Below are 42383 nucleotides of genomic sequence, written 5' to 3' on the forward strand. Positions count from 1 at the left end.
CCCGGCCCCATAGGGGGTGGCACCGCCCGCTGGGCGGGGTGGGCGCCCCCCCCCCCCCCCCCACCACTCACAGGCCGTAGGCCTACTCCTGGCCGACGGTGACGTCGACGTTGTGCACGCCTGCGCCGGTCGGGTTCACCTTGCCGGTGCCGTTGCCCGAGCTCGACAGGGCGCGAAGCGTCCAGTCGCCGGGGGCGGCGAAGAAACGGAAGTCGCCGGTGCCGGACGCCACGACCTCGGCCGTGAACTCGCCGGATCCGTCGAGGAGGCGAACGAAGGCGCCACCGATGGGCTGGCCGTCAGCAGCGAGGACACGGCCGGTGATGACCGTTTCCTTCTCGACGTCCACGCCCGCGGGCAGGGTCTGAGTCTGAACGGGTGCTCCGCACATGTCTAGTTGACCTCCAGTTCGATGGGGGCGCCGACGAGTGAGCCGTACTCGACCCAGCTGCCGTCGTAGTTCTTGACGCCTGATTTGCCGAGGATTTCCTGCAGAACGAACCAGGTGTGGCTGGAACGCTCGCCGATACGGCAGTACGCGATGGTCTCCTTGGACTCGTCGAAGCCCTTGTCGGCGTACAGCTTCTCGAGGTCGTCGTCCGACTTGAACGTGCCGTCCTCGTTGGCGGTGGTGCTCCACGGGATGTTGATGGCGCCGGGAACGTGGCCACGCTGCTGCGCCTGCTCCTGCGGGAGGTGCGCCGGCGCGAGGATCTTGCCGGAGAATTCGTCGGGCGAACGAACGTCGACGAGGTTCTTGTTTCCGATGGCGTCGATGACCTCGTCACGGAACGCGCGGATCGAGACGTCCGGAGCCTCGGCTTTGTACTGCGTGCTCTCGCGGGTGACCGTGTCCTTGGACAGCGGGCGTCCGTCGAGTTCCCACTTCTTGCGGCCACCGTCGATCAGCTTGATGTCCTTGTGGCCGTACAGCTTGAAGTACCAGTACGCGTACGCGGCGAACCAGTTGTTGTTGCCGCCGTAGAGGACGACGGTGTCGTCGTTGGCGACACCCTTCGCCGAGAGCAGGTCCGAGAACTGCTGCTGGTTCAGGAAGTCACGACGGACTCCGTCCTGCAGGTCCTTGCGCCAGTCGAGGCGGATTGCACCTTCGATGTGGCCGCCGTCGTATGCGCTGGTGTCCTCGTCCACCTCGACGAAGACCGTCTTGGGGGCGTTGAGGTTCTGCTCAGCCCAGTCGGCGGAGACTAGGACGTCGGAGCGAGCCATGGTGTTCCTTTCGGTATTGCTTGCTGGTTGCGAGCGGGGACTTGTCGGTTGGAGCGGTTGTTCTGTGGAGCGGGGTTATGCGGGTGTTTGTTCGGTGAGTTTTCTGAATCTGGCGACGAGCGGGTAGATGCGGCAACCGAGGCAGATTCCGAACGCGGCGTTGAGCAGTGCTGCGAACAGCGCGAAGCCGGTGGCGATTGCGCCGACCAGTCCGGATCCGCCGAGGAATCCGACGGCTCCCACGGCCGCGAACACGAAGCCGACGAGCTGGGCGAACCCGAGCGGCGCCACCGGTTCGGTCTCCGTGGCGGGCCCGTTTCGCGGTGCGACGAGTGCGGCGTAGACGGCGCCGTACGGGCTGCGTCTCGGGCCGAGGGCAGCGCCGAGGGCGAACACCACTGCCTGCGCTGCCACCAGTATCCCGGCGGCGACCGGGGAGAAGGACGCGACGAGGAGGGTGACGGCGAGGACCGCGGTGGTTACCCAGGCCGCGAATCGCGGACCGCGAACATCTACCTGATCAGGCGTGTGGGTTGTGGACATTTACCGTGCTCCTGGGCTGTGGACTGGCTGTCTGGACCGGACGAGAGAGATCTCGTCGGGTGGGGTGATCACGTGAGCAGAATGCTCGGCGTCAGATGATGGTGACGGCCGCGTGATCAGCAGCAGATACAGCAACAGCCCCCGAGGCGGCACAGGTCCACTGCGCGGCGACGGGTGAGCATGAGCTCCTGGCTGGTTTGCACGACGACCACTTTACCTGGTTCTTCAGGATTTGGAATCCGGGGTCCGAGTCAGTGGGGTGAGCGCCCCTTCGAGGTCGGGGGCGGTGGGGACGCCGGATACCCGGAATCGTTCTGCGCGGTCCCGGTCGAGAACGAAGGTGGTCGGCAACGACATGACGCCGAGTTCTCGGGCAAGCGAGGGGTATTCGTCGATATCGAGTTCGATGTCCACGGGCGGGACAGGGGTGTCTGCGAGTCTGTCGATTACCTGACCGGCCACTCTGCGCACGGCAGCGCAGGGCCCGCACCACTGTGCCGAGAAGTGCAACAGAACGGGATGCCCACCGCTCACCCCGGCCGCACTCAGTAGAGCGAGCCGGGAGTCGGTGGGGGCCGCGGAACGCTCGATCGTGCGGACCTTGCCTTCGCGCGCTCGCACGAACAGTCCGACGGCGAGTGCCGCCGCGACGGCCCCGATGAGCAGCGCGACCTCGATCATGACTTGCGCAGCTCCCGAAGGTCGACGACCACGTTCTCGCCGACACCTTCGATCACGATCTGCGAGCCTTCCGCGTAGACCTCGGTGGGCAGGACCCCGAACGGAATCACGGAGGTTTCGATCGTCTTGCTGAACACGTCGAGGATCGCGGGAGCGAGGCCCGGCGGGATGGTGAAGTCGGCTTTGCCCTCGGGACCGAAGTAGAAGTCGCTGGCCACGATCTGCACACGGGGGCCGTCGAGAATCAGATCGGCTTGCACGCTCACCGCGGTCTCGACCGGGCCGATGGGGACGGTGCCGGTGAGGACGACGCCCTCGGTGGTCGGTGTACCGGAGCCCCCGGAGCCGCCCGTGCCGTCCGACTTGTCGGCAGGAGGCGCGGACACCTGAAGGTCGGGAATGCCGAGGAACTGGCCCAGCACGGTGGCGTCGATCATCATGCGGCCCTCGAGACGGTCGACCGGCACGGTCTGAACGGCACCGTCGATCACCTCGGACGCCGGTGCCTCGGCGCCCATGAGGTTGGCCTCGATCGTCACCTCGCCGACGAGGTCGCTCTCGACGCCCTGTGCGCGGAACTCGATGTTGTCGTATTTTCCGGCCCACGCCTGGGTGAGGAACGGGAACCCGTGGACGGTGACCGCCGGGTCTGCGTCGAGATGGCCGCCGTCGCGCAGCTCCCGGGAGAGGCGGTATTCGGTGTAGGCCGCCGAGCCGAAGTCGACGACGAGCCCCAGCCCCAGGATCAGGGCGATTCCGATGATGAGTTTGCGCACCCGACCATTGTGGCCCACACATGCGTCGACCCCTACCTGGAAGTGCCATGGGCGGCAGGTGTGCCCTTTCTGCGCACAGCTGCGCAGTTGTGTATGGGTGGCGCGCTAGGCTGTCTGCGACCAAACAGTGTTTGCGACCCATCAGTGTTGGTGACCCCCAGATAGGAGGCAGTGTGGAGCTGCTGCTTCTTACGTCCGATCCGAATCCGGAATCCGTACTTCCTGCGCTCTCCTTGCTGCCCCACACTGTTCGACCGGCCCCGACGGAAGTTTCGTCGCTTCTGGAAGCCGGCGCGGCCGATGTTGCGCTCGTCGACGCGCGCACCGATCTGGCCTCGGCGCGCAGTTTCTGCAGACTTCTGGGCAGCACTGGCTCACCCGTTCCTGTTGTGGCGGTGGTCACAGAAGGTGGGCTGGTCGCGGTCAACGCGGACTGGGGTCTCGACGACATCTTGCTTCCGGGGACCGGTCCCGCCGAGATGGATGCCCGGTTGCGTTTGTTGGCCGCCAGAAGCGGTGGCGCGGTGAGTGCGGAGGCCGCCGGGAAGATCACACTCGGTGAGCTCGTCATCGACGAGGGGACGTATACGGCCCGGTTGCGTGGCCGCCCACTGGATCTGACGTACAAGGAGTTCGAACTTCTCAAGTACCTCGCGCAGCATGCAGGCCGCGTCTTCACCAGAGCGCAACTACTGCAAGAGGTTTGGGGATACGACTTCTTCGGTGGCACCCGCACGGTCGACGTCCACGTGCGTCGCTTGCGAGCCAAACTGGGAAGTGAGCACGAATCTTTGATCGGCACCGTCCGTAACGTCGGATACAAGGCGGTGCGGCCGACGCGCAGTAAGTCCGGGGGACAGGCTCCGGGGCCTGCGCCGAACGACGACGAGGACGATTTTTCACCAGAGGACGGTTAGAAGCGGTATGACGTGGGCGCAGAGTGTGGATGATCAGCGGGTCGCGCAGGTGAAGGACCTGATTGCCCGCGCCGTCGTGGTGGACGGCACTGCGCCGATGTCGGACGACGCGCTACGTGGTCTCGCTGGAGGTGCGGGCATCTCGCATCGGGTCGAGGTCGATGCCGACGGCGTCGCCATCGGTTATGCGCAGCGGCGCACAGGTCACGGCGAGCATCCGGACATGGCCGAGATCGTGGTGGCGCCAGAGAGCCGGAACCGCGGAATCGGTGCCGACTTGGTCGCCGACGCACTCACTGGCGGTGGCCTGGGTGCGCAGGTCTGGGCACACGGTGATCTCGTGTCGGCCCAGGCAGTGGCGCGCAAACTCGGCCTCGTCGGTGCCCGTGAGCTCGTGCAGATGCGACGGCCCCTCGACATCCCGGTACTTCCCGACATCGTCGTTCCGGAGGGCGTGTTCCTTCGTACCTATGCCGGCCCGGAGGACGATGCGGAAATCCTCAGGGTGAACTCGGCGGCCTTTGCATGGCACCCCGAACAGGGCGCCATGTCCGCCACGGATCTGGCCGAACGTCGCGGCGAATCCTGGTTCGACCAGGCAGGGCTGTTCCTGGCCTTCGCTGACGACGACCCGGACACCCTTCTCGGCTTTCACTGGACCAAAGTCCATGCGGCGGGAGCCGATTCCGAAGCGATCGGCGAGGTGTATGTGGTGGGGATCTCACCCGAGGCGCAGGGGCGGGGTCTCGGGCGGGTGCTCACGCTCGCCGGCCTGCACTATCTGCGAAACCTGCAGCTCGGGGCGGTGTTGTTGTACGTCGAGGGTGACAACTGCGCTGCATTGCGCACCTATGAGCGTCTCGGGTTCGAGCGCTTTCACGTCGACACGGCGTACGCCTACCCCGAAACCTGACATTTCGCCCGGCCTGTTCACTCTCCGTTCACTTACCGTGGGGTAGCCGGACATTAGTCACCTCTACGTTTCTCCATGGGCAGCCCGCGCTGCCTGGTGCAGAGTTCAACGAACCGCGCCTCATGTCGATGCCCGGAACCGGGCGCGACGAGTAGCGATTTCCGGAGGAGACCAGGTGAATTTCAAGCGTAGCGGCGCCCTGTTCGGTGCCGTGGCCGTTGGGGCCATGACGTTGTCCGCGTGCGGCACCGACAACAACTCCGCAGCGAGCGATATCGACCCGGCGTCCTCCGCTGCGACATGCGAGGGCAAGGAGAATCTTTCTGCAGCCGGCTCCTCCGCCCAGAAGAACGCCATGGACCAGTTCGTGGCCACCTACATCGCCGTGTGCGAGGAGAAGGACAAGAGCGTCAACGTCGCGTACAACCCCAGCGGATCGGGTGCGGGGCGTACTCAGTTCATCGCCGGAAACATCGACTTCGCAGGCTCCGACTCGGCTATCGAGGGTGAGCAGGCAGAGCAGGCCAAGGAACGCTGCGCCGGCGGCGAGGCATGGAACCTGCCCCTCGTGTTCGGGCCGGTCGCCATCGCCTACAACGTCGACGGTGTGGACAACCTGGTGCTCAGCGGTGAGACCATCGCCAAGATCTTCAACGGTTCGATCACCAAGTGGAACGACCCGGCCATCGCCGCGCTCAACGAGGGCGTCGAACTCCCGGATACGAACATCACCCCGATCGTGCGCTCCGACTCCTCCGGTACCACCGACAACTTCCAGCAATACCTCGAGGCAGCCTCGAACGGTGCCTGGACTTCCGGTGCCGGCTCCGACTTCACCGGCGGTGTCGGTGAAGGTGCCAAGGGTTCGGCCGGTGTTGCGCAGGCAGTCGCCACCGCACCGGGATCGATCACCTACGTCGAGTCCTCGTTCGCGCAGCAGCAGGATCTGTCGGTCGCCCAGATCGACAACGGGTCCGGCCCGGTGGAACTGACCGACGAGTCGGCCGGCAAGGCCATCGCGGGCGCGGAGTTCAAGGGTGAGGGTGTCGGCGACATGGCTCTCGACCTCACCTCGATCTTCGGATCCACCGAACCCGGCACCTACCCGCTGGTGCTCGCGACGTACGAGATCGTGTGCTCGTCCGGCTACGACGCGGAAACCTCTGCAGCCGTGAAGTCCTTCCTGACCAGCGCTGCGAACGAGGGACAGACCAAGTTGGCGGAGCTGGGCTACGTGCCGCTGCCCGACTCCTTCCAGGAAAAGCTCACCGAGTCGATCAACGCGATCGCCTGATTCGATTCCTACCGTTCGGACCGCCCGTGATTTCATATTCAGACCAGGAGATTGCGAACTCATATGAGTGACGCGCAGACTCAGTCAACATCTCGCGACCTCGGCTCTGCTTCACGCGGGGCCGAGGTGGGCGGTCCGAGCGGTATTTCGGAGGCACCTTTGGGGTCCAAGAAAGTCGAACCAGATTTCGAAACGTCGAATTCCGGTAAGACAGCGAAGCCCGGTAAGGGTGTGACACGGCCCGGTGACCGGATCTTCCGGTCCATGTCCACGGGCTCCGCGGCCTTCATCTCCATTCTGATCGCCGCAATCGGGTTCTTCCTCGTCTGGCGCGCGGTACCTGCGCTCAGCCGGAACGAGGCCAACTTCCTCACCAGCCGTGAATGGGTCACCGTCGACATCACCGATATGCACTTCGGTGTCCTCGACCTGCTGCAGGTCACCGTCCTGGTGTCACTGTTCGCGCTGGTACTCGCGATGCCGGTGGCACTGGGTATCGCCATCTTCCTCTCGTCGTACTCGCCCGAATGGTTGAAGCGTCCGCTCGCCTACGTCGTCGACCTTCTCGCGGCGGTTCCGTCGGTCGTCTACGGCCTGTGGGGCCTGCTGGTCTTCGCTCCTGCAATTCGCCCCGTGGCGTTGTGGCTGAACGAAAACCTCGGCTGGTTCCCACTCTTCGCCGACGGCACCGGTTCCATTCTCGGCGGCGGCACGATCTTCACCGCAGGCATCGTGCTCGGCGTCATGATCCTTCCGGTCATCACTGCGGTCACCCGGGAAGTATTCGTTCAGACACCGGCCGCCCACATCGAAGCTGCCCTCGCGCTCGGCGCCACCCGCTGGGAGGTCGTACGCACCACGGTGCTCCCGTTCGGCAAGTCCGGCTACATCAGTGGATCAATGCTCGGCCTCGGTCGTGCACTCGGTGAAACGATGGCCCTCTACCTGATCCTGCGCACCACCAGTGAAGCCTTCAGCGGATCGCTGTTCGACGGCGGTGCCACTATCGCCTCGAAGATCGCCCTCGGCTACGCGGAGTTCAACAACAACATTCAGGCCGGTGCCTACATTGCGGCAGGTCTGGTGTTGTTCGTGCTCACGTTCGTGGTGAACGCCGCGGCGCGTGCCGTGATCGCCGGAAAGAAGGACTGACATGACCACAGTGTTGGACAAGCCGGTCAAGGCACCCACCTTCAAGGGTGTCGGCACCAAACGTCGCCTCAAGAATCTGACGGCCACGGTGCTCGTGACGCTGTCGGTGCTCGTCGCACTCGTACCACTGGCATGGGTGCTCGTCACGGCGATCGTCAAGGGTGTGCCGGCACTGACGAGTTCGACGTGGTTCACGCACTCCCTCAGCGGACTGTCGGCATCTACGATGGGTGGTGGCATCTACCACGCCCTCGTCGGCACGCTGATCCAAGGCATCGTGTGTGCCATCGTCTCGATTCCGCTCGGCATCTTCGTGGCCATCTACCTGGTGGAATACGCGGACCGCGAGTCGCGGCTCGCCAAGCTGACCACCTTCATGGTCGACATTCTCAGCGGTGTTCCGTCCATCGTGGCCGCGCTGTTCATCTACGCACTCTGGGTCGCCACCTTCGGCATGCCGAAGTCCGGATTCGCTGTCTCACTGGCGCTGGTCCTGCTCATGGTCCCCGTCGTGGTGCGCAGTACCGAGGAGATGCTCCGCATCGTCCCGCAGGATCTGCGTGAAGCCTCGTATGCGCTCGGCGTGCCCAAGTGGCTGACGATCGCCCGCATCGTGTTGCCCACAGCTGCACCCGGCATCATCACCGGCGTCATGCTGGCGCTCGCCAGGGTCATGGGCGAGACGGCGCCGTTGCTGATCCTCGTCGGATACGCGCCCTTCATCAACTTCAACCTGTTCGGTGGCGAGATGGGCACTCTGCCCGGCGTGATGGTCGCCGAGATGAACAATCCGACCGAGGCCGGCACCAACCGGATCTGGGGTGCCGCCCTGACCCTGATCCTGCTGATCGCGATCTTGAACATCGCGGCCAAGATCATCGGGCACTTCTCTCAGGTACGCAGTAAGTGACCAGTCCACTCGAAACCCCTCGTCAACAAGCAATGCGCACAGTGCCATCGCGTCAACAAGCAGTAGGGAGCCGGTAATGGCCAAGCGTCTGGATCTCAAGGACGTCAACATCTACTACGGCAAGTTCCACGCCGTCGCGGATGTGGGGCTGTCCGTTCCCCCGCGGAACGTCACCGCATTCATCGGCCCGTCGGGCTGTGGCAAGTCGACCGTGATTCGCACGCTGAACCGCATGCACGAAGTCACCCCCGGTGCGCGCGTGGAAGGCTCCGTCCTTCTCGACGGCGAGGACATCTACGACTCGGCCGTCGACCCTGTGGGAGTGCGCAAGACCATCGGCATGGTCTTTCAGCGGCCCAACCCGTTCCCCACGATGTCCATCAAGGACAACGTGATCGCCGGCCTCAAGCTGCAGGGTGAGCGGAACAAGAAGACCCTCGAAGAGGTCGCGGAACGCTCCTTGCGCGGAGCCAACCTGTGGAACGAGGTGAAGGACCGCCTCGACAAGCCGGGCGGCGGACTGTCCGGTGGTCAGCAGCAGCGTCTTTGCATTGCGCGTGCCATCGCGGTGTCGCCCGACGTTCTCCTGATGGACGAGCCGTGCTCGGCGCTCGACCCGATCTCCACTCTTGCGATCGAGGACCTCATCACCGAGCTGAAGAAGGACTACACGATCGTCATCGTCACCCACAACATGCAGCAGGCTGCACGAGTCAGTGACCAGACCGCCTTCTTCAATCTCGAGGCCACCGGCAAACCTGGCCGACTCGTCGAGATCGACGACACCGAGAAAATCTTCTCCAACCCCACCCAGAAGGCCACCGAGGACTACATCTCGGGCCGTTTCGGCTGAGGGTTCGACCGGCGCGGCGCCTACAGATTGCACAGTCTCCCACGAATCGCACAAGGGGCGTTTCACACGACGAAAGCCGTGTGAAACGCCCCTTTTCGGCGTTCGTGGACTATTCGGGGTAGGTGGTGAGGTCGTCGGCACGTTTCGACATCACCGATCCGTCCTCGGCAGGGAGCTGGCCGGTCACCAGGAATACGACTCGACGACCCACCTCCACGGCATGGTCGGCGAAACGCTCGTAGAAGCGGCCGAGGAGCGTGATGTCGACAGCTGCGGCAACACCGTGCTTCCATTCGCGATCCATCAGCACGCTGAACAGGTGCCGGTGCAGATCGTCCATCGCCTCGTCCTCCTCACGGAGACGAGCTGCACGCTCGGGGTCGCGAGTCTCGAGCACCTCTTTGGCAGCGCCACCGATGGAGACTGCGATGCGTCCCATCTCGGCGAAGTATCCGTTGACCTCTTCGGGTAGCACGTGGTTCGGATGTCGGCGACGGGCGATCTTCGCCACGTGAAGGGCGAGCGCGCCCATCCTGTCGATGTCGGCGACGATCTGAATTCCGCTGACTACGGAGCGGAGGTCACCTGCAACCGGTGCCTGCAGCGCGAGAAGTGCGAACGCTCGCTCCTCGCACAACGCACTGAGTTCGGTGATCTTGTCGTGCTCGCCGATCACTTGCTCGGCAAGGGAGAGGTCTGCCTGGAGGAGCGATTGAGTTGCTCGTTCCATGGCGGCACCCGCCAGCCCTGCCATCTCACCGAGGGAATCTCCCAACTCGGCCATCTGTTCGTTGTATGCCACGCGCATGAGGTCACAGCCTACGGCGATCGGGAGACCAAGTCACGATCAATCGGTGAACACAGGGTGAATGAGGCCTGCAGTGCCGTCCCGCGATACCGGAAGCGCTCAGCCGCACGTCGTGTCAGCAGCGTTCACCACGGTGAGGTCCTCTGGGATTTCTGCGACAACGGGATCACCGAACCGGTCCGGCGTGGCGTCGAGCTCGGTACCCACCGCGGCCGGATCGGTCACCGTGCCGGAAAAATTGCTCCCGAGGACGAGTTCGACGGTGCTCCCGATACCTTTCACGGACTCGAGAACAGCTCCGGGAATCGCCGACGCGACGGTCACCGCATCCGCTTCGTGTCCCGGTGCGAAACGCACTCTCGTCGACCGACTCGACTCGGTGTAGTTGCCGACACTGAAGATCTCGAAGCCGTATGCAGCCAAGTTGTCGGCGGTGTCCCCAGCGAGACCCGATACTCCCGACGCGTTGGACACCTGAACGGACACCGTCGACGGGTCGACCGCTGCGGCGGTGTGCGGTTGCTCGGCCTCCGCCGGTTTCTCCGCCTCCGGCGGAGTCGTCGGATTCGGACGTTCCTCACCGGGAAGCGGTTCGTCGTCGATGATCGCTTGGAAGATCGCTTCGATGTCGTCGAGCCGGGGGATCTCGTTGCCCCAGTCGGTGGTCCCCGCCGTCGGCACGGTCAAGAAGGTGACGGCGCCGGCGTCCACGTTCTGCAATGACCGTCCGAGAGTGAGCAGAGACTTGGTGTCGATGTTCTCCACGAACGTGTCGCGGGTGAACGCGTCGATGAAGCCGTTGAGTTTGCCGGGATTGAGCAACACGTCGTTCGAGAGCACCCCGCGTAGCAGCGAGGACAAGAATTTCTGTTGGCGGATGATCCGGCCGTAATCGCCGGTGCCCTCGGCCGGCACGTGGCGGGCGCGCACGAACTGGAGTGCCGTATGGCCGTCGAGTCGTTGTGTGCCGGTTTCCGGAAGGATCGTCCCGAGCATGGTGTCCACGAGGGGGCGGGTCGTGCAGATCTCGACTCCGCCGATCTCGTTGACCATCGCTTCGAAGCCGGCGAAGTCCATTCCGACGAAGTGTCCGATCTTCAAACCCGACAGCTTCTGGATCACCTTCACCAGACACTTGGGACCACCCAAGGCGTAGGTGGCGTTCAATTTGGCGTCGTCGGCGGCCGGGTAGGTCTCGTCGGTGTATTTTCCGGCTTGGTTGTCCCATCCCTGGCATACCGGACGCTCCACGTTCAGGTCGCGTGGAAACGACACCGCGACCACACGGCTGCGGTCGGCAGGAATGTTGACGAGCATCACCGTGTCGGCGCGCGCACCCTCGGCGTCGGCCACCGTGCCCGCGCCGATATTGCCGCTCGCGCCGGCACGGGTGTCGCTACCGACGATCAGATACGTTTCGTCGCCGAGCTGACCGCCCGCATCGACGATGTCGGTGGATTCCATGTCGAGGGCGGCGACCTGTTCGAACTTTCCCTCGGTGGATCGGAGGTAACCCCACACCACACCGGTGCAGACGAGCGCCATCACTGCAACGAGTGCAACAGCAGTTCTGCCGACCACGCGGAATCGTCGACGCCGACGGATGCGGCTCATGGCCAGCCTGGTGACGCCAGCGTGTCCGACAGCTTGGGGAATGACCGTGGTTTCGCGGTTGTCGGCTTCCCAATCCGGGCCGGTGGGATCGACAGGTGGGGGATTCGGCGCCTGTTCGCCGATCGCCGGAATTACCTCGGTGCGATCTTCGTCGTCGACCTTCTTGACGAGATCGGCGACCGACGTGGCCTTCGGGGTGTTCTCGGGGGAGCGGCGGCCGATGCGGCCACTGTCGCGTCGAGCGCTCGGGGCGCTGTCGCGTCGAGCGCTGGGGCCGCTGTCGCGTCTTGCTTGTGGGGGTGGGGCCGAGCTGCTGGGCTGCTGCCTTTCTGGGGGCTCCGCCCTGCGGCGTCGCCCGGTGGTGTGAGCATCGCGGTAAGAGCTGTCGGCCAACGGACGTTCCCAGGGTGCGCGACTCTCAGGCGTGTTCATGCCTGAATCGTGATCGTCACCCACCTGTCCACCCCAACCTCTCCGCCGACTACGAATGTTGCTCCGCCGCCGCGACGGATTCAGTCATCGTACTGATGGAACCTGAGTGTTCTGTAGGTACTCGGACGTCCGGCGGGTCGTGCCAGGTCAGCCGCCGGAATGCATCAGGTCGGCACCGGCAGGGACACACGTGTCCTCGGGGTCGTCGAGCCAGCCGTCGGGCAGGGCAACGTTTCCCGGCGACCCCTGGCGGCCGCGTGGGCCTTCGGCGTCCTTGGGGAAGGGCACGGTCGGGTCGAGTTGGGTGAGGAGACCGTCCAGATCGGTGAGAGTTTTCACGAGAGCCATGGCCACTCGTATGTCGGAGCCTGCGGGGAACCCGCGCAGGTACCAGGACACGTGCTTTCGCAGCTCGCGCAGGCCCTTGTCTTCGCCGTGGTGGGCGGCCAACAGTTCGGCGTGCCTGCGGATGATGGCAGCCACCTCGCCGAGGGTGGGCGGCACCGGCTGCTCGGTACCGTTCAGTGCAGCGCTGAGTTCGGCGAACAACCACGGACGCCCCAGACAGCCGCGACCGACCACGACCCCGTCGCAGCCCGTTTCGTTCATCATGCGGGCTGCGTCCTCGGCGGCGAAGATGTCACCGTTGCCGAGGACGGGAATGTCGGTGACGTGCTCCTTGAGCCGGGCGATCTCGTTCCAGTCCGCGGTCCCCGAGTACCGCTGTGATGCGGTTCGGGCGTGGAGCGCCACCGCGGCAGCGCCTTCTGCTGCCGCGATGCGACCGGCGTCGAGGTGAGTGTGATGTTCTGCGTCGATGCCGACACGGAACTTCACGGTGACCGGGATGTCGGTGCCCTCCGTGGCAGCGACCGCAGCGGCGACGATGCGACCGAACAGGTTGCGCTTGTAGGGGAGGGCGGCACCGCCACCCTTACGGGTGACCTTGGGTACGGGGCAGCCGAAGTTCATGTCGATGTGGTCGGCAATGTTCTCGTCGACGATCATCTTCGCGGCCGCATACGTGGTGTCCGGGTCGACCGTGTAGAGCTGCAGTGATCGCGGCGTTTCGCTAGGACCGAACGTGGTCATGTGCATCGTCGCCGGCCGACGTTCCACCAGTGCGCGGGCGGTCACCATCTCGCAGACGTACAGGCCGGAAGTGCTGCCGGCCCGTTCGATCTCGAGTTCGCGGCACAGAGTGCGAAACGCGACATTGGTGATACCGGCCATCGGCGCGAGTACCACCGGGCTGCGCAGTTCGAGCGAACCGATGCGAAGGGAAGACATGACTACCTCTGAAAACGCGTAATGAGCAAATCGGGGGGCGAGCCCGTGAACATCAAGCTGTGCCCGGCACCGACAACGGTACCGGGCACAGGATAGCTGCCCAGCTGGGCGATTGCTGTGGTCTAGGACGCCATCTGCTGCTCGCGCTTCTTGGCCTCGCGGGCGAGCATGCGGTCGCGCTGCTCCTCGAACTTGGTGGCCTGACGCTCGAGATCCTCGAGGAATGTGGCCAGCCGCTCGCGGGTGTTCTCGCCACGGGCGGTGAAGTCGTTTCGCTCGAAGATCTTCCACTTACGCAGGACCGGCTGCACGACCTCTTCGAGGTGCTGGCGCAAATCGTAGATTCCGTGCTTGGCCATCAGGACGCCGTTGCGACGGAAGTTCGGCATTCCGGCGCCGGGCATCTGGAAGTTCGTGACGATGTCGGTGACCGCCTCGAGCGCCTGGTCGGGTGCGATGTCGAGGGCTGCGCCGCAGATATTGCGGTAGAACATCATGTGCAGGTTCTCGTCGGCGGCGATGCGCTGGAGCATCTTGTCGGCGATCGGCTCTGCACAGGCCTTGCCGGTGTTCCGGTGGCTGACGCGGGTGGCGAGTTCCTGGAAGGTGACGTAGGAGACCGAATGGAGGAGTCCGGTCTGCTCGCCGGCGGGGGAAGCGTACCCGTTGGTCATGTGCTCCATGCGGTACCGCTCGAGCTGCACGGGGTCGACTGCGCGGGTGACGACCAGGTAATCGCGCATGACGATGCCGTGGCGGTTCTCTTCGGCGGTCCAGCGGCCGACCCATGTGCCCCACGCGCCGTCACGTGAGAAGTTCTCGGCGATCTCGCGGTGATAGGAGGGGAGGTTGTCCTCGGTGAGGAGGTTGGTGATCATCGCGGCCTTGGCGACCTCGTCCAGTCGAGACTGCTCGGGGTCCCAGTCCTCACCGCCCATGGCGGCGAAGTTTCGGCCGTCATCCCACGGAATGTAGTCGTGGGGATGCCATTCCTTGGCCATCTTCAAGTGGCGGTTGACGTTCTCCTCGGCAACAGGCGACAGCTCCTGCAGCAGCTCGAGTTGGGTCAGATCCCTCGCCATTCGTTTGCCTCCAAGTAGAGCGGAACGTGATTTTGCCAGCTTACGGCACCGTAGGTTCGTCGTAAACGCCTCGACGCCGGTCGTGGAAGACCGCGAAGCGACGGGGTGCATGCGCAACCATCGGGGTTTGTCGTCGCGCGGCGACAGACTGTTACAGGGCAGTGTACCTGCGACGTGCCATGACGTCGTGACTCAGGTATCACCACACCAGGACGGTGAGCCCGATCACAACAATTGCGCCAGAATACCGACATATTCGCCATCGCGGGCCAACAATGGTGGTGCATCGATCAGGCTGGTGCATCGATCAGGTTGGTGTGTTGATCGAACTCGAGAAGTGACCGACCGGAACGGAGACGTGTCATGACGACCCCGGACGCCCCCCACGGTACGACAGAGAAGAAGAGTCTTCCGTCGTGGGCGAAGAGGGCCATCGGCATCGCAGTTCTGTTGGTGGTTCTGGTCATCGCCTACTTCGTTCTCGCCGCGTACCTGCCGCGAGCGTGGGCGCAGAACGTGGGATCGCTGATCGACGGCAGCTTTGCGGCCGGGGTTCTGTGGGGACTCGTGATAGGGCTGATCTGCTCGTTCGTACCGCTGCTGCTCCTGCAGGGTGCGTGGTCGGCATTCCGGCGGCACCGCTTCAAGCCGGTCCAGATCGGACTGGGGATACTCGCCGTGATCGTCATGATCCCCAATTTGCTCACGTTGAGTGTCGTGCTCGGTAGCAACAACGCCGCACACGCGGGGGAACGAATCCTCGACGTGGAGGCCCCCGGTTTCCGTGGCGCGTCCCTCGCCGGTGTCGTCATCGGTGTCTTGTTGTTCCTGGCGGCCTGGGCGGCTGCATACAAATATCGCCAACGCAAGACCGAGGTCACGACGATGAGGAGTGAACTGGCCCAGCACTCGACCGAACACGACGAGGAGCCGGGTCGGTAGAACCTCACATTCGTGCCTGCTGGTACGTCTACAGGGCGATGACACGCAAACCGCCGTTCGAGCAGATCGTCCAGACGCACGCCGACACAGTGCTGCGTGTATGTCGGGCGCGACTCGACTCGTGGGCAGATGCGGAAGACGCATGGTCGGAAACCTTCCTGGCCGCCATGCGGGCCTACCCCGAACTGCCCGTCGATGCGAACGTTCAGGCATGGTTGGTCACGATCGCGCACCGTAAATCGATCGATCTGGTGCGTGCGGCGGCGCGGCGTGGCATAACTGTCGATCACGTTCCCGAGGCGGTGTGCGTCGAGGGGGACGACGCAGAGCAAGCCCGGCAAGACGCAGGGGAAGTCTGGCAAGCAGTGGCAGCATTGCCCGACAAACAGCGATTGGTGGTCGCCTACCACTACTTCGGTGGACTGCCGTACAAGGAGGTGGCCGACATCGTCGGTGGTACGGCTGCGGCGGCGCGCCGTGCTGCATCCGATGGGCTGTCGTCTCTGCGCGCCGCACTGACCGAAGAGGCCCTCGTCGACCCGGAAGGAACGCTGCGATGAAGACTCCGACCGATCGAGCCGTCGTGGACACGCTGATCACGAGAACAACGCCGACCGGCGGCATGGTCGCCGGCCTCCGGGAGCGACTCGTGGCCTCGGCCGACGAGGCCGGCATTCTCGACGTGGCATACACGACCACCTCGACCCCGGTCGGATTGCTGCTGTTGGCAGCAACTGAGCGGGGCCTCGTGCGAGTGGGATTCGAGCAGGAAGATCACGACCGGGTATTGGCGGTGCTGTCCGAGAAGATCGGTACTCGCATCCTGAGGACGCCGCAGCGACTCGACCACGTGGTGCGCGAGATCGACGAGTACTTCGCCGGTACTCGTACCCATTTCGATCTGCCCCTGGACCTTTCGTTGTCGAGTGGGTTCCGGCAGCGTGTGCAACAGCACCTGCCGCACATCGGGTACGGCCGCACGGAAAGCTACTCGGAGGTCGCGCGCAGTGTCGGAAGCCCGCGGGCGGTGCGAGCGGTCGGTTCGGCTTGTGCCACCAATCCGCTTCCTGTGGTGGTGCCGTGTCACCGGGTGTTGCGTGCCGACGGCAGCCTCGGCGGCTACATCGGCGGCACACGGGCGAAGGCGACCCTCCTCGAGTTGGAGGGGGTTGCGTGAGCACGCCGACTCAGGGGTCGCCGGACGAGCGGGTTCAGGACTTGATCGTGGGTGACGATGGTTTGGCGCGCCCGCCGTGGGCAGCAACGGATGCGCTCATGCGCGAGTATTACGACACCGAATGGGGTATGCCCGTCACGGACGAACAGGGACTCTACGAGCGCATCTGCCTCGAGGGGTTCCAAGCCGGTCTGTCGTGGGCGACCATCTTGCGGAAACGCCCCGCGTTCCGTCGAGCATTCGCGGATTTCGCCCCGGATGTCGTTGCCCGGTACACGGATCGGGATGTCGAGCGCCTCATGGGTGACGCGGGAATCGTGCGGAACGGCAGGAAGATTCGCGCCACCATTGCCAATGCTGCGGCGACGGTTGCTTTACGTGACGAGGGTGGGCTCGTCGATTTCGTGTGGTCGTTCCGTCCCGACCGGACGCCGGCGCCGTCGCGAATGGAAGACATTCCCGCCACGTCGGTGGAGTCGATCGCATTGTCGAAGGCGCTCCGCAAGAAGGGATTCGCATTCGTTGGACCAACGACGATGTTCGCACTGATGGAAGCAGTAGGGATCGTCGACACGCATCTGGTGGGAAGCCACCGCCGCGGTACTTCCGGAGTCTGGGCCTGAACAGGCGGATCCCTCACTCGGCATTACCGAGTGAGGGACAGTGCCCCTGCGTGGCATGCTTTCGCATTCTCACGCCGACGCACTCCGACCGGTGGTCGGCGGTGCTCTGTGCCCCCAGCAGGGCTCGAACCTGCGACCTGCGGATTAAAAGTCCGTAGCTCTACCAACTGAGCTATAGGGGCGCGGTGCCAGAGTCTAATGGGATCGTCGCCGATGGCGGGTAGGCACCCCCGAATGGGTCCGATTGCGGGTGCATGAACAAGTTTGCTCGGGTGCGCACCCCCTGCAGCGCACCCGAGCAAGCGAAACTATACCACTCGGTGTGTTTTGCTTACGCGCTGGTAGGTGGTGGTGTCTGTAACCGAGCTGATCCTCGACCGGTGCGGCACTCCCGGTAACATCGAAAATGAGAACCCAATCTCGGCCGGTCGGGCGGCGGAGCGGCAATGTTTCGTGAGAGGTGTCGAATGGCCCGTCAGCAGGAGCGTGCGCGTCGTACACGCGCGGCGCTCGTCGAGTCCGCCGCGATCGAGTTTGCCCGGCGAGGCTACTCGGCGGCGTCCGTGAACACGATCCTGGAAGGTTCGCACACCACCAAGGGTGCAATGTACTTCCACTTTCAGTCGAAAGAGGATTTGGCGCGAGCGGTGTTGCAGGCCGGTGTCGAGCAATTCACGGAACTGACGTCGCGCTGGTCCGGCCGCGTCGATCTCGACCCGTTCGTAGTGCTCCATGCCCTGATCCGCGACCTTGCTGCCACGTTCAACACCAGCGTGATCGCGCAGGCGGAGTTCCGGCTCATCATCGAGCCCGAGTTCTATCCGGACGTGCAATCGGGTGGGTCGAGTGTGTGGGGCCGGACGGCATACGAACTCGCCGAGCGCGCCCAGCAGGCGGGGCTCTTCCGGGAGGGGAGTGATCCTGGCAAGTTCACCAGAGTTCTCGCGGCAGCCTTGGCCGGGCAGCGATACATGGCGGACCTGACGGCACTCGATGGCGGCCTCTTGGACCGTTTCGAGGAATCCCTCGAAGTGGTACTCGACGCGATGGCCTCGCCCGAGTGGTTGGCGAAGCTGGCGGAAGAGGGGTGGCCCGACATGTCCGCGGATCATCCGCCGGAAGTCGAAGAAATGTAATGCGACCTGCCGATTTGGGAAATTCCTGATCTGTGTCCTAAGCTATCCAAGCTCCCAACGGAACGCCGTTGCGGTACTGGTTCGGAGAAATCCGACGGGCCCCCTTCGTCTAGCGGCCTAGGACGCCGCCCTTTCAAGGCGGTAGCGCGGGTTCGAATCCCGTAGGGGGTACGTTTGACCGACATCAAACGTGCAGTACAGTTACGGTACATGTAACTTGGAGTAACAGTTAGATTGCAGGACAAGCAAGGCCCTGTGGCGCAGTTGGTTAGCGCGCCGCCCTGTCACGGCGGAGGTCGCGGGTTCGAGTCCCGTCAGGGTCGCAAGTGGCGACGGATCGGCAGAAATGTCGATCCTCATCGCTTCGATAGGCATTCGGTTCGGGTGCCGTCCGGCCAGGTAGCTCAGTTGGTACGAGCGTCCGCCTGAAAAGCGGAAGGTCGCCGGTTCGATCCCGGCCCTGGCCACCACGAGTTCTACTGAGAAAGTCGATGTTATCCGTCCCTCTTTCGAGGGGCGGATTTCTGTATTTTCAGATCTCTGGGCTTCAGGGGCTCCGCCGTTTCGGGGTGATCAGCCGCCGAGGCGGCGAAATATCAGCCGCACCGCGAGGTCGAGGTGTGCGATGACATCCTCCGTGCTCTGCCGGCCGGCAACCCAGGACACCAGGGCGGACATCCAGACGTCCCCGATCACGTGTGCAGCGTTGAGGTGTTCTTCCGACGTAGCGTCTGCGCCGATTGCCTTCGTGAACATCTCGTTGATCACGTCGACGAACGCATCCAGTTCTGCGGCCGCGGAGGCGTCCGCGAACATGAACGCGCGCACCAGAGCTTCGTAACGCTGCGGATCGCGTTCCAGGACCGCAGTGTTCTTGCGGAGGACGAACATGATCCGTTCGGACGGGGTATCGCCGGGGATCACGGCATCGGAAAAGCGCTGGCGCATGTTGTCGAACACCACGAGCATGCCGACGACCAGAATGTGGTTCTTCGAGGGGAAGTAGCGGTACACGGTGCCGAGTGCGACCTCCGCCCGATCTGCCACGGTGCGCATCTGTACGGCGTCGTAGCCGCCCTCGGAAGCCAACTCCATCGAGGCCTCGATGATCCGCTGATACCGCTCGCGTTGTGCCGCCTTGCGGCCTCCGCCAGTTGCTCGCAGTACGTCCAGAGCGCTGGTGCGTGCCGCATTGCTCGGTGTCGAGCCGTTCTGCGTTGTGGTGCCTTCGCCGACCATCGTGTGTACAACACCCCTTCGATACCAACTCGCGGCTTCGAACTCGAGGATCTTCCGCGTTGCTGCAGAGAGCTTATCTTCACCCCTGACGCCAGAGAGGTTCGATGTCCGGGCCCTCGTCCGTTCGTGTCGATCCGCGGAACCGGAAGGCGAACACGATCCACCCGATGACGGCAACGAGGAGGAAGCTGACGAGACGGTAGACGACGACGGCCGACAATGCCTGGGCGCCGGTCATGCCGCTTGCCGTGAGGGCCGGAACGAGTACGGCGTCCATCACACCCAGGCCTGCCGGCAACAGCGGAATCGCCGAGCCTGCGGCATTGCCGGCGGCGTAGGCGACGGCCAATCCGGAGTAGCTGGGTGCGCCGCCGATCGCGTAGCAGGCGAACGCCAGGCACGACGCGTCCGCGACCCAGTTGAGCAGCGACCAACCGAAGGCGCGTCCGGTGTCGGCGCGGTCCATCCGTACGGCGCTGATCTGCCCGACGATGTGCTTCCAGGACTCCACGCCGTACGTGTTCGGCTTCTTCCTGAGCCTGTTGACGGCCTGTAGTGCGGTGATCCCGACTCCCTCGACCCAATCGGGCCGGGATGCGGCGTATTGCGCGAGCACCAGGAAGGCGAACAGTCCTCCGATGGTGAAGAGTAGGGAGAACGGGTTCGTTCGAGCGCCGACGAGCAGGGCCCCGGCGAGGCCGACGAGCGCGAGACCGATTCCTTGCAGAGCACCGGCCATCACCAACTGCCACGTCGCAACGACCGGGCTGGCACCCCATATTCGAGTCTGGCGGTAGGTGAAGGTGGTGGCGATGAGCGGACCACCCGGGAGGGTGACACTCATCGAGTTGGCGGCGTAGGCCACCGACAGGGACTGCCGTTGCCGTACGTGCACCCCGGCCACTCCGAGCAGGCACCGCTGCACCCTGGCGAAGCTGGACATGGATACGAGTGACGCGACCACTGCCGCAGCCACCCACTGCCATCGGATGTCGCCGAGGCTGCGGATGCTCTGCGAGAGATCCGGCCAGATATAGACGAGTTCGACGGCAAGGATTACGACGAGCAATGCCCCGAGAATCCACCGCAGGCGCCGACGCTTCCGCCGACTCTCCGGCACCCCGGGCTCGGGGGCGTCGGGTTCAGGCGAGTCGGGGTCCGGCTCAGCGCCGCTGGTGTCACCGTGTTCAGTCATGTCACACCATGATCTCTCACATCACACCGTGTAGCCGCCATCGACATTCAACTTTTGCCCCGTGACGAACGCCGCACCGTCTCCGAGTAGGAAACATACCGCCTCGGCAACGTCGGCGGCGGTGCCGAACCGGCCCAACGGAATGTTGCTCATCGCGGCGTCGAGAGCGCGTTGGTCGAGTTCGGCCGACGAAATGAGGCGCTGCGCCATCCCGTCGGTGAGCATGCCCGGTCCCACGGCATTGAACCGCACGCCGAACCGTCCCTCTTCGGCGGCGAACCCGCGGACGAGCTGATCGATGGCTCCCTTGGTGCCCGGGGACAGTCCGTCGCGGACCGGGTACCTCTCGGTGGCGGCGGTGGTGACCGCGACAACGGACCCCGAACTCTCCCGCAACGCGGACAACGATGCCTGGACGACGGTGAAGAATGCCACTGCTTCTTGGTCGATGTGTTCTGCATAGTCGGCGGGACTGATCTTCGAGAGGTGCTTCATCGGGACGTGGGGTCCGGCGGCATGCACGAGCGCGGTCAACGCCCCGAACTGGTCGACCGTCTGCCGCACGACATTGCGGACACGTCCTTCGTTCACCAGGTCGGTGGAGAACGACGCGGCGCCGATCCCGAGCATCCGGAGCTCGCCGACGAGGTCGGACGCGACGTCCGCGTTGGTTCGGTACGTGATCGCGACGTCGTAGCCCAGGTGTGCCAGCTGCCGTGCGATTGCGGAACCGATGCCGCCGGTGCCGCCCGTGACCAGGGCGACGTGGGGAGTGTTCGCGGCAGTGCGCGGCGGCATCAGACCTCCAACGGTGTCGGACTCCGCTCCAACTTAACAACTGCTTGGTTTCTTTGCTGGATTCGCGGCCACCAGTTCGCGGAGCCCATCAGCTTCACCAATGCGGGCACCAGAAGCATCCGGACGAGTGTCGCATCGATCAGCAGGGCTGTGATCATCCCGATTCCGATGAATCGCATGGGCGTCAGTTCCGACAGGGTGAATGCTCCGGTCACGAGGATCAGCAGCGTGGCGGCGGCGGTCACCACCCGGCCGGTTCGCGTGGCGCCGGTCATCACGGCCTCCGCGGTGGTCGCGCCATCGGCCCGGGCTTCGACCATGCGCGAGATCAGGAACACCTCGTAGTCGGTGGAGAGCCCGAATACCACCGAGACGACGAGAACGACCATGCCGGCCGGCAGTGGTCCCGGTGTGATGCCGAAGGTGCTCGCCAGGAAGCCCTCGTCGAAGACGAGCGTGAGAAGGCCGAACGTGGCCCCGAGACTGAGAAAGGCCATGAGCACCGCCTTGATCGGCAGCACGACCGACCCGAATGCCACGTACATCAGGACCAACGTCGCAGCGGCCATCACCGCCAGCATCAGCGGTATCAACCGCACGGTGGTGTCGACTCCGTCGGAGGTGATGGCGGTAGTGCCCCCGAGTTGCCAGTCCATACCGTGGTCGTCCAGTTCGCGAATCCGGTCGACCGCGTCCATCGCCTCGGGTGAGCGGTCGGGCGCGGACAACGACACCCGCAAGGCCACGAATGCGTCGGTGGCGGCGCCGAGGGGTGCCACGTGGGTGACATCGTCGACGGACCTCAGTTCGCGCACGGCTGCGTTCACCGAGTTGTTGTCCGGGGCCGTGCCGTCCTCGTCTTTCAGGACGACGAGGACACCGCTGTTCGCGGAAGGAAATTCGCTTGCCAACCGCTCGGCGGTGGCCCTGGCAGCGCTGTCGGCCGGGAGGTCGGTGTGGTCGACGTCGCCGAGCGTCATGCCCGCCATGGGCGTTGCCAGCAGGAGAAGGATCGAGACGATCGAGGCGGCGACGATCCCCGGGCGACGCAAAACAGCCGCCGTCGTGCGGCCCCAGAAGCGGCGGGCACGTGCCTCACCGCGCTCGAACGCATCGGCGCGCCACGACCACTTCCCGATCCGGGTCCCGAGCAGTGCGAGGGCTGCGGGCAGCACGGTCAGCGACATGAGTGCTGCCATCGCGACCGCCGACATCGCACCGAATCCGAGAGATCTGAGCATGGGCTGGGGGAACACGAGGGTGCCGGCGAAAGCGCATACCAACAACAGTGCGGAGAAACCGATGGTGCGGCCGGCCGTCGCCATGGTTCGCACCAGGGCGTCGTCCGCGGAGCGACCTGCGCTGATCTCCTCGCGGAAGCGACTGACGACGAACAGTCCGTAGTCGATGGCAAGTCCCAGTGCCAGTAGCGACGCGACGTTGACGGCGAACACGTTCACGTCGAACGATTCCGAGACGAGCCGTAGCGAGGCGAGGGAGCCGAGTACGGCAAGCACACCGACCGTGACGGGCAGTGACGCCGCGACCACCCCGCCGAACACCAGTACCAGCACGATCAAAGTGACGGGTAGCGACAGCGATTCGGCGAAGACGAGGTCTTTCTCGGACTGCGAGTTGATGTCGTCCGCGAGGGCGCTGAATCCGCTCAGGTCTGTGGTGATACCGGGAACCGTCAGCGTGTCCTCGACGTCACCGAACGACCGTAGGCGCTGATTCTCGTCACCCTCGAAGTAGACGAGAGCGAGTGCCTGCCGGCCGTCCTGCGTACTCAGGTCGTTCTGGGCGGCAGGGGAGTTCCAATAACTGACAATGGGTTTCGCCAGCAGTGCCGGGTCGATATCGGCAAGGCGTTCGTGCACCCTTGGCCCGATCTCGTCGAGGCTGTGACCTTCCGGTGCGGTGTAGAGGGCGACGATGTCGGGCGTTTGGCGCCCGTAATGTTCTTCGATCAGCTTTGCAGTGGCCACCGCTTCGCTGCCCGGATCCGAGTACCCTCCCGCGCTCAGTCGATCCATGACGGTCGCCCCGTAAGCACCGGCCAGGATTGTTGCACCGACCACGGTCACCAGAATGGCCAACCGGTGCCGCAACACGAACGAAGCCCAGGCGATCATGAAGCGGCCGATCCTGCGTTGTTCCCCAACGCAGCAACGAGCTCGGGATGGGCCGGGCTGAACACCCCGAGCGCCGTGGCACGTTCGTAGTTCGGGTTGTCGCGGTGGTCGGTCAACGTCTCGAGCAGGCTGCGGCCGTAATACCCGGAGGGCTCGTCTCTTGCGGGCAGTGGCTGCAGGCGCCCCTCGATCACGGCGTCGAGATTGCGTTCGAACAGTGTGTGGCAGGCGCGCAGGCCGGACATCATCACGTCCTGGAAGCGGTCCTGGGGGCCGACGTCGAACGATTCGACGTCCACGACTGCCCCGGTGTCGATGCCGTGGTCGACCTCGTGCAGGGATGCCGCGTAGGTGGTTTCACCGGCGAGAAGCGCATGGACGATTGCCACCTCGGGGCGGCCACGAAAGGCCGGGAGCGGCCCGTTGTGGATGTTGTAGACCCGAGATTGCGGTCCGATCAACGGCGGCTTCAGGATGGAGGAGTTGTTGATCGACCACACCACGCCGTCGGTGCAGGCGGCACGAATGCGGTCGTGCTCGGCATTGACGTCATCGGATACGAGCACCTCGAACGAATGAGGGCCCGGCGGGATCGATTCGTCGGGGCCGACGCACACCAGATCCACTGTGTGCCGCGATGTCACCGCGACACGAACCGCGCGCCACAGCAGGGAACCGCCCCCGATGAAGATCATGCGCGCACACCGGTTCGTGCGATGACGGCCGCATCGTGAACTCGCCCGAGCGTCATCTGGTGGATCAATCCCTCCAGTTGTTCGACGAACTGGCGCTCGCCGGCCGGGCCGACGACCTCACGGGAGACCTGGGCGAGCATTTCCACCGATGCCAGCGAATCGCCACCGAGGCCGAAGAAATCGGATTCCGGTGTCAGACGCGACGGGTCGACGGACAGCACTTTCGCCCAGATATCGGCAACCGAGTCGAACGACGAGTCGGCGTCTTGCCCTGTGGCGGAGGTGTCGGGCCCTGTCGTGGGTGCTCCGTGCGTAGACGAGACGGCGGCCGCATCGGGTGGAACTGTCGATGCGAACCCGGTCAGCGCCCTCGTGTCCAACTTCCCGTTCGATGTCAGTGGCAGTTCGTCGACGAACGACAATGTCGCGGGAATCATGTAGGCGGGCAGACGTGCTGCCAGATGTGCGCGCACGGCCGCGTCGGGATCGTCGCCGAGAGGCCGGAGCGCGACCACATACGCTGCGAGGACGTTGCCTCCGCCGGGGCTACGTACTGCGGTGACCGCGGCATGTGCGACCCCGTCGAGGTCCTCGATCACCGCCCGAACCTCGCCGGGTTCGACGCGATTGCCGCGGATCTTGACCTGTTGATCGACACGACCCATGAATTCGAGTTCGCCGTTCGGGAGGCGGCGGCCCAGATCGCCTGTCCGGTAGAGCCGCTCTCCGACCGAGGGAGTCACGAAACGTTCCGCTGTCAGCGCAGGCCGCTTCACATAGCCGCGGGCGACCTGAGGGCCACCGAAGTGGAGTTCGCCGGTCTGCCCGTCCGCGACCGGACGCCCCGATTCGTCGAGAATCCGAACAGGAGTGTCCACCGAGGGAAAACCGATGGGGACCGATGGTGCGTCGGTGTCTACGCTGTCGCCGATCACGTGGGTCGTGCAGACGATGCTCACCTCCGCGGGCCCGTAGCTGTTGAGCAGTCGCGTGCTCGGACCGAAGAATGTCCGGGCCTTCGCCGCGAGTTCGGGGACCAGGCGCTCGCCGCCGATGATGACGGTGCGCGGCGACGGCACGTCGATCTCGAGGCGGACGATCACTTCCAGCAGGCTCGGCGTCAGCAAGAACGTGTTGGCACCCGATTCGCACAGCATGCCTCGGATCGATACGTGCGAGATGTCGTCCGGGATCAGAGCGATGGAACCGCCGCTCAGAAGCGGACTCAAGAAGGCTGCGCAGGCCATGTCCGCGGCCGGCGTGTGATAGTGCGCGAAGCGGGTTTCCGGCCCGAGCGAGAACCATTCGGTCGCCGAGGCCAGATAGTTCGCCACACCCGCGTGGGTGACCACGACGCCCTTGGGTCGCCCGGTCGAACCCGAGGTGTAGGTGACGAACACGGCGTCGGCGGGTTCGCAGGATTGCACCGACGCGGTGTCCGAAACGGACTTCCCTGCCGGGATGTCCTCGAGGTCGAGCGACAGGATGTTCGGGATGTCCGCGTAGGCACTTTCGACCAGCGCGAGTGCCGCACCGGAGTCCTGCAGAGACTCCCGGATTCGATCGCGAGGGTGCTTCGGGTCGAAGGGGAGGAAGGCAGCGCCGGCGCGGATCACGCCCAGTTGTCCGGCGATTGCGGCTGCGGTTCGTCCCGCGACGACCGCGACGATGGCACCGCGGCCGATCCCGCGGGCATGTAGAGCTTCGGCCACACCTGCTGCACGCGAATCGAGTTCGGCGTAGGTGAACTTCTCGTCCGGGGTACTGACGGCGAGTGCATCGGGCCGTGCCGCCACCTGGGCGGCGAAGAGACTGACGACCGTGTCGCTTCGTGAATGGGAAGCAGCGGACTCGGCCCCGGCAGGTGTGCCGGGGCTTTCCAGTGCGGTGACAACACGGTCGAGGAGAGTGTCGAGCCGTTCGGCGATGCCGCGTCCGGTACGGCACGACACCGTGATTTCGGTCCGACCGTCGACCTCGATGGCTACGAACGACAGCGGCACCATCCCGGTGTGCACGGGTAGAGCGCGAACGGTGGTGGCGGTGAATCCCGGGGTCGTGAACTCGGCGAGTTCGATCGTCCCGGCGTGAGAGACGATGGCCGACACCAGGTTGCGTCCCCCGCGCGCGCCCAGGGCGTGCAACGTTCGGAGGACGCCGCGGGCGAAGGGGGCGGGGAACCTGCCGAGCCCGCCGTTGTCCATCTCGCCCAGTTCGCGCTTCTCGACGAGACCCATCAGCATCTGCGCATTGATCTGCGACCAGTCCTGCCCGGGGCGCGCAGTCAAGAACAGCGGCAGTGCGAGGTTTGCGGTGGAGCGGATCGCGGGGTCGTGGCGGCGCAGGTCCACCGGGACCATCAATCGCACGGGTGCGGCGGCGGCGTCGGCGAGCACCTCGCCGATGCGTGCCACCGTTGCCTTGGGCGCCGCATTCACCGTGCGCCGACTCCACACGAACTTCGGTTCGCCCGGCTCGGGGGCGCCGCGCCCGAGCGGGGACGCAAAGGTGGGTAGCAAGCGCGTCGCCTCGCTCGGCCGGCCGATCCGGTCGATGAGAGTGTGATCCGCTGTCGCATCCGCTGCGCCCACCGGCTGCTCGCCGCGCAGGACTCGGAAGACGTCTGCGGCCCACGTCTTCAGCCCGGTCGCGTCCATGACCCCGTGGAATGCCCGGAAGACGACGGCGGGCCGCTCGCCCCGCACCAGCAACACCTCGGTGGTGGCAGCATCATTCGTTCCGAGTGGCCGCTCGAAGATGCGATTCGTGCCCGGATCGCCGCGATCGAGATCCAGCCCGTCGACCGCTTCGACGTGGGGCGGTCGTCCGTTGTCCACCCAGTTCGTGCCCGAGCGGACGAGGCGTGCTCCCGGGCAGGCGGCCGACGCCCGCTCGACCGCGGTGGCCAGCTCCTCTGCGCCGATGCTTCCGCTGCCTTCGACGATCAGTTGGATGGCGAACGGAGGCGCCAGCGATCTCCCCGCAAGATACAGCTGCTCGGTCGGGGAAATCGGGCGGTGGAAGCGGGACGTGGTCGTCATGGGGTGCCTCGGATGAAGGTGGGATCGGGGATGCGGCGCGGCAGGGTTACTGGAGGTGTCGGGTCAACTCGGCGACGCCGCCCTGTGCGTCGACCCAGGTCTTGAATTCTGCGAGACCGGTGTCGCGGTCGACCACGGGCACGTACCCGAAGTCCCGTCGCGCGGCGCCGGTGTCGAACGTGGACGAACGAGTCAGCAGTGCGACAACGTAACGCGAGAGGGGCGGGGAGTAGCGCGTGGCGAGGTAGGGGATCTTCCAGACCGTTTCGATGATCGAGACGGCGGCAGCGACCACGTGAGGATTCGGCTTGCGTGAGGGTGGGGCGATGCCGAACTCACGTGCGGTGTCGGCCATGAACGGCCAGATGTCGGTGACCTCGTCGTCGGCGATGAAATACGCTTTACCGCCGACGTCGTCGGATTTCGCCGCCTTGACCGCGGCGTCGACGATGTTGTCGACGTGGCAGAACGACGCCAGCACTTGCCGGCCGTTCGACAGGTCGGGGAGTGCGCCGGCGTGGGCGCGACCGAGAAGGCGCACGATCGGCCCCGAGCGGTCTCCCGGACCCCAGATCGCCCTGGGACGCAGAGCGCAGGTCACGAAACCGGGCTCGTCGGCTGCGAGGACCGCTTGTTCGGCCAGTGCCTTCGTTTCGGAATAGAAGTTGAGGTAGCGCTGCGGGTACGGAACCGACTCGTCGATGTCGATCTGATCGCCGCCGTCGTAGTCCATGAGGGCGCTCGGACTGGAGACGAACACGAATCGGCCCACGCCATTGCTGCGAGCCGACCGGAGCAGATGTGTGGTGGCGTCGACGTTCTCGGCGACGAACTGCGCCCGTACGCCGCGCTCGTCCACGCGTGCGGCACTGTGGAACACCACGTCGATACCGTGCGTGGCGGCTTCGAGTGAGTTCTTGTCGGTGAGGTCGCCGTACACGAGGTGCAGTCGGGACAGATCTCCCAGATCCTGCAGATTGCTGCTCCGGCGAACCAGGACGGACACGTCGTGACCGTCGTCGACGAGTCGTCGCGCCAAACGACCGCCGAGGAATCCGGACGCGCCGGTGACCAGTGCCTTCATCGAATCTCCTCGGCAGATCGGGTGTCTTGTTCGGGTTGGCTCTTCCACCACGTGAGGCCGAATACGAAGGTCAGCAACGCTGTGCGCGCCCGGGAATGCCCCAGTTTGTCGCCCGCACGGATTGCGGACGGAATCTGTGCCGTGTGGACGACGATGCTGAGGAACGCGTCGATCCACCAGCCGATACGCAGCACACGGTGGCGAATCGGGTTGCCGCCGGCCGCGCGAGCGGCGCCGTACGCGAGGTACAACCACCCGAGCAGCGGAATCGTGCGCAGCAGTACTGTTCTGGTACTCACGGCGCCACCTTGCCTGTCCTCTTCGCCGCCCAGACTGCCAGCTTCTCGCGGCCGATCTTCGCGTTGTGGCGAATGTCCACAGGGAACGAAGGGTGAAAGAGGAAGGTGTCTACGGTTGCCGTCAGCGCGAATTCGCGACCACGATCACGCAACGCGGCGGCGATCGTGGGTGCGTCGGCTCCGCTGCGCGGTTCCACGCAGAGGACGGGACGCTGAGCGCCCTTACCGCCGACCCCCACCAGCGCGGTGCGCGCAACACCGTCGACAGCGTTGAAGATCTGCTCCACCTGCACCGAGAACAGTGTTCCCGCGAGGGTTTCTACACGGTGGCCCTTACGGCCACAGAACCAGATTCGGCCCTGATCGTCGATCCAGCCGAGATCGCCGGTGCGGTGCCAGGTGCGCTCACCGTCCCGAATCTTGCCGGAGGTGTTCGCTTCCTCGGGCCAGTAGTAGCGGGTGCTCACGTTCGGGCCGGTCACCACGATCTCACCGATGCCCTCGTCGAGTGGGTCGGCGTCGTTCCACGTCGGAAGCGCGTCGTCGGTGATCGCCACGACACGGGCCTCGACGAGCGGGGCGGGCCGGCCGATGCAGGTGCCGTGCCCGATCCGGGAGCGCTCGACGAGACTGCCGCTCGGCCCGTCGCCGAGCAGTTCACGTGATTCGATCGACGACATGGGAATGGCCTCGGTCGCGCCGTATCCGGCGTGGACTTCCGCCGTATCCGACAGCACCTCCCGCAGTCCGGTGACCACGTGATCGGGGACCGGTGCGCCCCCCGAGAAGACGGCCTGGACCGAGGACATGGTCACCGAGCGTTCACGCGCATGATCGAGCAGTGGCGCGAGCACGGCAGGTGAGCCGAACATCGTGTGCACTCCGAAGCGGTCGATCGCATCCACGACATGTGCCGGGTCGGTCGAGCCGACCTTGCTCGGAATCAGCGGCGGAAGGACCACACGTGATCCGAGAAACAGGTCCAGTACGCCGAACATGGGGAGGGTGACGAGCGACGCCTCCGGGGTCAATCGGGCGCTCAGCGTCTCCATCTGGTCGATCATCGCGGCCAGGTTTCCGTGCGAGAGCTCCACAGCTTTGGCAGGTCCTGTGGATCCGGTGGTGAACGCGATCATCAGCAGACGGTCGTCGGGGGCCGCTACGTCCGGCATCGCGCGATCGTCCGGCACCCGGCTCCATTTCGCCAGGCAATGACCGCCCCAGAACCATTTTCGGCCGACGGTCACCTTCGTGCGCACACCACGGAACGTGCGACGGAACAGCACTCGCACGGCATGAGCTTGCGGAATGCCGACGAAAGCCTGCGGTTCCACAGCCGACAGGCAACGTAGCATCGGGCGAAGTCCCATACCGGGATCGATCACGACCGGAACAGCGCCCAGCTTGAAGAGGCCGAACAAGATTGCGTACAGCTCCGGCCCCGGAGTGACGAGCACGATGGTCCGGGTGCCCGAGCCCATGCCGTCGTCCGCGAACTGTTGAGCGAGAGCGTCGGACCATTCGTCGAGTTCACGGAACGTGACGTCCGAGTATGTTGGCAAGCCTCCGGGCCGAGTTCCTTCCGCGAATGTGACCGCGGGTCGATCCGGGTTCTGCGCAGCGAAACTGCGGAAGCGGTCGATCGAACCGCAGTAGGTATACGCGCTCACGCGTCGGACCCGCGCTCGCCGGGCGGGATTCGGTACAAGGCCGCCGCAGCGCTCGGTCCGGCACCTGCCGTCACGAAGAGGATGTTCCGGTACGCGCCGAACGCACCGCGGCGGGCCGCCTGGTGATAGGTCAGGGTGAGGGTCGCCGTGTGCGGATCGCGATCGAACTCTCCGAGGAGTGCCGGCTCGGTGGCGCGGACCCCGAGTTCGGCGGCGAGCTTGGTCGGGAAGTCCGGTTCCGGGGTCGACGCGACGAGAACGGTGGACGAGAGGTCCACTTCGTCGTCGGCCAGGGCGGAACGGGCAGCGGACAACGCGACGTCGAGTAGGCGCTGCGCGAAGTCGTCGTCCCGTTCGACGGTGACGAGATTGCGTCCGTTGGACCCGATGGTGTCGGCGTCGACGCAACCCGTCACTGCGGCGGTGCCCTCGCCGAGTTCGGTGTGTATCCGGCCGAATCCGTCCTGCCCCTCGGTGTATTCGAGGAGTAGGGCTGCACCGGTTGTTCCGTACGGGAAGTCTTCCGGTGCGTCGGCGCCGGTCATGGACGGATGCGTGTCACCCGAGGTGACGAGGACGTGTTTTGCGCTCGCCGTCAGGAAGAGCGATGACGCGACCTGTACCGCGTCGAGCACGCCGCAGGCGCCGTTCATGAGGTCGAACGAGAACGACAGGGGATCGCCGTCCTCGTACTCGAGACCGATTCCCGCTTCCTTCTGGACGAGCGCCGCCACAGCGGGCTCCATCGTGTTGGAATCGCGGTAGACGCACGTGTTGATCAGTACACCGATCTGCGCGGGCGTGACGTCTGCCGAGTCCATGGCCGACCGGGCTGCTCGCGCGGTGTGGGTGACGACGCTCGCCGTGTCGGTGGCATTGCTGATGCCTGTGGATGTGATGACGACGCCCATGTCAGGCCTCCAGGGACGAGATGGTGGCGGACAGGTAACCGGTAACGATGCCGGAAGCGGCAGGGACCATGAGAATCTTGGACCCGGACGGAATCTTCTTCTGCTGCAGTTGATCGTGCAGAACGATGAAGTGTGAGGTACTCGAGGTGTTTCCGTACTTTTCCACCACGTTCAGAGCTTCGGGCATCGGTGTTCCGAACTCACGTTCTGCCAGTGCGTTCATGTACGTGACCGCGGACGCACCGAACTGGTGATGAATGATGTAATCGAACTCTTCGTCCGCGAACGAGCGTCCCTCGGCATCGAGGAAAGCACGCTGATTGTTGGTCCACAGTTTGAAGCGGTTCTCGTTGTGCATCCGGCGGTTGTCCGTGTACAGCGCGATTCCTGCCGACTTGTCGCTGGGCATACCGAGGCAGGCGTCTGCATACTCGGATGCGGTGAGAAGGTCGACGTAATCGATGCGGTCGTTGTCGTCCTCGGAGCGGTCGAGGATCACGGCTGCGCCGGAGTCGCCGACCGACAGCGAGGCGAACTGGAGGTCGTACTTTTCGGAAATTTCCGTCACTGCGGTGTCCGCGATCGGCGTGATGGCTTCGCCGCTCACCACCAGTCCGTTTCGTACGGCACCGGATCGGATCATGCGGTCGAGCAGGTATGTGCCGGTGAGCATTCCGGCGCAGGCATTCGAGAGGTCGAAGTGGATCGCCTGCCGTGCGCCGATCGTCTTGGCGAGCATCGAGGCAAACGACGGCTCGAAGTAGGCCGTCATCCCACCCTTGAAGCGGGTGATCGATGTGGAGATGACGACATCGAGATCCTCGGCGGCGTAACGGGATCGGGACAGGCAGTCCTGGACCGCATTCATCGCGAGGAGGAACGAGTCTTCGTAGTTGTCGGCGCTCTTGTCGTGGACTCGACGTTCGGTGACGCCGGTGATGGCCTCCAGATCGAACGTCGGTGGCTCCGCGAGGCGGGCGATCAGTTCTTCGGTGGTGACCACTCTCGAAGGAAGGTACGCACCGAGGGATTCGAATCTGGATCGAGGCAATGCCGCTCCTTGAGCTCGTGAGAGGGAGTATCCGGGCGGCATCACCCTCTACGAGTTTGCGCGTGAAGTACAGACCGCAGGCCTCTGTGCAGCGAATATGAGATATTACTCACAAGTAAGATTGGGTTGCCTCGTTGTTGCGGGCGCGGAGATCACCGTCGGCAGATGGTGACCGGACACCGGGCGTGGTGCAGGAGATTCTGACTCGTCGACCCCATCAACGCGCCGACGATCGGCCCACGACCGTGGCTGCCCACGACGATCAACTGTGCCTTCCGTGCGTGCTCGACCAGTATCTGGGCGGCGCTACCCTGCTCGGTCACGTGCGTGACCGAAACATCGGGGTAGCGCTCGGACATGCCGGCGACCCCCTCGGACAGCAGTGCCGACTCTTCCTCCTCGACGGCTTTCCAGTCCACCAGGACACCGGTTCCGCCGGCACCCAAAGCGGACGACCCGCGCCAGGAATGGACGGCGACGAGCGGAGCGCCGACCAGACCCGCGAACTCGTAGGCGAAGGTGACGGCGTTGTCACTGAGCGAGCTGCCGTCCACTCCCACGACAACGGGTCGGTCGTCGGGAATCGCCGAGCCCGCAGATCCGCGCCACACGGTGACGGGACACGTTGCGTGGTTCGCCACGTGCAGTGCCGTCGACCCGACGAACAACGACCGGACCGCCCCTGCTCCCGTCGCACCGAGGACCACCATGCGTGCGTCGTCTCCCTCGTCCACCAGATGTGCGCCGGCGGACTCCGGACCGATGCTGGAGTCGATGACCAGATCCGGGAATTCGGACCGGAGCATTTCGGTGGCCCGATCGACGATGGCCTCGCCGTCCTCTCGAAGTTGGCTGAGGAATTGCGATTGGATGAGGACCGCTGCCGGGCTGTACAGGGCACCGCTCTGGGGGAGCGCGTGTGCGAGCATCAGGGTGGCACTCGTCCGGTGTGCGATCGCCGCGGCCCAGCGCGCCGCATTCGACGAGGCGTCGGACCCGTCGACACCGACGACGATGACGTTGGGGTCGGGGGGCATGGCCATGTTCGGCTCCTTCCGCGTGTGGCGGTTTCGGCTTCCACTCTCCGCTATTTCGTGATGTCGCGCGTGGCCTTCCGTGCTTTCGTCCACATTTCGCGGACCTCGGCCGAGTCGGTCTCGGCAGCGGACACCTCGCGTGCGTAGAGCATGCCCAGGACGAAACCGGTAGCGGTGCCCCTACCCGGCCTCGCGAACCCGCGTTCGTCCAGCATGGCCAGGAGGTGACCCCGAGCAACCACCGAATCCTGGTGGTCTCCGAGGAGTTTTTGGAGGTCCTTGTATGCGTTCACTGCGCGGCGCACCCGCTTCGGGTGTGTCGGTTGCATGACTTCGACCGTGTAGCGAAGACGCTTGACACGTTTGCGGGCACGGTGCAGCTGTTCGGCACGCGCGCGCGGATCGTCGGCTTTCTTCGCCGCGCGAATGCGGGAGTCGATGGTGTCGACGAGATGTTCGAGCGTCGAAGACGCCCTCTTGCGGGCTGCCTTTCGTCCGGTTGTGGCCGACGCAGCTGCGCAGGCGGTGGCCAGTGCGGCGAGATCGTCGAACACACCGAGATACCGCGACGAGGCCATCGTGTCTGTGGCAACCCGTTCGGCCGTCTCGGCGAGTACCCCGAAATATGCCTCCGCCAGCGCACGTACACCGTCACGGTCAGGGACTTCGTCGACGGTCTCGAGATGCTCGGCGAATCGTGCCTGCTGGACTTCGACATCACGGGCTTCGCCCAGCCGCCGACCGATCCACCTCAGGTCCTCGATCGTTGTCGCGACGAGGTCGTCGTCGGGGATCGCGCCGCCGTATGTCTGCAGTGCACTTCGCAGCCGCCTGGCGGCAACTCGAAGGTCGTGGGTGGCCTCGGGCGTGTGGCGTCGTTGTTCGATGTCGGCGAGCAGCAGCGCTCGGGTGTGCTCCTGAAGGTAGACGGCCAAGGCTGCCCTGGGATCGGATGCCGTATCGCCACCGGACGGCACCGGTCGGGGCGGTCCGCCGACTGCACGACGCAGTTTCGACGGCTGCGTCGAGCGCGGCATCCCTGCTTCCAGGAGTCGGTCCTCGATCGCCTGAGCCAGGTCTCGGTCCTGACGAATCTGCTCGACTTCGATCTCGCGCCACACGTGATCACCGTGGTCCGTGCTGCCGGTCACCGCGGCGACCACCACGTCGGAGACCACTTCCATCACTGCCGCACCGTCGGCGTCGCGCAGGATGTGCCGTTCGCGATCGGTCGTGATCAGTGCAAGAGGACCGAGACTGCGGGAGCCGGTGACGGCAGTGAGCAACTCGGCGAGAGCGGCCGGGACCCCCGCCTCGCCGGGAACGGTCGCATCGAGTTGTAGCTCCGTGCGGGTGTCGCTGCCGACGGGCAGTTTCAGATGCCATCCCGCGTCGTCGCCGCCTTCCCTACGCCGCAGCGTGATATCAGCATCGAGCAGTCGATGGTCGTCCGTGTCGTAATACAGGGCCGACAGTTCGAACGTGTCGATCACGGGTTCGCCTGCGACACCGGGGAGTCCGGACAGATTCGGCAGCGCACGATCGGGCGAGGCCTCGTACTTGCGTTCCGTCTCGCGCTTCGCGCGGGGTTGCTTCGTGCCGGGACTCATGCCGCCATTGTTGCGTCCATCGGCGGAATGCGACAGGGGAAATAAGGGGGGAATGTGGCGTAGTGCCCGTTCACTGGGGCCAGTCGAGTGTGCGACGGCTGGTGAAGGTGCGCGGGCGGCCGGTGATCGGGTCGTCGAACTCGATCGACCGTGCGAGCAGTCGTAGCGGCTCCGAGTAATCGTCGCCCGGCACGTCGTAGAAGTCGGGGTAGAAGTTGTCACCCACCAGTCCGAGTCCGAGGGAGCTCATGTGCACTCGCAATTGGTGCGTTTTACCCGTGGTCGGTGTCAACCGGTACAGCGCATGGTCGCCCCTGCGCTCGACCAGTTCGAGATAGGTTTCGCTGTTGGGCTCGCCCGGTGTCTCGTAGGCCTGAAGCCGTCCCCGGTCCTTCAGGATGCGGCTGTGCAGAGTTATCGGAAAACGCAGTTCCGCGTCGTAGGGCGCAATCGCTTCGTACGTCTTGCACACCTGCCGTTCGGCGAACATGGTCTGGTAATCGCGCCGAACACCAGGCCGCAGCGTGAACAGCAGGACACCTGCTGTCAGGCGGTCGAGGCGGTGGGCAGGGGAGATGTCCACGAGGCCGAGTTCACGACGAAGCCGGACCAGAGCAGATTCGACGATGTGTGCGCCGCGCGGCGTCGTCGCGAGAAAGTGCGGCTTGTCGACCACCAGCAGATCGTCGTCTCGGTGCAGCACGGCCAGTTCGAAGGGGACGCGCTTTTCGGTGGGGAGGTCTCGGTACAGATACACGAAGGTGTGCCGCACGAACGGTGTGTCCTCGGTGATCGCCGAACCGTCCTGGCGGACGATTTCGCGGGCCGCGACCTTCGAACGGATGCTCGCCGCGTCGCGCGGGAATCGTGCGACGAGGTAGGACAACACGGTCGACCACTCGGTCGAATTGGGTAAACGCAAGCGCGTCGGATCCAGTCCGTCGCGGAGGGGAAGCGGTGCCGATACCACCCGTCCACGATAATTCAGCTGGCGGTCGACCAGGCACAGCGGCGGAACGCGCATAACGATTCTGTCGACTCGCTCGAGTCCCCCGCTTCCAGGTAATACCGTGCGAAAGGTAACGCAGTTCGTCGGGGCGGAACCGGAGGCTGAAATGGACAGGATCCTCGGGACGTCGGCACGTCGCCGGCTGCGGGTGGTTGCACACGTGCTGATTGCAGTCGTGGTACTGCCACTCGCGTTCGTAGTGGTGGGCGGCGGCACTGCCGTCGCCCACCCGTACGACCGGCTCCGTGAACATTGGGTACCGGCTCCCGGCGGGGTCGGACATATCAAAGTGCGTATCTGGCTGGCGAACAACGGCAGCAACAAAGCCGTCTACCTGCTCGATGGACTCCGCGCCACCGACGACGTGAGTGGGTGGGAGCACGAGACCAACGCGGCCTGGTTGTCCGATCACGGGATCACTGTCGTGGAGCCGGTCGGCGGGGAATCGAGTTTCTATGCGGATTGGTACGCGCCCAGCAATTTCAACAACCAGCCGTACACCTACAAGTGGGAATCATTCCTCACCGAGAATCTTCCCGACTTCCTTGCCGACACATACGGAATCAGCCGCACCCAGAATGCCGTGGTGGGACTGTCCATGGGCGGAAACGCCGCGCTGATTCTGTCCGCGTATCACCGTGACCAGTTTGCGTTCGCCGGTTCGATGTCCGGTTACCTGAATCTGTCGGCACCCGGTATGCGTGAAGCGATTCGCCTCGCGATGCTCGATGCGGGCGGTTACAACTCCGATAGCATGTGGGGACCGCCGTGGGATCCGGCGTGGTTGCGTCACGATCCGTTCGTCGTGGCACCGAAGCTGCGTGGTTTGCCCATGTGGATCTCTGCGGGTAGCGGTCTTCCCGGTCCCCACGACCAACCGAGGTCTGCCATCGACGTCTTCAACACCGGTACCGGCATGGGTTTGGAAGCGATCGCGCTCGCCCAGAACCGTGCGTTCCAGGTGCGATTGGCAACCCTCGGTATTCCGGCGCACTTCGAGTTCCCGCCCGTCGGTACACACAGTTGGGGTTACTGGCAGGACCAACTGTGGGCGATGCTTCCGATGATGAAGGCATCGATCGGCGCCTGATTCCGGACCCACCCGAGTGCCTGATGTCCGTAAGCTCGAGTGATGACGAAATGGACAGCGCAGGACATCGGAGACCAGCACGGTCGAACGTTCGTGGTGACGGGTGCCAACAGCGGCCTCGGAGAAGTCGCCGCTCGCGCACTGGGTGCGGCCGGAGCCAACATCGTCCTCGCATGCCGCAACGTGGACAAGGGCCGCGCGGTCGCGTCGGCCATCGGATCGAACGCGCAGGTGCGCAAACTAGACCTCGCCGACCTGGCTTCGGTGCGTGAGTTCGCAGACGGAGTGGATTCTGTGGACGTGCTGGTCAACAACGCCGGGGTCATGGCAGTCCCGATGCGGCGCACTGCCGATGGATTCGAGATGCAATTCGGCACCAACCACCTCGGTCACTTCGCGCTCACCGGATTGCTGATCGACAAGATCACAGACCGGGTGGCCACGATGTCGAGTGCGCTGCACCAACTCGGCGCGATCGACTTGAACGACCTGAACTACGAGCACCGCAAGTACGGACGGTGGCCGGCTTATGGGCAGTCCAAGCTGGCCAATCTGATGTTCACCTACGAATTGCAGCGACGCCTGTCCGAGGCGGGTTCACCGGTCAAGGCGGTGGCGGCGCATCCCGGTTACGCGTCCACCAATCTACAGGGGCACACCGAATCGGTCATGGATGCCGTGATGGGGTTCGCGAACCGGGTGATCGCCCAGTCGGCAGAAATGGGGACCCTGCCGATGCTGTACGCCGCCACCGCTCCCGACGTCGTGGGCGGTGCCTACTACGGTCCGGACGGCCTGTTCGAGCAGCGCGGACATCCCAAACGGGTGGGCTCCAACGGCAAGTCGCGAGACGAAGCGGTTGCCGCATCCTTGTGGGACGCGTCGGAGGAACTCACCGGCGTCACATACGAATTCAGTCGTCGGTGACTTCGAGGGCGACGTCGATGTTGCCGCGCGTTGCGTTGGAGTACGGGCACAACTGGTGAGCCTTCTTCGTCAAGGCGAGCGCTTCGTCGTGCGGTAGGTGCGGCAGGGACACCTCGAGGGTGACGGTCAGTCCGAATCCACCGCCGTCGGTCTGGCCGATCCCGACACGGGCACCGACAGACGAGTCGCCGACGTTCGCCTTGTCCTGGCGCCCCACCAGTTGCAGCGCCGAATGGAAGCACGCGGCGTACCCGGCGGCGAACAGCTGTTCGGGGTTGGCGCCGTTTCCGCTGCCGCCCATCTCGGTGGGGATGGCGAGATCGAGGTCGACTCGTCCGTCGGTCGTTCGGGTGTGCCCGTTGCGTCCTTCTCCTGTTGCGAGGGCTTCAGCTGTGTAGACGACCTTCATGTCGGTTCTCCCTTTCGTGGAGTTGGGTTCGCGTGGAGTTGGGTTCGCGTGGATCTGGGATGGCCGTGGGCTGCTCATTGGGCGTCCCGCAACGACCTGGTGACACGGCTGAGAACGTCGCGCAGAGCGGACAGTTCGGTGCTCGACAGGCCGGTGGCTTCGGCGATCGCGGCCGGAATGTCGGTTGCGTCTGCGCGGAGGGCGGAACCGGTGTCGGTGAGGTGGATGTCGACTCGCCGTTCATCAGCGGTGCGTCGCCTGCGTTCGATCAGGTTCAGGGATTCGAGCCGTTTGAGGAGTGGAGACAGTGTTCCGCTGTCGAGTTCCAAACGTTCGCCGATGTCCCTGACGCCGATGCCGTCCCGCTCCCAGAGTACGAGCAGAACCAGATACTGCGGGTACGTGAGACCCAGGCGATCGAGCATCGTGCGGTAAGCGGCGGTGGTGGCCCGCGACGCCGAATAGAGGGCGAAGCACACTTGCCGGTCGAGTTCGAGGTTGCCGCTCACAATCAACAAGGTAGCGTGCAATTCAATTGTGTGCAACTGGAAATGTCCTCGTGTTGCGGGCTCGTCTCGAATCTCGAAAACCGCACACCTGCCCTGGAAGCAGTTGCTAATTTCACCTGATGCACAAGACGAGACTGATCGCGGCACTCGGCTCGGCAGTAGCGTTGCTTTTGGCCGGGACCGGCACTGCCTCCGCCACCGAACTGCCGGTGACCTACAACTTCTTCTCCGGCATTGCCCCGGAACTGGTCGATCACGGCGGCTCTCTCCCGGGATCCAACGACTACAATTGCGTCCCGTCGCCAGCCCATCCGAATCCGGTGGTGCTTGTGCACGGCACGGGCGGATCGCAGCAGACCAACTGGGGCACCTACGTTCCGCTGCTGAAGAACGAGGGATACTGCGTCTTCGCGCTCACTTATGGGGAGCCGGCTGGTTTGCCGTGGCCGATGACAGCCGTCGGGGGTATGGGCCTCATGGAGGACAGCGCTCGCGACCTCGCCGAGTTCGTCGACGGTGTTCTCGCCGCGACCGGCGCATCCAAGGTGGACATCGTCGGACACTCCCAGGGCACCATCGTTCCTGCCTATTACGCGAAATACCTGGGCGGCAGGGACAAGATCGACAAGCATGTTTCGCTTGCACCGGCATGGAACGGTACTACTGTGGCCGGCGCGGACGTCATCGGCCGAACGGTCCGGGGGCTCGGAGTCGAGCCCGAGGACCTCCCGATCTGCCATGCATGTGCTCAGCTCGATCCCGGATCGTCATTCATGCGCGCGATCCGCGAAGACGGCTACTACTTTCCCGAAATCGAGTACACGAACATCGCCACCAAGTACGACGAACTGATCGTGCCGTACTGGTCCGGTCTGCAACCGGGCGGTGAGAACGTGCACAACATTCTCGTCCAAGACGGGTGCGAGGTCGACTACAGCGAGCACGCGGGTATCGCCGGGTCGCGGCGGGCGGCATTCTTTGTACTCAACGCGCTCGATCCCGAACATCCGCGGCCGGTCCCGTGTGATCGCGCGGCTCCCTTCAGTGGCGCGCCCTTCTGAGCGCATACACTTGTCGGTAGTGACACGGGGTGCCGTCCGATGCGGGCGGCTGAGAGCACACCCGTCGAACCTGATCTGGCTGATACCAGCGAAGGGATGTCGCGGTGGTGTGTCGTATGCATTCCACTTCTGAGGTCTCGACGTCGAACCCGGCTCGCTGGCCGAACAGAAGGTGAGAGATGCAAATCGACAAGCAGATCGTCGTCGTGACCGGCGCCGGCCGAGGGCTCGGCGCGGCCATTGCCCGCGCATTCGCGCGTGAGGGTGCGAGAGTGGTGGTCAACTACCGAAACAGTCGCGAAGCAGCCGAGGTGCTGGTCGCCGAGCTGGGTGACACCGCGACCACGATCCAAGCCGATGTCACCGACGCTGGGCAGGTGGCTGAATTGTTTGCCGCCGCCGAACGGCACTTCGGAGCCCCGGCCACCACCGTGATCAACAACGCGCTCGCGGACTTCTCGTTCAACGGCGACGCACGTGAGAAGGCGGACACGATCTCCTGGGAGGCGTTCGACTCGCAGCTACGCGGCAGCGTCAAAGCGGCGTTGCACACCACGCAGGCAGCACTCCCCGGGATGCGCGCCGCCGGGTTCGGGCGCATCGTCAATGTGGGCACGAACCTTTTTCAGAACCCGGTGGTGCCGTACCACGACTACACCGCAGCCAAGGCGGCCGCACTGTCACTCACCCGCACCCTCGCAGCCGACCTCGGACCGGACAACATCACCGTGAACATGGTGTCGGGCGGGTTGCTGCGCACCACCGACGCCAGCGCCGCAACACCCGACGAGGTCTTCGACCTCATCGCCTCGAGCACTCCGTTACAGCGAGTGACCACACCCGAGGAGTTCGCGGATGCTGTGCTGTTCTTCGCCTCGCCGTGGGCTCGATCGGTGACGGGGCAGAACCTCGTCGTCGACGGCGGACTGGTCAAGGACTGACATGTCGAAGAGTTTGCATTTCAACGCTTTTCTTTTCGGGTGCGGGCATCACGGGGCGGCGTGGCGGCATCCCGACTCACAGGTGGAACGCCTGGTGGACATCACCTACTACGAAGACCTCGCCCGCACGGCGGAACGCGGCTGCCTCGATGCGGTGTTCTTCGCGGACGGGCATTCGGTTCGTGATCCCGCGGGCGGTGGGATGTGGTTTCTCGAACCGATCACCGCGTTGTCGGCGATGGCGCGCGCGACCGAGAAGATCGGGCTGGTCACCACGGTCTCGAGCACCTTCTACACCCCATTTCATGCGGCGCGCATGCTGGCATCCCTCGACCACATCAGTGGCGGCCGCATGGGGTGGAACGTGGTCACGTCGATGTTCGATGCCGAGGCGCGCAATCACGGACTCGAGGCCATGCCTGCGCATGACGAACGATACGAACGAGCGGCGGAGTTCGTCGACGTTGCCTTGGCGCTCTGGGATTCCTGGGACGAAGATGCGATCATCCTCGACCGGGGCGGGCTCTTCGCCGACCCGGACAAGGTGCACCGCATCGAACATCGAGGCAAGAACTTCCTCGTCGACGGTCCGTTGAACGTGCCGAGGTCTCCGCAGGGGCGTCCCGTGTTGTTCCAGGCGGGGGCGTCGGAGCAGGGCCGGGCTCTCGCGGCGCAATGCGCGGAGGGCATCTATGCCGTGGCCTACGATCTGCCGTCCGCGCAGGCCTACTATTCCGACGTGAAGGCCCGGGTTCGCGCGGCCGGACGTGACCCCGAGGCGGTGACGATCATGCCGGGGCTCGTCACCTATGTCGGGTCCACGATGGCTCAGGCGCGGGCCAAGAAGGCCGAACTCGATGCGTTGCTCCCGGTGGAGCAGTCGCTGCGGCAGCTGTCGATGTTCGTGCAACAGGATTGCGCGGAGTGGGAGCTCGACGCGCCGGTGCCCGAATTGCCGCCGCTGGCCGAGTTCACCGGACCGCACGGGCGTTACGACACGATCTTGCGGATCATCGAGAAGGACTCGCCGACCGTGCGGGAACTACTAGGCACCCTCGCCGCCGGGGGTGGGCATTGCACGATGATCGGCACCCCGGAGTCGATCGCCGACGAGATCGAGGAGTGGTTCCGCGGGGAAGGGGCCGACGGCTTCAACCTCATGCCGCCGCTGTACTCACATGGGCTCGACGACTTCGTCGACCAGGTGATCCCGGTGCTCCAGCGACGCGGACTGTTCCGAACCGAGTACGAAACGGCGACGCTGCGCGGCCACCTGACCTCCTGACCCCTGTGAGTGGT

The 42383-nt window shown here is 64.7% G+C and carries 42 protein-coding genes, 4 tRNA genes and 1 riboswitch; of the genes, 19 read left to right on the forward strand and 27 right to left on the reverse strand.

All coding sequences use genetic code 11. The features are described from left to right. Window positions 1–82: 82 nt before the first annotated feature. The 6 genes from ACZI8Q_RS12220 to ACZI8Q_RS12245 all read right to left on the reverse strand — a co-directional run bounded on the left by ACZI8Q_RS12220 (window position 83) and on the right by ACZI8Q_RS12245 (window position 3230). A complete protein-coding gene (locus ACZI8Q_RS12220; protein WP_463373809.1) occupies window positions 83–391 on the reverse strand; it encodes a DUF1416 domain-containing protein in 309 nt (102 codons plus the stop codon). Window positions 392–393: 2 nt separating this feature from the next. Further along, window positions 394–1230 carry a sulfurtransferase gene (locus ACZI8Q_RS12225; RefSeq protein WP_463373810.1) on the reverse strand — a complete coding sequence of 279 codons (837 nt, stop codon included), beginning with the start codon at window positions 1228–1230 and terminating at the stop codon, window positions 394–396. A 75-nt stretch (window positions 1231–1305) separates the two neighbouring features. Continuing rightward, window positions 1306–1773: a DUF4395 domain-containing protein gene (locus ACZI8Q_RS12230; protein ID WP_463373811.1), complete on the reverse strand. Its 468-nt coding sequence runs from the start codon at window positions 1771–1773 to the stop codon at window positions 1306–1308. A gap of 116 nt (window positions 1774–1889) precedes the next feature. After that, window positions 1890–1985 carry a putative leader peptide gene (locus ACZI8Q_RS12235; protein ID WP_463373812.1) on the reverse strand — a complete coding sequence of 32 codons (96 nt, stop codon included), beginning with the start codon at window positions 1983–1985 and terminating at the stop codon, window positions 1890–1892. Between the two features lie 13 nt (window positions 1986–1998). Beyond that, entirely contained in the window at window positions 1999–2454 is a 456-nt protein-coding gene (locus tag ACZI8Q_RS12240; protein WP_463373813.1) for a thioredoxin family protein, read from the reverse strand. After that, window positions 2451–3230, reverse strand: a complete 780-nt coding sequence (locus tag ACZI8Q_RS12245) for an LmeA family phospholipid-binding protein (protein ID WP_463373814.1) — start codon at window positions 3228–3230, stop codon at window positions 2451–2453. Before ACZI8Q_RS12245 ends, ACZI8Q_RS12240 begins: the two co-directional genes overlap by 4 nt. Before the next feature lie 173 nt (window positions 3231–3403). Here ACZI8Q_RS12245 and ACZI8Q_RS12250 point away from each other — a divergent pair, with 173 nt between their 5' ends. From ACZI8Q_RS12250 to pstB, 6 genes are all read left to right on the forward strand, one after another. Further along, on the forward strand, window positions 3404–4147 hold the full coding sequence (locus tag ACZI8Q_RS12250) for a winged helix-turn-helix transcriptional regulator (RefSeq protein ID WP_463373815.1): 744 nt from the start codon (window positions 3404–3406) through the stop codon (window positions 4145–4147). A 7-nt stretch (window positions 4148–4154) separates the two neighbouring features. Beyond that, complete coding sequence (gene mshD / locus ACZI8Q_RS12255) at window positions 4155–5060, forward strand: mycothiol synthase (protein ID WP_463373816.1); 906 nt, start codon at window positions 4155–4157, stop codon at window positions 5058–5060. 175 nt (window positions 5061–5235) lie between these two features. Then, window positions 5236–6354, forward strand: coding sequence for a phosphate ABC transporter substrate-binding protein PstS (gene pstS, locus ACZI8Q_RS12260; protein ID WP_463373817.1), 1119 nt, complete (start codon window positions 5236–5238; stop codon window positions 6352–6354). Between the two features lie 63 nt (window positions 6355–6417). Further along, complete coding sequence (pstC, locus tag ACZI8Q_RS12265) at window positions 6418–7506, forward strand: phosphate ABC transporter permease subunit PstC (protein ID WP_463373818.1); 1089 nt, start codon at window positions 6418–6420, stop codon at window positions 7504–7506. 1 nt (window position 7507) lies between these two features. Beyond that, window positions 7508–8416, forward strand: coding sequence for a phosphate ABC transporter permease PstA (gene pstA, locus ACZI8Q_RS12270; protein WP_463373819.1), 909 nt, complete (start codon window positions 7508–7510; stop codon window positions 8414–8416). Window positions 8417–8492: 76 nt separating this feature from the next. Next, window positions 8493–9269, forward strand: coding sequence for a phosphate ABC transporter ATP-binding protein PstB (pstB, locus tag ACZI8Q_RS12275; RefSeq protein WP_463373820.1), 777 nt, complete (start codon window positions 8493–8495; stop codon window positions 9267–9269). A 109-nt stretch (window positions 9270–9378) separates the two neighbouring features. On the opposite strand, the gene phoU is transcribed toward pstB, so the two are convergent. From phoU to ACZI8Q_RS12295, 4 genes are all read right to left on the reverse strand, one after another. Beyond that, window positions 9379–10077 (reverse strand): phosphate signaling complex protein PhoU, encoded by a 699-nt coding sequence (phoU, locus tag ACZI8Q_RS12280; protein WP_463373821.1) that lies wholly within the window; start codon window positions 10075–10077, stop codon window positions 9379–9381. A 99-nt stretch (window positions 10078–10176) separates the two neighbouring features. Then, window positions 10177–12123 (reverse strand): LCP family protein, encoded by a 1947-nt coding sequence (locus ACZI8Q_RS12285; RefSeq protein ID WP_463373822.1) that lies wholly within the window; start codon window positions 12121–12123, stop codon window positions 10177–10179. Window positions 12124–12270: 147 nt separating this feature from the next. Further along, window positions 12271–13413 carry a tRNA dihydrouridine synthase DusB gene (gene dusB, locus ACZI8Q_RS12290; protein ID WP_463373823.1) on the reverse strand — a complete coding sequence of 381 codons (1143 nt, stop codon included), beginning with the start codon at window positions 13411–13413 and terminating at the stop codon, window positions 12271–12273. A 122-nt stretch (window positions 13414–13535) separates the two neighbouring features. Then, entirely contained in the window at window positions 13536–14495 is a 960-nt protein-coding gene (locus ACZI8Q_RS12295; protein ID WP_463373824.1) for an acyl-ACP desaturase, read from the reverse strand. 363 nt (window positions 14496–14858) lie between these two features. Between ACZI8Q_RS12295 and ACZI8Q_RS12300 the strand changes: the two genes are divergently transcribed. From ACZI8Q_RS12300 to ACZI8Q_RS12315, 4 genes are all read left to right on the forward strand, one after another. Next, window positions 14859–15437: a hypothetical protein gene (locus tag ACZI8Q_RS12300; protein ID WP_463373825.1), complete on the forward strand. Its 579-nt coding sequence runs from the start codon at window positions 14859–14861 to the stop codon at window positions 15435–15437. Between the two features lie 38 nt (window positions 15438–15475). Then, a complete protein-coding gene (locus tag ACZI8Q_RS12305; protein ID WP_463373826.1) occupies window positions 15476–15997 on the forward strand; it encodes an RNA polymerase sigma factor in 522 nt (173 codons plus the stop codon). A gap of 62 nt (window positions 15998–16059) precedes the next feature. Then, window positions 16060–16614 carry a methylated-DNA--[protein]-cysteine S-methyltransferase gene (locus tag ACZI8Q_RS12310; protein WP_463373850.1) on the forward strand — a complete coding sequence of 185 codons (555 nt, stop codon included), beginning with the start codon at window positions 16060–16062 and terminating at the stop codon, window positions 16612–16614. Further along, window positions 16611–17237: a DNA-3-methyladenine glycosylase I gene (locus tag ACZI8Q_RS12315; RefSeq protein WP_463373827.1), complete on the forward strand. Its 627-nt coding sequence runs from the start codon at window positions 16611–16613 to the stop codon at window positions 17235–17237. The genes ACZI8Q_RS12310 and ACZI8Q_RS12315 overlap by 4 nt, the downstream gene beginning before the upstream one ends. Before the next feature lie 109 nt (window positions 17238–17346). Here the strand turns inward: ACZI8Q_RS12315 and ACZI8Q_RS12320 are convergent. After that, window positions 17347–17419 (reverse strand) — tRNA-Lys (locus ACZI8Q_RS12320). A 285-nt stretch (window positions 17420–17704) separates the two neighbouring features. Here ACZI8Q_RS12320 and ACZI8Q_RS12325 point away from each other — a divergent pair. The 4 genes from ACZI8Q_RS12325 (at window position 17705) to ACZI8Q_RS12340 (ending at window position 18843) form a co-directional block, all read left to right on the forward strand. Beyond that, on the forward strand, window positions 17705–18373 hold the full coding sequence (locus tag ACZI8Q_RS12325) for a TetR family transcriptional regulator (protein ID WP_463373828.1): 669 nt from the start codon (window positions 17705–17707) through the stop codon (window positions 18371–18373). A gap of 98 nt (window positions 18374–18471) precedes the next feature. Further along, a tRNA-Glu gene (locus tag ACZI8Q_RS12330) sits at window positions 18472–18544 on the forward strand. A 78-nt stretch (window positions 18545–18622) separates the two neighbouring features. Then, window positions 18623–18696, forward strand: a tRNA-Asp gene (locus ACZI8Q_RS12335). 70 nt (window positions 18697–18766) lie between these two features. Continuing rightward, window positions 18767–18843: transfer RNA gene (locus tag ACZI8Q_RS12340), tRNA-Phe, on the forward strand. 103 nt (window positions 18844–18946) lie between these two features. Here ACZI8Q_RS12340 and ACZI8Q_RS12345 read toward each other — a convergent pair. From ACZI8Q_RS12345 to ACZI8Q_RS12410, 14 genes are all read right to left on the reverse strand, one after another. Further along, window positions 18947–19612 (reverse strand): TetR family transcriptional regulator, encoded by a 666-nt coding sequence (locus tag ACZI8Q_RS12345; RefSeq protein WP_463373829.1) that lies wholly within the window; start codon window positions 19610–19612, stop codon window positions 18947–18949. A gap of 79 nt (window positions 19613–19691) precedes the next feature. Then, the gene (locus ACZI8Q_RS12350; RefSeq protein ID WP_463373830.1) at window positions 19692–20807 is read right to left on the reverse strand and encodes a lysylphosphatidylglycerol synthase transmembrane domain-containing protein; all 1116 of its coding nucleotides are present in this window, start codon (window positions 20805–20807) and stop codon (window positions 19692–19694) included. Window positions 20808–20828: 21 nt separating this feature from the next. After that, a complete protein-coding gene (locus ACZI8Q_RS12355) occupies window positions 20829–21605 on the reverse strand; it encodes an SDR family NAD(P)-dependent oxidoreductase (RefSeq protein ID WP_463373831.1) in 777 nt (258 codons plus the stop codon). After that, a complete protein-coding gene (locus ACZI8Q_RS12360; protein ID WP_463373832.1) occupies window positions 21605–23740 on the reverse strand; it encodes an MMPL family transporter in 2136 nt (711 codons plus the stop codon). The genes ACZI8Q_RS12355 and ACZI8Q_RS12360 overlap by 1 nt, the downstream gene beginning before the upstream one ends. Next, entirely contained in the window at window positions 23737–24435 is a 699-nt protein-coding gene (locus ACZI8Q_RS12365; protein ID WP_463373833.1) for a formyltransferase family protein, read from the reverse strand. Before ACZI8Q_RS12365 ends, ACZI8Q_RS12360 begins: the two co-directional genes overlap by 4 nt. Next, on the reverse strand, window positions 24432–27476 hold the full coding sequence (locus ACZI8Q_RS12370) for a non-ribosomal peptide synthetase (RefSeq protein ID WP_463373834.1): 3045 nt from the start codon (window positions 27474–27476) through the stop codon (window positions 24432–24434). The genes ACZI8Q_RS12365 and ACZI8Q_RS12370 overlap by 4 nt, the downstream gene beginning before the upstream one ends. A gap of 46 nt (window positions 27477–27522) precedes the next feature. Further along, window positions 27523–28560 carry an NAD-dependent epimerase/dehydratase family protein gene (locus tag ACZI8Q_RS12375; protein ID WP_463373835.1) on the reverse strand — a complete coding sequence of 346 codons (1038 nt, stop codon included), beginning with the start codon at window positions 28558–28560 and terminating at the stop codon, window positions 27523–27525. Then, the gene (locus ACZI8Q_RS12380; protein ID WP_463373836.1) at window positions 28557–28859 is read right to left on the reverse strand and encodes a hypothetical protein; all 303 of its coding nucleotides are present in this window, start codon (window positions 28857–28859) and stop codon (window positions 28557–28559) included. The genes ACZI8Q_RS12375 and ACZI8Q_RS12380 overlap by 4 nt, the downstream gene beginning before the upstream one ends. Then, window positions 28856–30529 carry a fatty acid CoA ligase family protein gene (locus tag ACZI8Q_RS12385; RefSeq protein ID WP_463373837.1) on the reverse strand — a complete coding sequence of 558 codons (1674 nt, stop codon included), beginning with the start codon at window positions 30527–30529 and terminating at the stop codon, window positions 28856–28858. Before ACZI8Q_RS12385 ends, ACZI8Q_RS12380 begins: the two co-directional genes overlap by 4 nt. Continuing rightward, window positions 30526–31440 (reverse strand): beta-ketoacyl-[acyl-carrier-protein] synthase family protein, encoded by a 915-nt coding sequence (locus ACZI8Q_RS12390; RefSeq protein ID WP_463373838.1) that lies wholly within the window; start codon window positions 31438–31440, stop codon window positions 30526–30528. The genes ACZI8Q_RS12385 and ACZI8Q_RS12390 overlap by 4 nt, the downstream gene beginning before the upstream one ends. A gap of 1 nt (window position 31441) precedes the next feature. Beyond that, window positions 31442–32491 (reverse strand): 3-oxoacyl-ACP synthase III family protein, encoded by a 1050-nt coding sequence (locus ACZI8Q_RS12395; RefSeq protein ID WP_463373839.1) that lies wholly within the window; start codon window positions 32489–32491, stop codon window positions 31442–31444. 152 nt (window positions 32492–32643) lie between these two features. Next, window positions 32644–33534 (reverse strand): universal stress protein, encoded by an 891-nt coding sequence (locus ACZI8Q_RS12400; RefSeq protein ID WP_463373840.1) that lies wholly within the window; start codon window positions 33532–33534, stop codon window positions 32644–32646. Between the two features lie 44 nt (window positions 33535–33578). Next, on the reverse strand, window positions 33579–35138 hold the full coding sequence (locus ACZI8Q_RS12405; protein WP_463373841.1) for a CYTH and CHAD domain-containing protein: 1560 nt from the start codon (window positions 35136–35138) through the stop codon (window positions 33579–33581). 70 nt (window positions 35139–35208) lie between these two features. Beyond that, window positions 35209–36162, reverse strand: a complete 954-nt coding sequence (locus ACZI8Q_RS12410; protein WP_463373842.1) for a pseudouridine synthase — start codon at window positions 36160–36162, stop codon at window positions 35209–35211. A 91-nt stretch (window positions 36163–36253) separates the two neighbouring features. On the opposite strand from ACZI8Q_RS12410, the gene ACZI8Q_RS12415 reads away from it, so the two are divergent. After that, the gene (locus ACZI8Q_RS12415) at window positions 36254–37237 is read left to right on the forward strand and encodes an alpha/beta hydrolase (RefSeq protein WP_463373843.1); all 984 of its coding nucleotides are present in this window, start codon (window positions 36254–36256) and stop codon (window positions 37235–37237) included. Between the two features lie 42 nt (window positions 37238–37279). Continuing rightward, the gene (locus ACZI8Q_RS12420) at window positions 37280–38164 is read left to right on the forward strand and encodes an oxidoreductase (RefSeq protein ID WP_463373844.1); all 885 of its coding nucleotides are present in this window, start codon (window positions 37280–37282) and stop codon (window positions 38162–38164) included. Here the strand turns inward: ACZI8Q_RS12420 and ACZI8Q_RS12425 are convergent. Both ACZI8Q_RS12425 and ACZI8Q_RS12430 read right to left on the reverse strand, forming a co-directional pair. Continuing rightward, window positions 38151–38573 carry an organic hydroperoxide resistance protein gene (locus tag ACZI8Q_RS12425; RefSeq protein WP_463373845.1) on the reverse strand — a complete coding sequence of 141 codons (423 nt, stop codon included), beginning with the start codon at window positions 38571–38573 and terminating at the stop codon, window positions 38151–38153. The two genes, ACZI8Q_RS12420 and ACZI8Q_RS12425, sit on opposite strands and share 14 nt — an antisense overlap. A 74-nt stretch (window positions 38574–38647) precedes the next feature. Next, a complete protein-coding gene (locus tag ACZI8Q_RS12430; RefSeq protein WP_463373846.1) occupies window positions 38648–39082 on the reverse strand; it encodes a MarR family winged helix-turn-helix transcriptional regulator in 435 nt (144 codons plus the stop codon). Between the two features lie 119 nt (window positions 39083–39201). Between ACZI8Q_RS12430 and ACZI8Q_RS12435 the strand changes: the two genes are divergently transcribed. From ACZI8Q_RS12435 to ACZI8Q_RS12445, 3 genes are all read left to right on the forward strand, one after another. Then, window positions 39202–40143 (forward strand): esterase/lipase family protein, encoded by a 942-nt coding sequence (locus ACZI8Q_RS12435; protein ID WP_463373847.1) that lies wholly within the window; start codon window positions 39202–39204, stop codon window positions 40141–40143. Window positions 40144–40158: 15 nt separating this feature from the next. Then, a riboswitch (TPP riboswitch) is annotated at window positions 40159–40257 on the forward strand. Window positions 40258–40322: 65 nt separating this feature from the next. Next, complete coding sequence (locus ACZI8Q_RS12440) at window positions 40323–41084, forward strand: 3-oxoacyl-ACP reductase (RefSeq protein WP_463373848.1); 762 nt, start codon at window positions 40323–40325, stop codon at window positions 41082–41084. Between the two features lies 1 nt (window position 41085). After that, window positions 41086–42369, forward strand: a complete 1284-nt coding sequence (locus ACZI8Q_RS12445) for an LLM class flavin-dependent oxidoreductase (protein WP_463373849.1) — start codon at window positions 41086–41088, stop codon at window positions 42367–42369. The last annotated feature ends 14 nt before the right edge of the window (window positions 42370–42383 follow it).

The organism is Rhodococcus quanlei (genome assembly GCF_055231015.1).

Bases quoted from the DNA above. Each gene is read 5' to 3' on its own strand.
- ACZI8Q_RS12425 (WP_463373845.1), bottom strand. From the start codon at position 38,573: ATGAAGGTCGTCTACACAGCTGAAGCCCTCGCAACAGGAGAAGGACGC.
- ACZI8Q_RS12345 (WP_463373829.1), bottom strand. From the start codon at position 19,612: ATGGTCGGCGAAGGCACCACAACGCAGAACGGCTCGACACCGAGCAAT.
- ACZI8Q_RS12445 (WP_463373849.1), top strand. From the start codon at position 41,086: ATGTCGAAGAGTTTGCATTTCAACGCTTTTCTTTTCGGGTGCGGGCAT.
- ACZI8Q_RS12370 (WP_463373834.1), bottom strand. From the start codon at position 27,476: ATGACGACCACGTCCCGCTTCCACCGCCCGATTTCCCCGACCGAGCAG.
- ACZI8Q_RS12325 (WP_463373828.1), top strand. From the start codon at position 17,705: ATGGCCCGTCAGCAGGAGCGTGCGCGTCGTACACGCGCGGCGCTCGTC.
- ACZI8Q_RS12350 (WP_463373830.1), bottom strand. From the start codon at position 20,807: ATGACTGAACACGGTGACACCAGCGGCGCTGAGCCGGACCCCGACTCG.
- ACZI8Q_RS12390 (WP_463373838.1), bottom strand. From the start codon at position 31,440: ATGGGCGTCGTCATCACATCCACAGGCATCAGCAATGCCACCGACACG.
- ACZI8Q_RS12220 (WP_463373809.1), bottom strand. From the start codon at position 391: ATGTGCGGAGCACCCGTTCAGACTCAGACCCTGCCCGCGGGCGTGGAC.
- ACZI8Q_RS12295 (WP_463373824.1), bottom strand. From the start codon at position 14,495: ATGGCGAGGGATCTGACCCAACTCGAGCTGCTGCAGGAGCTGTCGCCT.
- mshD (WP_463373816.1), top strand. From the start codon at position 4,155: ATGACGTGGGCGCAGAGTGTGGATGATCAGCGGGTCGCGCAGGTGAAG.
- ACZI8Q_RS12400 (WP_463373840.1), bottom strand. From the start codon at position 33,534: ATGGCCATGCCCCCCGACCCCAACGTCATCGTCGTCGGTGTCGACGGG.
- ACZI8Q_RS12225 (WP_463373810.1), bottom strand. From the start codon at position 1,230: ATGGCTCGCTCCGACGTCCTAGTCTCCGCCGACTGGGCTGAGCAGAAC.
- ACZI8Q_RS12440 (WP_463373848.1), top strand. From the start codon at position 40,323: ATGCAAATCGACAAGCAGATCGTCGTCGTGACCGGCGCCGGCCGAGGG.
- ACZI8Q_RS12230 (WP_463373811.1), bottom strand. From the start codon at position 1,773: ATGTCCACAACCCACACGCCTGATCAGGTAGATGTTCGCGGTCCGCGA.
- ACZI8Q_RS12360 (WP_463373832.1), bottom strand. From the start codon at position 23,740: ATGATCGCCTGGGCTTCGTTCGTGTTGCGGCACCGGTTGGCCATTCTG.
- phoU (WP_463373821.1), bottom strand. From the start codon at position 10,077: ATGCGCGTGGCATACAACGAACAGATGGCCGAGTTGGGAGATTCCCTC.
- ACZI8Q_RS12410 (WP_463373842.1), bottom strand. From the start codon at position 36,162: ATGCGCGTTCCGCCGCTGTGCCTGGTCGACCGCCAGCTGAATTATCGT.
- ACZI8Q_RS12300 (WP_463373825.1), top strand. From the start codon at position 14,859: ATGACGACCCCGGACGCCCCCCACGGTACGACAGAGAAGAAGAGTCTT.
- ACZI8Q_RS12365 (WP_463373833.1), bottom strand. From the start codon at position 24,435: ATGATCTTCATCGGGGGCGGTTCCCTGCTGTGGCGCGCGGTTCGTGTC.
- ACZI8Q_RS12420 (WP_463373844.1), top strand. From the start codon at position 37,280: ATGACGAAATGGACAGCGCAGGACATCGGAGACCAGCACGGTCGAACG.
- ACZI8Q_RS12355 (WP_463373831.1), bottom strand. From the start codon at position 21,605: ATGCCGCCGCGCACTGCCGCGAACACTCCCCACGTCGCCCTGGTCACG.
- ACZI8Q_RS12310 (WP_463373850.1), top strand. From the start codon at position 16,060: ATGGTCGCCGGCCTCCGGGAGCGACTCGTGGCCTCGGCCGACGAGGCC.
- ACZI8Q_RS12285 (WP_463373822.1), bottom strand. From the start codon at position 12,123: ATGAACACGCCTGAGAGTCGCGCACCCTGGGAACGTCCGTTGGCCGAC.
- pstA (WP_463373819.1), top strand. From the start codon at position 7,508: ATGACCACAGTGTTGGACAAGCCGGTCAAGGCACCCACCTTCAAGGGT.
- ACZI8Q_RS12415 (WP_463373843.1), top strand. From the start codon at position 36,254: ATGGACAGGATCCTCGGGACGTCGGCACGTCGCCGGCTGCGGGTGGTT.
- ACZI8Q_RS12375 (WP_463373835.1), bottom strand. From the start codon at position 28,560: ATGAAGGCACTGGTCACCGGCGCGTCCGGATTCCTCGGCGGTCGTTTG.
- ACZI8Q_RS12240 (WP_463373813.1), bottom strand. From the start codon at position 2,454: ATGATCGAGGTCGCGCTGCTCATCGGGGCCGTCGCGGCGGCACTCGCC.
- dusB (WP_463373823.1), bottom strand. From the start codon at position 13,413: ATGTCTTCCCTTCGCATCGGTTCGCTCGAACTGCGCAGCCCGGTGGTA.
- pstB (WP_463373820.1), top strand. From the start codon at position 8,493: ATGGCCAAGCGTCTGGATCTCAAGGACGTCAACATCTACTACGGCAAG.
- ACZI8Q_RS12405 (WP_463373841.1), bottom strand. From the start codon at position 35,138: ATGAGTCCCGGCACGAAGCAACCCCGCGCGAAGCGCGAGACGGAACGC.
- ACZI8Q_RS12435 (WP_463373847.1), top strand. From the start codon at position 39,202: ATGCACAAGACGAGACTGATCGCGGCACTCGGCTCGGCAGTAGCGTTG.
- ACZI8Q_RS12305 (WP_463373826.1), top strand. From the start codon at position 15,476: ATGACACGCAAACCGCCGTTCGAGCAGATCGTCCAGACGCACGCCGAC.
- pstC (WP_463373818.1), top strand. From the start codon at position 6,418: ATGAGTGACGCGCAGACTCAGTCAACATCTCGCGACCTCGGCTCTGCT.